The organism is Streptococcus sp. 1453, assembly GCF_013276955.1.
Lineage (GTDB): Bacteria > Bacillota > Bacilli > Lactobacillales > Streptococcaceae > Streptococcus.
This window is the reverse complement of the sequence record NZ_VMLZ01000022.1, coordinates 1-57,671: the sequence shown is the minus strand read 5'-3', so window position 1 is coordinate 57,671 and position 57,671 is coordinate 1. Positions and strand designations below refer to the sequence as shown.

The window sequence follows — 57,671 nt, the reverse complement described above, 5'->3', positions numbered from 1 at the left end:
AGTTGTTAATCCATCTAAACTGACAGACCCAGAAAAAGCTAAAGTTGTAGAAGAAATTATTAAAAATAACCCTGATTTAGCGGATAAAAAAGATAAAATTAACGTTGATGATCAAGGCAATGTTGAAACACCAAAAGGCAACTTACCAGCAGAAGATGTAGTGACACCAGCCTTGAAGAAACCGACAAAACTTGTCCCTGTTAAAGATGTCAATAACTTATCAGATGCAGAAAAAGACGCTGTTAAGGATGCTGTTGTAGCTGCAAATCCAGGCTTAAACAAGGACGATGTCAAGGTTGATGGTCAAGGCAATGTTGAAACGCCAAGAGGTAATTTACTAGCAGGAGAAGTTGTAACTCCAGCCTTGAAGAAACCTGTCACACCTGTAGAAGTTAAAGATCCTAAAAACTTAACAGAAGCAGAAAAAGACGCTGTTAAGGATGCTATCGTAGCTGCAAATCCAGGCTTAAACAAGGATGATGTTAAGGTTGATGGTCAAGGCAATGTTGAAACACCACAAGGTAATTTACCAGCAAAAGATGTAGTAACACCAGCTTTGAAGAAACCTGTCACACCTGTAGGAGTTAAAGATTCGAATAACTTAACAGACAAAGAAAAAGAAGATGTTAAGAAAGCTATTGTTGAAGCAAATCCAGGCTTAAACAAGGACGATGTCAAGGTTGATGATCAAGGAAATGTTGAGACTCCAAACGGAAATCTACCAAAAGAAGATGTAGTAGTACAAACTGCCAAAGGGCAATCTACAAGTATCTTCAAGCCAGAGTTAGACTTACAAACTGCTTTAGTATCCGGAAAAGCAACTGTTGAAAAAGGCAAAGACTTAACAGACGAAGAAATCCTAAAACAATTAGCACTAGCTGATGGACTAACAGCGAAAATCACTTCTAAACCAACTACAACAGAAACAGGAACTAAAGAAGCAGAAGTAGAAGTAACGCTAGCTGACGGAACTAAAGTAACTGTAAAAGTACCAGTAGAAGTAGTAGATTCATTAGACACGGCTGATAAAGACAACGATCTTGCTAAAGCAAAAGAAGACTCTAAAAAACAAGTAGAAGAAGCTGCTAAGAAAAAACTTGAAGAAATCAAGAACAATAAAGACTTAACAGAAGATCAAAAACAAAAAGCTGAAAAAGAAATCAATAAAGCCAAAGAAGATGCTAATAAAGCTATTGACGAAGCATCATCAGCAGGAACAGCTAAGCAAATTGCAGACCAAGCTAAAGAAAATATTGAAAAATATGATCCAAAAGCTGATGCAGAAGTTAAGAAACCAGATGTGACAAATCTTGATGAAGAAAAAGCGAAAGCAAAAGCTGAGATACTAGAAGAAGCTCAAAAACGCATTGACGAAATCAAGAACAATAAAGATTTATCAGACGAAGCGAAACAAAAAGCTATCGAAGAAATCAATAAGGCCAAAGATAAAGCGATTGAAGACATCAACAAAGGTCAATCTAAAGATGAAATCAATGCGGCGAAAGAAGCTGGTATTCATAAGATAAATGAAGTTCAACCAGAGGGCTCTATCGCATCTAAATTCGAACCGAAAGTTCCTGAAAACAAAGTGGAAGTGGAAAATCCAGCAAAACTTTCAGATGAAGAAAGAGAACAAGTTCGTCAAAACATCGAAGGGGCTAACACATTCCCAGATGGAACAACAGTAGAAGTAAAACCAGATGGAACAGCTGTTATCACATATAAAGATGGTTCAAGCGATACGATTTCTAAAGATAAATTAGTAGCGCCAGCTAACAAAGAGACAGGAACAATCGCGTCAAGAACCGAGCCAGTTATCCCAGGAAAAACACAAGTAGGAAATACTACGAAGTTAACACCAGAAGAACAGGCTGCGGTTAAAAAAGCGGTAGAAGATGCGAACAACTTCCCAGCAGGAACTACAGTAGAAGTAAGACCTGATGGAACAGTAGTCATCACCTATCCAGATAAATCTGTAGATACAATAACAGGGGATAAACTTGTTGAAAAAGGAAGTAAACAAGAAACTCCAAAAGTTCAGACAGATGCAGAGAAGAACCCAGCGCAAGTTCCAGGAAACTTTGTACCTGTTGAAAATACTCACAACTTGACACAGACGGAGCAAGATACTGTAGCAGCTAAGGTCAAAGAAGCAAATCCAGCGGCGACAGATGTTAAGGTATCTAAAGATGGAACAGCAACGCTAACATATGGAGATGGTTCAGTAAACACAATCCCAGGAACCAGTCTAGTAGTAGCCAAAGATACTGACAATGAAGCTTCAACACAAGCCGCGCAAAATCCAGCTGTGGTGCCAGCAACTACAGAAGTTGGAAATGCTCACAGCTTAACACCTGAGGAACAAGCTGCAGTAACAGCTAAAGTACAAGCAGCCAACCCAGCGGCGACAGATGTTAAGGTATCTAAAGATGGCACAGCGACATTGACATACTCAGACGGTTCAGTAAATACAATTCCAGGAACCAGTCTAGTAGTTCAAAAAGAGGAAACTTCAACACAAGAGCAACCAACAATCGCAGAGAAGACAAAAGTAATCATTCCAGCTAACCCTACAAAAGTAGCAGAAGCTACAAGATTAACAGATGCAGAAAAAGAAGCTGTTAAAAAAGCTGTAGTAGATGCAAATGGATTCGGAAGCGATGTTAAAGTTGAAGTAGCTGGAGATGGCACAGCGACAATCGTCTTTAAAGATGGTTCAGCTATTACAATTCCAGGAAATCAATTGGTAGCACAAGATCCAAAAGCACAAGATAGCACTAAACCGATTGCTGAAAAATCAACTGTTAAAGCGCCTGCTCAAAGAGTAGATGTAAAAGATATAACTCATTTAACAGATGAAGAAAAAGAAAAAGTTAAGGTTGCTATTTTACAAGCAAATGGTTCAGCATTAGACGGAGCGACAATCAATGTAGCTGGAGATGGTACAGCAACAATCACATTCCCAGATGGTTCAGTAGTGACGATTCTAGGAAAAGATACAGTTCAACAATCTGCGAAAGGTGAATCTGTAACTCAAGAAGCTACACCAGAGTATAAGCCAGAAACTACACCAGGTGGAGATAATGGAGGCAATACTGGAAGCTCAGATGCTAATGCGAATGCAGGCGGTGGTAGCCAGGCAGGCGGACAAGCTAACACAGGTTCACAAAACCCAGCTCAATCACAAGCTTCTAAGCAATTAGCTACTGAAAAAGAATCAGCTAAAAAGGCCATTGAAAAAGCTGCCAAGGACAAGCAGGATGAAATCAAAGGCTCACCGCTTTCTGATAAAGAAAAAGCAGAACTTTTAGCAAGAGTGGAAGCAGAAAAACAAGCAGCTCTCAAAGAGATTGAAAACGCGAAAACTGTGGAAGATGTGAAGGAAGCAGAAATGATTGGAGTGCAAGCCATTGCCATGGTTGCAGTTCCTAAGAGACCAGTGGCTCCTAATGCAGCTCCTCAGGCAACAAGTGCACCGCAAGCAACTGCAGGAACAATGCAAGATGTTACCTACCAGTCACCTGCTGGCAAACAACTACCTAACACAGGTTCAGCATCAAGTGCAGCACTTGCTAGTCTTGGTCTAGTGGCGGCAACCAGTGGTTTTGCTTTGCTAGGAAGAAAGGCTAGACGTAGAAAATAGGACAGCTAGAAAATTCTATTCTCTACTTAAAGTTAGATTATAAGGGGGATTTTGAGAAGTCATCAATCCTAGTGATGGGTGAGAGAAGTGAGAACCCAAGATAATCACACACTTTATACTCAATGAAAATCAAAGAGCAAACTAGGAAACTAGCCGTAGGCTGTACTTGAGTACGGCAAGGCGACGTTGACACGGTTTGAATTTGATTTTCGAAGAGTATTAGATGAATAGGGATGTTCTATCAATCTAGCCAGTCTCTTCTGTCTCTAACTGTGGAATAGAAGATGGGCAATATCGGATAGAAAAGCTAGCAGAATAGCTCTATTGAAGAGAGGAGGGAAACCGAAAAATTGGGTGCCCCTCCTCTTTTTTGGTATAATAGTAGATAGAAAACGAGGTTAGAAGAGATGATTTTTGATACACATACACACTTGAATGTAGAAGAATTTGCAGGTCGTGAGGCAGAAGAAATTGCCTTGGCTGCTGAGATGGGTGTGACACAGATGAATATTGTTGGTTTTGATCAACCGACGATTGAGCGTGCCTTGGAGTTGGTAGATGAGTATGACCAGCTCTATGCGACAATCGGTTGGCATCCGACAGAAGCTGGTACTTATACAGAGGAGATTGAAGCCTACTTGCTTGACAAGCTCAAGCATCCTAAGGTGGTTGCCTTGGGTGAGATTGGTTTGGATTATCATTGGATGACAGCGCCCAAAGAGGTACAGGAGCAGGTTTTTCGCCGTCAGATTCAGCTATCTAAGGCCTTGGATTTGCCTTTTGTTGTCCACACCCGTGATGCGCTGGAAGATACCTATGAGATTATCAAGGGCGAGGGAGTTGGCCCTCGAGGTGGCATTATGCATTCTTTCTCAGGAACTTTTGAATGGGCAGAGAAGTTTGTCGAGCTTGGAATGACCATTTCCTTCTCAGGAGTGGTGACTTTTAAGAAGGCAACTGACATCCAAGAAGCAGCTAAAGAGTTACCTTTGGACAAGATTTTGGTGGAAACGGATGCTCCCTACTTGGCTCCTGTTCCTAAACGTGGTCGTGAAAATAAAACAGCCTATACTCGCTATGTAGTGGACTTTATCGCTGACTTGCGTGGTATGACGACAGAAGAGCTGGCGGCGGTAACAACTGCAAATGCAGAAAGGGTTTTTGGATTGGACAGTAAGTAATGAAAGAAAAAATTTCCCAAGTCATCGTAGTTGAAGGTCGCGATGATACGGCCAATCTCAAACGTCATTTCGATGTAGAAACCTATGAGACCCGAGGTTCTGCTATCAATGAGCAGGATATAGAGCGGATTCAGCGCCTTCATCAACGTCATGGAGTCATTGTTTTTACAGACCCAGATTTTAATGGGGAGCGGATTCGGCGCATGATTATGACGGCCATTCCAACAGTTCAGCATGCCTTTCTCAAACGAGAGGAAGCTGTTCCCAAGTCCAAGACCAAGGGCCGTTCTCTGGGAATTGAGCATGCCAGTTATGAAGACTTGAAAACGGCTCTAGCTCAGGTGACAGAACAATTTGAACATGAGAGCCAGTTTGACATCAGTCGTAGCGACTTGATTCGCCTTGGTTTTCTAGCAGGGGCAGACAGCCGTAAGCGCCGAGAATATCTGGGAGAGGCTCTCCGAATCGGCTATTCCAACGGCAAGCAACTCCTCAAACGCCTAGAGTTGTTTGGGGTCACCTTGGCAGAAGTGGAAGAAGCTATGAAATCTTATGAGTAGGAAAGATGTAGCTGTTACAATTTTTTAAGTTTCACAGTATTTTTCGAAGCAGGTAGAAGAGGAGGTGTCTGATGTTAATTGGTCAAAAAATTAAAGAGATTCGGATAGAAAAAGGAATTAGTCGTCCAGATTTTTGTGGAGATGAGCAAGAACTGACGGTTCGTCAACTATCGCGAATTGAAAGTGGAGCTTCGCAACCGAGTTTGCCCAAGTTAGACTATATTGCTCGCCGGCTAGGAGTTCCAGCTTATAGCCTTATGCCGGATTTTTCAGCTCTTCCTTCTGCTTATTTAGAATTGAAATACCAGATTTTACGTGAACCAATCTATGGTAAAGAAGAGGAGTACGATAAGAAGGAAGCGTGTTTGGAAGAGATAGAGGATTTATTTTATGAGCAACTTCCTAATGAGGAAAAAGTATGGTTTGAAGCTACTAGAGCAACGATAGATGTTATTCGAAGCGGACGACCAGAATACGGGGAAACCGTACTGGACGATTATTTTAAAACAATTTATAATAAGGAATTGTTTTTGATAAATGAATTAGAAGTTATCAACTTATATTTTGCTATAGTGCTTACAAAGATAAAACAAGGTCAAAATCAGATTGAAGAAATTAACAGAATTCATTCGTTTTTAGTTCGTTTGACAAATCATGTAGAATTAATTACACCAGAATATCTGTTTGCTTTAAGTAACACTTTGTTTTCGGGTCTAGCCTGTTTGGATAATTTGTCGTCTTATGATTCACTAGAATCTTATATCTTTAGCCTTAATCATATAATGGAAAAAACACAAGATTTCCAGAAGAAACCAATTATATTGATGTTGGAGTGGAAATTATCTCTAATAATAAACAATGATTATGTATCTGCCGAACAGTTCTATCAGAAATCGAAGCTATTTGCTGATATAATAGAAAATTCTTATTTAGTTACTATGTTAGAAAAACAATGGCAAGAAGATTTAAAAAAATATTTATAAATATCGTGAAGCAATGACAAAAATGTCCTTGTCCTCGTATCAAAACAGTTCTAAAGTTCGTCTTTAGAACTGTTTTTTTAGATATAAGCTAAAAATAATATGAAATAGTTAGATTTTAAGGACATTGGTGTCCTTGATAGTGTGATAAAGATGGAGTATAATGACTATAAAAGTTCATTTCAGGGTGCTATTTTGACAATTTAGAGAAAAACAAATAATTTTAGAATATCATTTGGTAATATAATAGTATCGAGGAGTATCAATATGAAACAAACAGTTAAAAAATTAGCCCTTGTAGCGAGCATTGCAGCAACATTAGGTGGAGGAGTAGCAGTAGTATCGGCCGCGGTTAAGTATCCAGGTGGTGGTGTCTGGACGTATGGTTCAGCTAACGGCGGTGCGTACTCAAACTACTATCACCCGTCAAAATACCATAGTTCAACGGTTTCTAGCAGATGGAATAGTTCATCTGACAAGGGATATGCTGGTGCTGGAGGGACTTCTCGTGCATGGATTCGTACTTCTTGGGGAGAGAAAGTAAGCTTTTATTATGATTATTAAAAATTATACACGAGAAAGTAAAAACATTTCTGGGTGAGTTGATAACAATGTTTTACTTGGTCATCTCTCTAGCAGGTGACCAAGTAACTTTTTGGAGGAAATGATGAAACGTTTATTTATTTTGATTTCAATGGTATTAGTATCGCTTTATATGGTGATAACTTCCGTTGACCATCGAGAAGAGATTTTATTTGGTAACTATCCTTCTGTTGATGTGACAGGAGTGGTGATAAATCAATCAGTAGCTAGTCGCGAAAAGGTGACAGAGGCTTTGAGTCACTTGGCGGTAGAGCACAATAGTCTCATTGCTCGTCGAATCGTTGAGCCAAATGAAGCTGGAGAAACACGCTTTACCTATGCCACTTATGGTCAGGGAGAGCTTCCAGAAGGTCTGACCATTTCCTCCAAGGAGAGTGCAGAAACGAGTGATTTATTAGGTTCTTACTTGATTGTGTCAGGAAGTTTGGATGGAGTGAGCTTACAGACCACCTTGAAAGAGCTTGGTTATCAAGGCTTTGTTTCGAATGGAGAAGATCCATTTTCGATAGTCTTACTATTGACGGCCACCCCTATGGTGCTACTGAGTCTAGCTATTTTTCTGCTGACTTTTATGAGTCTGACCCTGATTTATCGGATCAAGTCTCTTCGTCAGGCAGGGATTCGCTTAATCGCTGGTGAGAGCTTGTTTGGGGTTGCTCTCAGACCAGTGTTAGAAGATGTGAGACAGCTTATTTTCTCGGTGCTGGTATCCAGTCTTTTAGGATTGGGGATTCTCTGGTATCAAGGTGCCTTGTTTATGGCAACGGTGCAACTGGTCATCATTGCTCTTCTACTCTATGGATTGACCTTGGCAGGGATTTCTACCTTACTAAGTGTCGTGTATCTACTTGGTTTACAGGAAAATAGTCTGGTGGATCTATTGAAAGGGAAACTCCCTCTCAAACGTATGATGACATTGATGATGGTGGGGCAACTTTTAGCCGTACTGGTGGTCGGATCGAGTGCGACTGCTCTCCTACCCCACTACCGTGAAATGCAGGAAATGGAGAAGGCAAGCGATAAATGGAGTCAGTCCTCAGACCGTTACCGTCTATCCTTTGGTTGGTCTAGTGCATTTGCCGATGAAGAAGGAATGCGTAAGGATAATCGTGAGTGGCAGACATTTACTGAAGAGCGGTTAGCCAATACAGACTCTTTTTATATTATGAGCAATGTTGACAATTTCTCAGATGGAGCAGAAGTGGACCTAGATGGCAATCGTCTCAGTGACTACACACCGTCAGGGAATGTTATCTATGTCTCACCGCGCTATCTGATAGAAGAAAAGATTACCGTTTCTTCAGAGTTTATGGACAAGATGCAAAACTTGTCTGAGGGAGAGTTTGGGCTGATCTTGCCTGAGAGCTTGCGAGAGCAGTCTGCCTACTACCAAGGATTATTTACAGATTACCTGCAAAGATTTTCATCTGAAAGTGTAGAAGTGACGAGTCAGAAACACTACCTTCCACAGCTAAGGCTAGCTTTTACAGAAACAGGACAGGAACGTTTCCTCTATAATGATGGGTACAAGACAACACGTCAGTACCTAAAAGATCCGATTATTGTAGTTCTAACGCCGCAAGCGACTGGAACAAGACCTGTTGCAGGAATGTTATGGGGAACTACGGCTAATAGTGCCTTAAAACTAGATCGATATGGAGATAGTATCACCGCTCTAAAAGAGCAAGGTCTGTATCACAAAGTCTCTTATTTGGTAAAAAGCCAGCTATTTTTTGCCAAGGTACTAAATGACAAACGGGTGGAGTTTTACTCTCTCCTTATTGGGACGATTTTGACCCTGTCTACGGCTATCTTGTTATTTGATTCCATGAATCTTCTCTATTTTGAGCAGTTTAGACGGGAGCTTATGATTAAACGTCTTTCTGGTATGACAATTTATGAGCTTCATGGCAAGTACTTACTGGCGCAAGGAGGAGTTCTCTTGCTTGGCCTAATCCTATCTAGTGTTTTGACAGGAGATAGTTTGATCAGCGCTTTAGTTGTAGCTTTATTTACTCTTAACGCCCTCTTGATTTTAGTAAGGCAGGATAAAAAGGAAGAAGCTGGTAGCATGGCAGTATTGAAAGGAAAATAAGATGATTGATATTCAAGGATTGGAAAAGAAGTTTAATGACCGCGCGATTTTCTCTGGTTTGAATCTCAAGCTGGAGAAGGGCAAGGTTTATGCCTTAATCGGAAAGAGTGGAAGCGGAAAGACGACGCTGCTGAATATCTTAGGAAAGCTAGAAAAGATAGATGGTGGAAGGGTTCTCTATCAGGGGAAAGATTTAAAAATCATTCCCACTCGTGAGTATTTTCGAGACCAGATGGGCTATCTCTTTCAAAATTTTGGCCTCTTAGAAAACCAATCAATCAAAGAGAATTTGGATTTGGGCTTTGTCGGTCAAAAAATTTCAAAAGTAGAACGTTTGGAAAGGCAAGTGGAGGCTTTAGAAAAAGTTAATCTAGGGTATTTGGATATAGAACAAAAAATTTATACTTTATCTGGGGGAGAGGCCCAACGAGTTGCCCTTGCGAAGACTATTTTGAAAAATCCACCCTTGATTTTGGCAGATGAACCAACAGCAGCTCTTGATCCTGAAAATTCAGAGGAGGTTATGAATCTCTTGGTGGGCTTGAAAGATGAAAATCGAATGATCATCATTGCGACCCATAATCCCCTAGTCTGGAATAAGGCCGATGAAATCATTGATATGAGGAAACTTGCTCATGTGTGAAAAAATCCGTATTCGCAGGGTATCTGATTATCCGAGTGCCAGAGGTGGTTTAGAAGATATTCTCATCATGGAAAACATGACCAATCATCTCCTTTTAGTTCAAATTCGAGTGAATGGCTATTTGCTTGATTTTGCTAGCATTGAAGGGCAAAGGCAAAAGCATTATCGTTTGAAAAATTTACCTCAAACGGTTGAACTGACAGTGGATGATGTGGAGGAGGATGTAGATTTGACCCTACCTGAAAATCGAAGTTATAAAGAAGCTGATTTTTTGATACTCAATGAAAATCAAAGAGCAAACTAGGAAGCTAGCCGCAGGCTGTACTTTAGTACGGCAAGGTGAAGCTGACGTGGTTTGAATTTGATTTTCGAAGAGTATGAACGTATGTTTCGAGAGAAGCGCTAAGTCCCCCTTTAAAGATTTCCAAGACTATCTTTCTTCATGAGGAAAGATAGTTTTTTGGTATGATTTTCACCCCCAAAATACAAGGGGAATGTGTTACAATAGTAGTAACAGATATTAGAAAAGAGAATAGATGAGAATTGCAGATTATAGCGTGACCAAGGCAGTACTGGAGCGTCACGGTTTTACCTTTAAAAAGTCCTTCGGGCAAAACTTCTTGACCGATACCAATATTCTACAAAAAATCGTGGATACGGCTGAGATTGATGACCAGGTCAATGTTATCGAAATTGGACCAGGGATTGGTGCCTTGACGGAGTTTTTGGCTGAGCGTGCGGCTCAAGTCATGGCCTTTGAGATTGACCACCGTTTGGTGCCGATTTTGGCAGATACCCTGCGTGATTTTGATAATGTGACCGTGGTAAACGAGGACATTCTCAAGGTTGATTTGGCGCAGCATATCCAGAATTTTAAAAATCCTGATCTGCCAATCAAGGTAGTGGCTAATTTGCCTTACTACATCACGACGCCTATTCTCATGCACTTGATCGAAAGTGGCATTCCTTTTAGTGAGTTTGTGGTTATGATGCAGAAAGAAGTGGCGGATCGTATCTCAGCTCAACCTAACACCAAGGCTTACGGTAGCTTGTCAATTGCGGTTCAGTATTACATGACTGCCAAGGTTGCCTTTATCGTGCCTCGTACGGTCTTTATGCCAGCACCAAACGTGGACTCAGCTATTTTGAAAATGGTGCGTCGTCCAGAGCCAGCCGTAGCAGTGGAAGACGAGAACTTCTTCTTTAAGGTTTCTAAGGCAAGTTTCACCCATCGCCGTAAAACCTTGTGGAACAATTTGACAGGTTACTTTGGCAAGACTGAAGAGGTCAAGGACAAGCTGACCAAGGCTTTGGACCAAGCAGGCTTGTCACCAAGTGTGCGTGGGGAAGCTCTCAGCTTGGAAGAATTTGCCAGCCTAGCAGATGCACTTAAAGGGCAAGGACTCTAAGATGCAGGGACAAATCATTAAATCCTTGGCTGGATTCTACTATGTAGAGAGTGACGGCCAGGTTTATCAAACACGCGCGCGTGGGAATTTCCGTAAAAAAGGCCATACCCCTTACGTTGGGGACTGGGTCGATTTCTCTGCCGAGGAAAATTCAGAAGGCTATATTCTCAAGATTCACGAACGGAAAAACAGTCTGGTCCGTCCGCCCATTGTCAATATCGATCAAGCTGTGGTAATCATGTCCGTCAAGGAACCGGACTTCAACAGCAATTTGCTGGATCGTTTCTTGGTTCTTTTGGAACACAAGGGTATCCATCCCATCGTCTATATTTCCAAAATGGACCTACTGGAAGATAGAGGGGAACTGGATTTTTACCAGCAGACCTATGGTGACATCGGCTATGACTTTGTGACCAGTAAAGAGGAACTCCTTCCTTTGTTAACAGGCAAGGTTACAGTTTTCATGGGGCAGACAGGTGTTGGTAAGTCAACCCTTCTCAATAAAATCGCACCAGATCTCAATCTTGAAACAGGAGAAATCTCAGACAGTCTGGGTCGTGGGCGCCATACCACTCGAGCAGTTAGTTTTTATAATCTCAATGGGGGTAAAATCGCGGACACACCAGGTTTTTCATCACTGGATTATGAAGTGTCAACGGCTGAAGAACTTAATCAGGCCTTTCCAGAGATTGATAGTGTCAGTCGAGACTGCAAATTCCGTACTTGTACCCATACCCACGAGCCGTCCTGTGCAGTGAAGCCAGCAGTCGAGGAGGGAGTCATTGCGTCCTTCCGTTTTGAAAATTATCTGCAATTCCTTAGCGAAATTGAAAATCGCAGAGAAACCTATAAAAAAGTCAGCAAAAAAATTCCAAAATAAGGAGAAACCTATGTCTCAATACAAGATTGCTCCGTCAATTCTGGCAGCAGATTATGCCAACTTTGAACGTGAAATCAAACGCCTAGAAGCAACTGGGGCAGAATATGCCCATATCGATATCATGGATGGTCACTTTGTACCACAAATCAGTTTTGGTGCAGGTGTGGTCGAGAGTCTTCGTCCTCATAGTAAGATGGTTTTCGATTGCCACTTGATGGTGTCAAACCCTGAGCATCATTTAGAAGATTTTGCGCGTGCGGGAGCAGATATCATCAGTATCCATGTAGAAGCAACGCCTCATATTCATGGTGCCCTCCAAAAAATTCGTTCACTCGGTGTCAAGCCATCAGTTGTCATCAATCCTGGTACGCCTGTTGAAGCTATCAAGCACGTCCTTCATCTAGTTGACCAAGTTTTAGTCATGACAGTTAACCCAGGCTTTGGTGGACAAGCCTTTCTACCAGAGACCATGGATAAGGTCCGTGAGTTGGTTGTACTTCGTGAGGAAAAAGGTTTGAAATTTGAGATTGAAGTGGATGGTGGGATTGATGACCAAACTATTGCTCAAGCCAAAGAAGCTGGTGCGACCGTTTTTGTAGCAGGTTCCTATGTCTTTAAGGGAGATGTCGATGAGCGAGTACAAACTCTCAGAAAACAACTGGACTAGGGTTGCCGTTTTTGCAGGCGGAGACCGTGGTCATTATCGGACAGATTTTGATGCTTTTGTTGGGGTGGATCGCGGCTCGCTCTGGGTCTTGGAGGAAGACTTGCCTCTCGCTCTAGCAGTCGGAGATTTTGATTCTGTGACTGCAGAAGAGCGACAGTTGATTCAAAAACGTGCCCAGCATTTTGTTCAAGCCCGACCAGAAAAAGATGATACCGATTTGGAATTGGCTCTCTTAACCATCTTTGAGCAAAATCCTCAGGCTAAGGTCACTATTTTCGGTGCTTTGGGTGGTCGTATCGACCATATGATGGCCAATGTTTTTCTTCCTAGCAACCCCAAGTTGGCGCCTTATATGCGCCAGATAGAAATTGAGGATGGGCAAAATTTGATTGCCTATTGTCCAGAAGGGATCAGTCAGCTACATCCCCGTTCAGACTACGACTATCTTGCCTTTATGCCGGTTCGGGATAGCCAGCTGACTATTCTCGGAGCCAAGTATGAGTTGACAGAGGAAAATTTTTTCTTTAAAAAAGTGTACGCTTCTAACGAATATATAGATAGGGAAGTTTCGGTGACTTGCCCAGATGGCTATGTGGTCGTGCTGCATAGTAAGGACAGGAGGTAGGATGGAAAGTTTACTTGTTCTATTATTGATTGCCAACCTAGCTGGACTCTTTCTGATTTGGCAAAGGCAGGATAAGCAGGAAAAACATCTCAGTAAGAGCTTGGAGGATCAGGCAGATCACTTGTCAGACCAGTTGGATTATCGCTTTGAACAAACCAGGCAAGCCAGTCAGTTAGATCAAAAAGATTTGGAAGTGGCTGTCAGCGACCGTTTGCAAGAAGTGCGAATCGAATTGCACCAAGGCCTGACCCAAGTCCGTCAAGAAATGACAGATAATCTCCTCCAAACCAGAGACAAGACTGACCAACGTCTCCAAGCCTTGCAGGAATCAAATGAGCAACGTTTGGAACAAATGCGCCAGACAGTCGAGGAAAAACTAGAAAAGACCTTGCAGACACGCTTGCAAGCTTCCTTTGATACAGTTTCCAAACAACTGGAGTCGGTCAATCGTGGTCTTGGAGAAATGCAGACAATTGCCCGTGATGTCGGCGCCCTCAACAAGGTTCTCTCTGGAACCAAAACGCGAGGGATTCTGGGAGAATTGCAATTGGGGCAAATCATCGAAGACATCATGACTCCTGCCCAGTACGAACGAGAATATGCAACGGTTGAAAACTCTAGTGAACGAGTGGAGTATGCTATCAAGTTACCTGGTCAAGGCGACCAGGAATACGTCTATCTGCCAATTGACTCTAAGTTTCCACTAGCAGATTATTACCGCCTAGAAGAAGCCTATGAAGCAGGTGACAAGGACGAAATTGAACGCTGTCGTAAGTCGCTACTAGCAAGCGTCAAACGATTTGCCAAGGATATTAAGAGCAAGTACATAGCACCGCCTCGGACGACCAATTTTGGAATCTTGTTTGTTCCGACAGAAGGTCTCTACTCAGAAATTGTCCGCAATCCTGTCTTCTTTGATGATTTGAGGCGGGAGGAGCAGATTATTGTCGCAGGTCCCAGTACCCTGTCAGCTCTGCTCAACTCCCTATCGGTTGGCTTCAAGACTCTCAATATCCAAAAGAGTGCCGACCATATCAGTAAGACCCTTGCTAGCGTTAAGACTGAGTTTGGTAAGTTTGGTGGCATTCTGGTTAAGGCACAAAAACACCTCCAACATGCCTCTGGCAATATTGATGAATTATTAAACCGTCGCACCACAGCTATTGAGCGGACGCTCCGTCACATTGAGTTATCAGAAGGTGAGCCTGCGCTTGATCTACTCCATTTCCAAGAAAATGAGGAAGAATATGAAGATTAGTCACATGAAAAAAGATGAGCTGTTTGAAGGCTTCTACCTAATCAAATCAGCTGACCTGAGGCAAACTCGAGCTGGGAAAAACTACCTAGCCTTTACCTTCCAAGATGATAGTGGCGAGATTGAAGGGAAACTCTGGGATGCCCAACCTCATAACGTTGAGGCCTTTACCGCAGGTAAGGTTGTCCACATGAAAGGACGCCGAGAAGTTTATAACAACACTCCACAGGTCAATCAAATCACTCTACGCTTGCCTCAACCTGGCGAACCCAATGATCCAGCTGATTTCAAGGTCAAGTCACCAGTTGATGTCAAGGAAATCCGTGACTATATGTCGCAAATGATTTTCAAAATTGAAAATCCTGTTTGGCAACGGATTGTCCGAAAGCTCTACACCAAGTATGATAAGGAATTCTACTCCTATCCAGCTGCCAAGACCAACCACCATGCCTTTGAAACAGGTTTGGCCTATCATACGGCGACCATGGTGCGTTTGGCAGATGCTATTAGCGAAGTTTATCCTCAGCTCAATAAGAGCCTGCTCTATGCGGGGATTATGCTGCATGACTTGGCTAAGGTCATTGAGTTAACGGGGCCAGACCAGACCGAGTACACAGTGCGAGGCAATCTCCTTGGGCATATTGCTCTAATTGATAGCGAAATTACCAAGACCGTTATGGAACTTGGCATTGATGATACTAAAGAAGAAGTCGTTCTGCTTCGCCACGTCATCCTCAGTCATCACGGCTTACTAGAGTATGGAAGTCCGGTTCGTCCACGTATTATGGAAGCAGAGATTATCCATATGATTGACAATCTGGATGCAAGCATGATGATGATGTCAACAGCTCTGGCTTTGGTGGATAAGGGAGAGATGACCAATAAAATCTTCGCTATGGACAATCGTTCCTTCTATAAACCAGATTTAGATTAATAATTTAAGAAAAATGAGCATTTTTTAGGATAAGAATGTTCGTTTTTTTATGTGAATATGGTATAATAAGTAAAAGACAAAAATGAATACTCTTCGAAAATCTCTTCAAACTAGGGTAGTATCGCCTTGTCGTATGTATATATGCATGTATATTACAGGAATTGTCAGTTCTATCGACAATCTCAAAACAGTGTTTTGAACCACCAGCGGCCAGCTTTCTAGTTTGCTTTTTGATTTTTTGAATAAAAATGGAATAGGAAATAGAAATGAAATTAAGAAGAAGTGATCGGATGGTTGTCATTTCCAACTATTTGATTAATCATCCTTATAAACTAACTAGTCTCAATACTTTTGCTGAAAAGTATGAATCTGCTAAATCATCCATCTCAGAAGATATCGTCATTATCAAACGAGCCTTTGAGGAAATTGAAATCGGTCATATCCAGACAGTAACTGGTGCTGGTGGTGGTGTCATTTTCACACCATCAATCTCAAGCCATGATGCCAAGGAAATGGTTGAGGACTTGCGTGCCAAGTTGTCAGAAAGTGACCGTATCTTGCCAGGTGGTTATATCTACCTGTCTGATTTGCTTAGCACACCAGCTATCTTGAAAAATATTGGTCGCATTATTGCCAAGAGCTTTATGGATCAAAAAATTGACGCGGTTATGACAGTAGCGACTAAGGGTGTTCCGCTTGCAAATGCAGTTGCCAATGTCCTCAATGTTCCCTTTGTCATTGTGCGCCGTGACCTGAAAATTACCGAAGGTTCAACGGTTAGCGTCAACTATGTATCCGGTTCAAGTGGTGACCGCATTGAGAAAATGTTCCTTTCAAAACGCAGTCTCAAGGCAGGCAGCCGTGTCTTGATTGTGGATGACTTCTTGAAAGGTGGCGGAACGGTCAACGGGATGATTAGTCTCTTGCGCGAGTTCGACTCAGAATTGGCAGGTGTAGCGGTTTTTGCGGATAATGCCCAAGAAGAACGTGAAAAGCAGTTTGACTACAAGTCACTCTTGAAGGTAACCAATATTGATGTCAAGAACCAAGCCATCGATGTTGAGGTTGGCAATATCTTTGACGAAGATAAATAAGAGATAGAACTAAAGGTTGGAACGATTGTCCCAGCCTTTCTTTGCAAATAGAATAGAAGGAAACTTATGAAAATACCATTTATCAATAAAGAAGACTTAGAAGCGATTGTTGCCGAGTTCCCGACACCTTTTCACTTGTATGATGAGAAGGGGATTCGTGAGAAGGCAAGAGCCGTCAACCAAGCCTTTTCGTGGAACAAGGGCTTTAAGGAATATTTTGCAGTTAAGGCTACTCCAACACCAGCTATTTTAAAAATTCTCCAAGAGGAAGGTTGCGGTGTGGACTGCTCTAGTTATGTAGAGCTCTTGATGAGTCATAAATTGGATTTCCCTGGTTCTGAGATTATGTTCTCTTCAAACAACACGCCAGATAAGGAATATGCCTATGCGCGTGAATTGGGTGCTACCATTAACTTGGATGCATTTGAAGATATTGAACATCTGGAGCGTGCAGCAGGTATTCCAGAAATCATCTCTTGTCGTTACAATCCCGGAGGCGTTTTTGAGCTAGGAACAGATATTATGGACAATCCTGGAGAGGCTAAGTTTGGCATGACCAAGGACCAACTCTTTGAAGCCTTTGCCATCTTGAAGGAAAAAGGAGCCAAGACTTTTGGGATTCACTCCTTCCTAGCGTCCAATACCGTGACCCATCTCTATTATCCAGAGTTGGCTCGTCAGCTTTTTGAATTGGCTGTTGAAATCAAGGAAAAGTTGGGCATTTCGCTAGACTTTATCAATCTTTCTGGCGGTATTGGTGTTAACTATCGTCCTGAGCAGGAGCCGAACGATATTGCCTTGATTGGTGAGGGAGTTCGTAAGGTGTATGAAGAGGTCCTTACGCCAGCAGGTCTTGGTCAGGTTAAGATTTTTACCGAATTGGGTCGTTTTATGCTAGCCCCTCACGGTGCTTTGGTCACAAGAGTCACTCATAAGAAGGAAACCTACCGTACCTATCTAGGTGTGGATGCATCAGCAGTCAATCTCATGCGTCCAGCTATGTACGGAGCCTACCATCATATTACTAACGTGACCCATCCAGATGGACCAGCTGAAGTGGTTGATGTGGTTGGTTCACTCTGTGAAAACAATGATAAATTTGCAGTCAATCGCGAACTACCTCATACAGAAATCGGTGATTTGCTGGTCATTCATGATACAGGTGCTCACGGATTTTCAATGGGCTACCAGTACAATGCCAAACTTCGTTCTGCAGAAATCCTTTATACCGAAGAAGGTAAGGCCTGTCAAATTCGCCGTGCAGAGCGCCCTGAGGACTATTTTGCAACCTTGTATGGCTTTGATTTTGAAGAATAAAATGATAAGTCATTGAAAATGAAATTGAAAAACAGATTGCTTTCTAAAAAATAGGCAAAAATCTTGTTTTTCCTTCAAGTCGTGATATAATAAAACTATAAAACGTTTTCAAGGAAGGTAACGATATGTCTGAAGAAACAATTGATTATGGACAAGTGACAGGGATGGTGCATTCGACAGAAAGCTTTGGGTCAGTAGATGGGCCTGGTATTCGCTTTATTGTCTTTTTGCAGGGCTGTCACATGCGTTGCCAGTACTGCCATAACCCGGACACTTGGGCTATGGAGTCCAATAAATCACGTGAACGGACGGTAGATGATGTCTTGACAGAGGCCTTGCGCTACCGCGGTTTCTGGGGAAATAAGGGTGGGATTACAGTCAGTGGAGGAGAAGCCCTCTTGCAGATTGATTTCCTGATTGCCCTCTTCACCAAGGCCAAGGAACAAGGAATCCACTGTACCTTGGACACCTGTGCCCTTCCTTTCCGTAATAAACCACGTTACCTTGAGAAGTTTGATAAACTCATGGCTGTCACTGACTTGGTCCTCTTGGATATCAAGGAAATCAACGAAGAACAGCACAAGATTGTAACTAGCCAAACCAATAAAAACATCCTGGCTTGTGCCCAGTATCTATCAGATATTGGAAAACCTGTCTGGATTCGCCATGTGCTAGTTCCAGGATTGACAGACAGAGATGATGACTTGATTGAACTTGGTAAGTTCGTCAAGACCCTCAAAAATGTGGATAAGTTTGAAATTCTACCTTATCACACTATGGGTGAGTTCAAATGGCGTGAATTGGGAATTCCTTATTCCCTCGAAGGGGTTAAACCACCAACAGCAGACCGCGTTAAGAATGCTAAACAACTCATGGATACCGAAAGTTACCAAGACTATATGAAACGTGTACATGGATAAAAAAGAAGCCTGATGGAAACATCGGGCTTTTGATACTCAATGAAAATCAAAGAGTAAACTAGGAAGCTAGCCACAGGCTGCTCAAAACAGTGTTTTGAGGTTGTGGATAGAACTGACGAAGTCAGTAACCATACCTACGGCAAGGCGAAGCTGACGTGGTTTGAAGAGATTTTCGAAGAGTATGACTTGCAAAAAGACTTAGCAAACCAGCTAAGCCTTTTTCTTCTTATCTCGAACGTTGTTTTCCAGCGTTGCGATTTTTGTGTTTTTTCTTGCTTGTGATAGCAGTTGGTTGTTCGGGGGTAACGTCTTTTCGTCCACTTGGTGTAGAGAAAGCACTTGCTTTTGGTGGGTTCTTGGCTAGTTCTTCACGGACTTTTTTGCGAAGTTTTGGACGAACGATATAGTTGACGATAAATTGTTGGAGAATCATCATGAAACCACCGACAACCCAGTAAAGTGTAACACTAGCTGGTGAGATGAGGGAGAAGCCGGCAATCATGACTGGGCTCACGTAAGCCATTTTCTTGATTTGATCTCTTTGCGTTTGATCCTCTACTCCGTGAAGTGAAAGGAGTGATTGAAGATAGTAAAGGACACCAGCGCAGGCAGCCAAAATCATACTTGGAGAGCCTAGAGGGATGCCTAGGTAGCTTGCTTGAGCAACTCCTTCAGTATGTTGGGCAGTAAAGTAGATGGCAGAGAAGAAAGGCATTTGAAGGAGGAGAGGGAAACATCCTACACCACCAAACATACTGATGCCATGCTCTTTTTGAGCAGCAAAGAGAGCTTGTTGGGCTTCGAGTTTTTCTTCTTGAGTAGTTGCTTCCTTGAGACGCGTTTGGTGTGGCTCAAGGACGTGCTTGAGGGCGTTCATCTTTTCAGAGTGAAGCGTTGCCTTCCATGATTGGTAGATACCAAGTGGCAAGATAATCAAGCGCACGATAATGGTTACGATAATGATAGCGACACCAAAGCCTAGACCTTTATCATTGGCGAAGTACTTGATAGCTTCAGCCATAGGCGCTCCGAAAGTATTCCAAATGACTCCTGTTGGCTGGCCTGTGGATTTATCAACATTGACACAGCCAGTCAAGACAAGCAACATAGCCACTCCCATAGCTGAGAGTGCAAAACGTTTAATAGATTTCACTGTTTTTATTCCTTCTTTAAAAATTATACCTTTCTATTCTACTGTTTTTTTACAAAATATACAATAGTTCTGGAGACCTAATTTGCGATTTTAAAATCAGAGTAGGGAGGAAAGTTGCTTAGTTTGACATCTAAGTAGCTTACTTTTGAAAAAGGTGTCGGTCCTTTTCGGATTTCTTGGATAAATTTTGCCATGATAGCAGATGAGTCTGCTTGGGCTAAGATTTCCACTGTGCCATCGTCGTTATTCCATACTCGACCTGTGATGCCACCAATTTCAAGTGCCAAGCTGTAAACACCCCAACGAAAGCCGACTCCCTGTACCCTACCTTGGGCAATCATTCTAACCTTTTGCATACCAAACCCCTTTGATTGTGTTATAATATTTCTATGACTATTATAACCTCAAAAGCCAATTCTGTGGTAAAAAATACCAAGAAATTACACCAAAAAAAATACCGTAAGTCTGCTTATTTGATTGAAGGCTGGCACTTGTTTGAAGAAGCTGTTCAAGCTGGAGTGACTATTGAAAAAATCTTTGCCCTAGAAAGTTATCGAGATCAGTTAGCCTCGTTTCCGCAAACTGTCTGGGTGTCAGAGGATATTTTGCTAGATTTGGCGGATTCTCAGACTCCACAGGGAATTGTTGCGGTGGTTCAAAAAGAAGAAGTAGGGCAAGCTGACTTCAGTCAGGGCAAGTTCTTGTTTTTGGAAGATGTGCAAGATCCTGGTAATGTGGGAACTATCATTCGGACTGCGGATGCAGCAGGTTTTACTGGAGTGATTGTTTCAGATAAATCGGCAGATATCTACAGTCTCAAGACTCTACGTTCCATGCAAGGTAGTCATTTCCATCTGCCCATTTATCGGATGACTAGCCAAGCGCTTCTCAAGGAAACCAAAGAGGTAGCTATCCCAGTGCTAGCAACAACCCTATCTAAAGATTCTGTTGATTACAGAGAACTGCCTTCTATAGAAAATTTTGTACTAGTCATGGGAAATGAAGGTCAAGGAATTAGTCCCCTCATGGCTGAAAGTGCAGACCAGTTGGTCCATATTAGCATGAAGGGGCAGGCGGAGAGTTTGAATGTTGCCGTTGCGGCCGGTATTTTGATTTTCCATTTAAGCTAATTTTAACTTTTTTTGTTATAATCAAGGAAAGATGTTCATAGAAAAGGAGAAAAGGATGAATCACACTATTATACATGACCGTGCAGGTCTCAATCAATTTTACGCTAAGGTTTATGCCTTTGTTGGTCTGGGAATCGGACTATCTGCTTTGGTATCAGGCCTTATGTTGACGGTCTTTCAGTCTCAGTTGGTTTACTTTTTGATGCAGGGGCGTCTCTGGTTGACCATTGCTACTTTTGCGGAGTTGGCCTTGGTTTTTGTTGCCAGTAGCATGGCTTCAAGGAATAGTCCAGCGGCTCTTCCAGTATTTTTACTTTACTCAGTATTAAACGGCTTTACCCTTAGTTTTGTGGTGGCTTTCTATACTCCGGGTACAGTTTTATCTGCCTTTGTATCGAGCGCCCTTCTCTTCTTTGTCATGGCGGCAGTTGGTATCTTCACCAAGAAAGACTTGAGTGGGATTGGTCGAGCAATGATGGCAGCTCTCATTGGTTTGCTGATTGCTATGGTAGTCAATATTTTCTTGGCTAGTGGTTTCTTTGATTATATGATCAGCGTAGCTATGGTTTTGGTTTTCTCAGGGTTGATTGCTTGGGATAATCAAAAGATTCGCCTTGCTTATGAGCAATCACAAGGTCGTGTAGCGACAGGTTGGGTTGTGTCAATGGCTCTCAGTATCTATCTTGATTTTATCAATCTCTTCCTAAGTATTTTACGTATCTTCGGTCGTAATGACTAAAGGGTCTATGAAATCAGTGTTTTGAGTGACACTGATTTTTTTAAATTTTCTCTTTTCTTTTCTTGGAAATAGGTGTATAATGCTTTTAACTAATTTTTGAGGAGTAGTTTATGAAGAAAAGTTTTATCCATCAACAAGAAGAAATTTCCTTTGTCAAAAACACTTTTACCCAGTATTTGAAAGACAAGCTAGAAGTCGTTGAAGTTCAAGGTCCTATCTTGAGTAGGGTTGGCGACGGGATGCAGGACAACTTATCAGGTGTTGAGAATGCCGTATCGGTTAAGGTTCTCCAAATCCCTGATGCTACTTATGAAGTGGTGCACTCTCTTGCTAAATGGAAACGCCATACTTTGGCCCGTTTTGGTTTTGGTGAGGGAGAAGGTCTTTTTGTCCACATGAAGGCTCTTCGTCCAGACGAAGATTCGCTTGATGCGACCCACTCCGTTTATGTTGACCAGTGGGACTGGGAGAAAGTTATCCCAAATGGTAAACGGAATATCGCTTATCTAAAAGAAACAGTTGAGAAGATTTACAAGGCCATTCGTCTGACTGAGCTAGCTGTTGAAGCCCGCTATGACATCGAGTCTATCTTGCCAAAACAAATCACCTTTATCCACACAGAAGAGTTGGTAGAACGCTACCCAGACTTGACACCAAAAGAACGTGAAAATGCGATCTGTAAAGAATTTGGAGCCGTCTTTTTGATTGGTATCGGTGGCGAGTTGCCAGATGGTAAACCGCACGATGGACGTGCACCAGACTACGATGACTGGACAAGCGAGTCTGAAAATGGCTACAAGGGTCTAAATGGTGATATTCTTGTCTGGAATGAGTCTTTAGGTGGGGCCTTTGAATTGTCCTCTATGGGGATTCGTGTTGATGAAGAAACTCTTCGCCGTCAGGTAGAAATCACTGGTGATGAGGACCGTTTGGAATTGGAATGGCACAAGGCTTTGTTGAATGGCCTATTCCCATTGACAATCGGTGGAGGAATTGGACAATCTCGTATGGCTATGTTCCTACTTCGCAAGAAACACATCGGAGAAGTGCAAACAAGTGTTTGGCCTCAAGAAGTCCGCGATACTTACGAAAATATTTTATAGAGAATCGAACCGCAAGGTTCGGTTTTTTTTCTCTTTTCGCCCATAATTTGGTATAATAAACGGTATGAAAATCGTATCAGGGATCTATGGGGGACGCCCCCTCAAGACACTAGAAGGCAAGACGACAAGGCCAACTTCGGATAAGGTTAGGGGAGCCATTTTTAACATGATTGGTCCCTACTTTGAGGGGGGGCGAGTCTTGGACCTTTATGCAGGTAGTGGTGGCTTGTCAATCGAAGCAGTATCGCGTGGCATGTCCAGCGCTGTTTTGGTGGAGCGAGACCGTAAAGCTCAGACCATCGTGGCTGAAAATATTCAGATGACCAAGGAAGTTGGAAAATTTCAACTCCTCAAGATGGATGCAGAAAGGGCATTGGAACAGGTATCTGGGGAATTCGATCTCATCTTCTTAGACCCTCCCTATGCCAAGGAACAAATCGTAGCAGATATTGAAAAAATAGCTGAGAGGGAGCTTTTTTCTGAAGATGTCATGGTCGTGTGTGAGACGGATAAGGCCGTTGAACTTCCAGAAGAAATTGCCTGTCTAGGCATCTGGAAGGAAAAAATTTATGGAATTAGTAAGGTGACAGTCTATGTCAGATAAGATTGGCTTATTCACAGGCTCATTTGATCCGATGACAAATGGACATCTGGATATCATTGAACGAGCTAGCAGACTCTTTGATAAGCTCTATGTCGGTATTTTTTTTAATCCCCACAAACAAGGATTTCTCCCCATAGAAAATCGTAAACGAGGGCTAGAAACGGCTTTGAAACATTTGGAAAATGTTGAAGTTGTGTCTTCTCATGATGAATTGGTGGTTGATGTCGCAAAAAGATTGGGTGCTACTTGTCTAGTGCGTGGTTTGAGGAATGCGGTGGATTTGCAATATGAAGCCAGTTTTGATTACTACAACCATCAGCTGTCTCCTGATATAGAGACCATTTATTTACATAGCCGACCTGAACATCTCTATATTAGTTCATCAGGCGTTAGAGAACTTTTGAAGTTTGGTCAGGATATTGCTTGCTATGTTCCTGAGAGTATTTTGGAGGAAATAAGAAATGAAAAAAAAGATTAGATGGCCCTTATATGTCATTGCGGCCTTAATTGTGACTTTCTTGGCATTTGTAGTGCCCTTGCCCTACTATATAGAAGTTCCAGGTGGTTCGGAAGATATTCGCCAAGTCCTTAAAGTAAATGACACAGAAGATCAGGCGGCTGGGGCTTATCACTTCGTTACGGTTGGTGTCCAGCATGCCACTTTAGCCCATATGGTTTATGCTTGGTTGACGCCTTTTACAGATATTCGTAGTGCCCAGGAGACCACAGGTGGAACTTCCGATGTTGAATTTATGCGGATCAATCAATTCTACATGCAAACATCGCAAAATATGGCCAAGTATCAAGGTCTAAAAACAGCTGGTAAGGATATCGAACTCAAGTATTTTGGGGTTTATGTCTTGAATGTGACGGATAATTCAACCTTTAAAGGGATTCTCAATATCTCTGATACGGTCACAGCAGTCAATGATCAGACCTTTGATAGTTCTAAAGACTTGATTGATTACGTCAGTTCTCAAAAATTAGGGGACTCCGTCAAGGTCACCTATGAAGAGGATGGGCAAACCAAGTCTGCAGAAGGAAAGATTATCAGCTTGGAAAATGGAAAAAATGGGATTGGAATCGGCTTGATTGATCGTACAGAGGTAATCAGCAATGTCCCAATTAGTTTTTCAACAGCTGGTATTGGCGGTCCAAGTGCTGGCCTCATGTTTAGTCTAGCTATCTATACTCAAATAGCTCACCCAGGTCTTCGTAATGGTCGTATTGTTGCCGGTACAGGTACCATTGACCGCGATGGCAATGTGGGGGATATTGGTGGTATTGACAAGAAAGTTGTAGCTTCGGCTAGAGCAGGTGCCGCTATTTTCTTTGCCCCTGATAACCCTGTTAGCGAAGAAGAACAAAAAGCACACCCGGATGCAAAAAACAACTACCAAACAGCCCTAGAAGCAGCCAAAACAATCAAGACAGATATGAAAATCGTGCCTGTTAAAACCCTACAAGATGCAATTGATTACTTGAAAAACAATCCCTAGTTTTTAAGTGAAGTTTCCAAACTAGCGCACAAACAGAGAAGATGGTATAATAGTCAAATGGTTCAATTATTATTCACTCTAAGCAGTCACATGCTCTTTATTTATGTGAGTTTTTACCTTTTAAAGAATCTTGTTAGATGGGAAAAGGTTTTAAAAGTGACAACTGAGAATACAGGAAAAGTTCGTTTACTAGTAGCCTTTTTCAGCATTGTCATGGGCTATATCATGAGTTCTTTCTTTATCGGCCTATATCAGTTGTGGCAAGAAGCGCTTAGAGGATTATTATAAAATCAAATGTAAAGGAAACGAGTATGGACAAAATTGTGGTTCAAGGTGGCGATAATCGTCTGGTAGGAAGTGTAACCATCGAAGGAGCAAAGAATGCAGTCTTGCCCTTGTTGGCAGCGACTATTCTAGCAAGTGAAGGAAAGACAGTCTTACAGAATGTACCGATCTTGTCGGATGTCTTTATTATGAATCAGGTAGTTGGTGGTTTGAATGCCAAGGTTGACTTTGATGAGGAAGCCCATCTTGTTGAGGTGGATGCTACTGGCGACATCACTGAGGAAGCCCCTTATAAGTATGTCAGCAAGATGCGTGCATCTATCGTTGTCTTGGGTCCAATTCTTGCCCGTGTAGGTCATGCTAAGGTATCCATGCCAGGTGGTTGTACCATTGGTAGCCGTCCTATCGATCTTCATTTGAAAGGTTTGGAAGCTATGGGGGCTAAGATTAGCCAGACGGCTGGTTATATCGAAGCCAAGGCTGATCGCTTACATGGAGCTCATATCTATATGGATTTCCCAAGTGTTGGTGCTACGCAGAACTTGATGATGGCTGCAACTCTAGCTGATGGGGTGACAGTGATTGAAAATGCTGCGCGTGAGCCTGAGATTGTCGACCTAGCCATTCTCCTCAATGAAATGGGAGCCAAGGTCAAAGGGGCTGGTACAGAGACCATTACCATTACCGGTGTGGAGAAACTTCATGGTACGACTCACAATGTAGTCCAAGACCGTATCGAAGCAGGAACCTTTATGGTAGCTGCTGCCATGACTGGTGGTGATGTCTTGATTAAAGACGCTGTCTGGGAGCACAACCGTCCCTTGATTGCCAAATTACTTGAAATGGGAGTGGAAGTGACAGAGGAGACTGAAGGGATTCGCGTTCGCTCTCAACTAGAAAATCTAAAAGCTGTTCATGTGAAAACCTTGCCCCACCCAGGATTTCCAACAGATATGCAAGCTCAATTTACAGCCTTGATGACAGTCGCAAAAGGGGAATCAACCATGGTGGAGACAGTTTTCGAAAATCGTTTCCAACACCTAGAAGAGATGCGCCGCATGGGATTGCATTCTGAGATTATCCGTGATACAGCTCGTATTGTTGGTGGGCAGCCTTTGCAGGGGGCAGAAGTTCTTTCGACTGACCTTCGTGCCAGTGCAGCCTTGATTTTGACAGGTTTGGTAGCACAAGGAGAAACTGTAGTTGGTAAATTGGTTCACTTGGATAGAGGTTATTACCGTTTCCATGAGAAGTTGGCGCAGCTAGGTGCTAAGATTCAGCGGATTGAGGCAAGTGATGAAGATGAATAAAAAATCAAGCTACGTAGTCAAGCGTTTACTTTTAGTCATTTTGGTACTGGTTTTAGGGCTTCTAGCCCTAGGAATCGGCTTAATGGTCGGCTATGGAATCTTGGGCAAGGGTCAAGATCCATGGGCCATCCTGTCTCCAGCAAAATGGCAGGAATTGATTCATAAATTTACAGGAAATTAGGCTGGGAGACCAGCCTTTTTATAAAGATAAGGAGAAATATGAACAAAAAAACAAGACAGACACTGATTGGCTTGCTAGTGTTATTGCTCTTATCTGCGGGGAGCTATTATATCAAGCAGATGCAGTCGGCACCTAATAGTCCCAAAACCAAGCTTAGTCAGAAAAAACAAGCGTCTGAAGCTCCTAGTCAAGAATTGGCAGAAAGTGTCTTAACAGATGCAGTCAAAAGCCAAATAAAAGGGAGTCTGGAGTGGAATGGGTCAGGTGCTTTTATTGTCAATGGTAATAAAACAAACCTAAATGCTAAGGTTTCAAGTAAGCCCTACGCTGATAATAAAACAAAGACAGTGGGCAAGGAAACGGTACCAACCGTAGCTAATGCCCTCTTGTCTAAGGCTACTCGTCAGTACAAGAATCGTGAAGAAACTGGGAATGGTTCGACTTCATGGACTCCTCCAGGTTGGCATCAGGTCAAGAATCTAAAGGGCTCTTATACCCATGCGGTCGATAGAGGTCACTTGTTAGGCTATGCCTTAATCGGTGGTTTGGATGGTTTTGATGCCTCGACAAGTAATCCTAAAAACATTGCTGTTCAGACAGCCTGGGCAAATCAGGCACAGGCCGAGGATTCGACTGGTCAAAACTACTATGAAAGCAAGGTGCGTAAAGCCTTGGACCAAAACAAGCGTATCCGTTACCGTGTAACCCTTTACTACGCTTCAAACGAGGATTTAGTTCCTTCAGCTTCACAGATTGAAGCCAAGTCTTCGGATGGAGAATTGGAATTCAATGTTCTAGTTCCCAATGTTCAAAAGGGACTTCAACTGGATTACCGAACTGGAGAAGTCACTGTTACTCAGTAAAAGATAAGATAAACTCCTATGTCACTTATGGATGTAGGAGTTCTTTTTTCTAGTTTAAGCAGGGCTAGAATAGGTACTAAGAAAAAATAATATGTACTGAGCTAATTTTTGTGATATAATAAGTGACAAGATACTATTTTAGGAGAAGAACTATGGAAGACCCAAGTAGTCAGAATTTGTTGCTACAATTTGTTTTATTGTTTATCTTGACGGTATTAAATGCCTTTTTCTCAGCCACAGAAATGGCCATGGTTTCTCTTAATCGTGCGCGGGTTGAACAAAAGGCGGAAGAAGGAGACAGACGCTACATCCGCCTGCTGAAGGTACTAGAAAATCCTAACCACTTTTTATCAACCATTCAGGTAGGAATCACCCTGATTACAATCTTATCAGGGGCGAGTTTAGCTGATACTCTAGGACGTGTGATTGCCTCTTGGCTTGGGAATGGCGAAACAGCACAAGCCGTGGCAACTTTTCTATCCTTGGCATTTTTGACCTATATTTCCATCGTTTTTGGGGAATTATATCCTAAGAGAATCGCTCTTAATCTAAAGGATGCCTTAGCCATTCGTACAGCGCCGGTTATCATTGGGATCGGAAAACTAGTCAGTCCTTTTGTTTGGCTTTTAGCTGCTTCGACCAATTTCTTGAGCCATTTGACTCCTATGTCATTCGATGATGCGGATGAAAAGATGACCCGTGATGAAATTGCCTATATGCTGACAAATAGTGAAGAAACATTGGATGCTGATGAGATTGAGATGCTACAAGGTATCTTTTCGCTCGATGAACTGATGGCACGAGAGGTTATGGTTCCTCGAACGGATGCCTTTATGGTGGATATTCAGGATGATAGTCAAGCCATTATCCAAAGTATTTTAAAACAAAATTATTCTCGTATCCCGGTTTATGATGGGGATAAGGATAACGTGATTGGCATTATTCACACCAAGAGTCTCCTTAAGGCTGGTTTTGTGGACGGTTTTGATAATATTGTTTGGAAGAAAATCTTACAAGATCCACTTTTTGTACCTGAAACTATTTTTGTGGATGACTTGCTAAAAGAGCTGCGAAATACCCAAAGACAAATGGCAATCTTGCTAGATGAATACGGCGGTATGGCTGGTTTGGTGACCTTGGAAGACCTTTTAGAGGAAATTGTTGGTGAAATTGATGATGAAACGGACAAAGCAGCAATAGATGTTCATCAGATTGGCGAGGATACTTACATTGTTCAAGGAACTATGACCCTCAATGATTTCAATAATTACTTTGATGTTGAACTGGAAAGTGATGACGTTGATACCATCGCTGGTTACTATTTGACAGGAGTTGGAACCATTCCGACGACTGAGAAACTCAGCTATGAAGTGGTCAGCCAAAACAAACAACTTATCTTAACCAATGATAAAGTGAAAAATGGACGTGTTACCAAGGTAAAAGTCCAAATTACAGAAGTCGAAATAGAAGAAGAAACAGAGTAAACCAGAGGCTTTTGTCACCATACGTGACGAAGCTTTTTTCAGTTGATTTCATGAGGGAATTATGTCATGGAAAGAACTTTGCCCCAAAAGTTTTTCAAAATTATCCGTATTTATCAGAAGAAAAAATAAAAAAGCCCTTCAAATTGGGCTTTCTGTTCATTTGAAACCTGATAAATCAAGTTATAGAAGGCGGTAGACGGATTTGAACCGACGATCAAGCTTTTGCAGAGCCGTGCCTTACCACTTGGCTATACCGCCTTAACGTTTATTATTATACCTTGAAAATGATTTTCAGTCAATAGCTTTTTCAGTTTTTTGTACCATAGTGTGATTCGAATGTGATGCCAAGTTTTCTATGGGAAAAAATTACCAAAAATCTACTGAATCCCCTTGAAAAATCTAGCTAAATAGGGTATAATATGAGTAATCATTTGTCGTAGGTTTTGTCTGAAATATTGTCCAGACAAGGCTCACAGCAGTTAAATCTTCTGAAAAAGTCAGATTTAGCTGCTCTTTTTGTGCTTTTTTTCAGGATTTTGAGTACTTGTAACAAAGACTTAAAGATTCTGAAAATTTATCAAGGGGACACGGTGATAAGGGTTTTTAAAACCATATGACGATTAGAAAAGCCTGATTGATAAGGCTTGGAACTTATTTATAAAGGAGAATCATCTTGGCAGGACATGACGTTCAATACGGGAAACATCGTACCCGTCGTAGTTTTTCAAGAATCAAAGAAGTTCTTGACTTACCAAATTTGATTGAAATTCAAACTGACTCATTCAAAGATTTCCTAGACCACGGTCTTAAGGAAGTGTTTGAAGATGTATTGCCAATTTCAAACTTCACAGACACAATGGAGTTGGAATTTGTTGGATATGAAATCAAGGAACCAAAATACACGCTAGAAGAGGCTCGTATCCACGATGCTAGCTACTCAGCACCAATTTTTGTAACTTTCCGCTTGATCAATAAAGAAACAGGCGAAATCAAAACTCAAGAAGTTTTCTTTGGTGATTTCCCAATCATGACAGAAATGGGTACTTTCATCATCAATGGTGGTGAACGTATCATCGTTTCGCAGTTGGTTCGCTCGCCAGGTGTTTACTTTAATGACAAAGTAGATAAGAACGGTAAAGTGGGCTACGGTTCAACGGTTATCCCTAACCGTGGAGCTTGGTTGGAGCTTGAAAGCGACTCAAAAGATATCGCCTACACTCGTATCGACCGTACTCGTAAGATTCCATTTACAACCTTGGTTCGTGCGCTTGGTTTCTCAGGTGATGATGAAATTTTTGATATCTTTGGTGATAGCGAATTGGTTCGCAACACTGTTGAAAAAGATATCCACAAGAACCCAATGGATTCTCGTACCGACGAAGCCTTGAAAGAAATTTACGAACGCCTTCGTCCAGGTGAGCCTAAGACTGCTGAAAGCTCACGTAGCTTGCTTGTAGCTCGTTTCTTTGACCCACGTCGTTATGACTTGGCAGCTGTCGGTCGTTACAAAATCAATAAAAAACTCAATGTTAAAACACGCTTGCTTAACCAAACCATTGCAGAGCCGTTGGTAGATCCTGAAACAGGAGAAATCTTGGTAGAAGCTGGTACAATTATGACTCGTAGCGTGATTGAAAGCATTGAAAGCCATTTGGATGGTGACTTGAACAAGATTGTTTACATTCCAAATGATGCAGCTGTTGTGACTGAGCCAGTTGTTCTTCAAAAATTCAAGGTTGTTGCTCCAACTGATCCAGACCGTGTTGTAACCATCATTGGTAATGCCAATCCAGATGACAAGGTTCGTATCGTCACTCCTGCAGATATTCTTGCTGAGATGAGCTACTTCCTCAACTTGGCTGAAGGACTTGGCCGTGTAGATGATATCGACCACCTTGGAAACCGTCGTATCCGTGCGGTTGGTGAATTGCTTGCCAACCAAGTACGTCTTGGACTTTCTCGTATGGAACGTAATGTCCGTGAACGTATGTCTGTCCAGGACAATGAAGTCTTGACACCACAACAAATCATCAATATCCGTCCTGTAACAGCTGCGGTGAAAGAATTCTTTGGTTCATCACAGTTGTCACAGTTCATGGACCAACACAACCCACTTTCTGAGTTGTCTCACAAACGCCGTTTGTCAGCCTTGGGACCTGGTGGTTTGACACGTGACCGTGCTGGATATGAAGTACGTGACGTGCACTACACTCACTACGGTCGTATGTGTCCAATCGAGACACCTGAAGGACCTAACATCGGTTTGATTAACAACTTGTCATCTTACGGACATTTGAACAAGTATGGTTTTGTTCAAACACCATACCGTAAAGTTGACCGTGAAACAGGTGTTGTTACCAACGAAATCGTTTGGTTGACAGCCGATGAAGAAGATGAATTTACTGTAGCACAGGCTAATTCTCGTCTGAATGAAGATGGAACCTTTGCTGAGAAGATTGTCATGGGACGTCACCAAGGGGTCAACCAAGAGTATCCAGCGAATGTTGTTGACTACATGGATGTATCACCAAAACAGGTAGTTGCCGTTGCGACAGCATGTATTCCTTTCTTGGAAAACGATGACTCCAACCGTGCCCTCATGGGAGCCAACATGCAACGTCAGGCTGTACCATTGATCAATCCTCAAGCACCTTACGTTGGTACTGGTATGGAATACCAAGCAGCCCACGATTCAGGAGCTGCTGTGATTGCTCAGTATGATGGTAAAGTTACTTACGCAGATGCTGACAAGGTAGAAGTTCGTCGTGAAGATGGTTCATTGGACGTTTACCATATCCAAAAATTCCGTCGTTCAAACTCAGGTACTGCCTACAACCAACGTACGCTTGTTAAAGTTGGCGATGTCGTTGAAAAAGGCGATTTCATCGCTGACGGACCTTCTATGGAAAATGGAGAAATGGCGCTTGGACAAAACCCAATCGTTGCCTACATGACTTGGGAAGGTTACAACTTCGAGGATGCTGTTATCATGAGCGAACGCTTGGTGAAAGACGATGTCTACACATCTGTTCACCTTGAAGAATACGAATCAGAAACGCGCGATACAAAGCTTGGGCCTGAAGAAATCACTCGCGAAATTCCAAACGTTGGTGAAGATGCCCTTAAAGACCTTGACGAAATGGGTATTATCCGTATCGGTGCTGAGGTTAAAGAAGGTGATATCCTTGTAGGTAAAGTAACACCTAAGGGTGAGAAAGACCTTTCAGCTGAAGAACGTCTCTTGCACGCTATCTTCGGAGACAAGTCTCGTGAAGTGCGCGACACTTCTCTTCGTGTACCACACGGTGCCGATGGTGTCGTTCGTGATGTTAAGATCTTTACACGTGCAAATGGGGATGAATTGCAATCAGGTGTTAATATGCTGGTTCGCGTCTACATCGCTCAAAAACGTAAAATCAAGGTCGGAGATAAGATGGCCGGACGTCACGGAAACAAAGGGGTTGTCTCTCGTATCGTTCCTGTAGAAGACATGCCTTACCTTCCAGACGGAACTCCAGTCGACATCATGTTGAACCCACTTGGGGTGCCATCACGTATGAATATCGGTCAGGTTATGGAGCTCCACCTTGGTATGGCGGCTCGTACTCTTGGTATTCACATCGCAACACCGGTCTTTGATGGAGCAAGTTCTGAAGACCTTTGGTCAACTGTTAAAGAAGCTGGTATGGATAGCGATGCCAAAACAATCCTTTACGATGGACGTACTGGGGAACCGTTTGATAACCGTGTTTCTGTCGGAGTCATGTACATGATCAAACTCCACCACATGGTTGACGATAAATTGCACGCGCGTTCAGTCGGACCTTACTCAACCGTTACTCAACAACCACTCGGAGGTAAAGCTCAGTTTGGTGGACAACGTTTCGGTGAGATGGAGGTTTGGGCTCTTGAAGCCTATGGTGCATCAAATGTCCTTCAAGAAATCTTGACTTACAAGTCTGACGATATCAACGGACGTTTGAAAGCTTATGAAGCTATTACAAAAGGGAAACCAATTCCAAAACCAGGTGTTCCAGAATCCTTCCGAGTTCTTGTCAAAGAATTGCAATCTCTTGGTCTTGACATGCGTGTCCTAGACGAAGATGACCAAGAAGTGGAACTTCGCGACTTGGATGAAGGAATGGACGAAGATGTCATCCACGTAGATGACCTTGAAAAAGCCCGCGAAAAAGCAGCCCAAGAGGCAAAAGCAGCCTTTGAAGCTGAAGAAGCTGAAAAAGCAACAAAAGCGGAAGCAACAGAAGAAGCTGCTGAACAAGAATAAGCAGTTCACTTAGAATAGAAAGGGAAGAAATAGTGGTTGATGTAAATCGTTTTAAAAGTATGCAAATCACCCTAGCTTCTCCAAGTAAAGTCCGTTCATGGTCTTATGGAGAAGTCAAAAAACCTGAAACAATCAATTACCGTACCTTGAAACCAGAACGTGAAGGACTCTTTGATGAAGTTATCTTTGGTCCTACAAAAGACTGGGAATGTGCTTGTGGTAAATACAAACGCATTCGTTACAGAGGGATTGTTTGTGACCGCTGTGGGGTTGAAGTAACGCGTACGAAAGTTCGTCGTGAGCGTATGGGGCACATCGAGTTGAAAGCTCCTGTATCTCATATCTGGTACTTCAAGGGGATTCCAAGCCGTATGGGCTTGACCCTTGATATGAGCCCTCGTGCCCTCGAGGAAGTTATCTACTTTGCGGCTTATGTGGTGATTGATCCCAAGGATACACCACTTGAGCACAAGTCTATCATGACAGAGCGCGAATACCGTGAGCGCTTGCGTGAGTATGGTTATGGATCATTCGTTGCCAAGATGGGTGCCGAAGCCATCCAAGACCTTTTGAAACAAGTAGATCTTGAAAAAGAAATTGCTGAACTCAAAGAGGAGTTGAAAACAGCTACTGGACAAAAACGTGTCAAAGCCATCCGTCGTTTGGATGTTTTGGATGCCTTTTACAAGTCTGGAAACAAACCTGAATGGATGATTCTCAACATCCTTCCAGTTATTCCACCAGATCTTCGTCCAATGTTGCAGTTGGATGGTGGCCGTTTTGCTTCATCTGACTTGAATGACCTTTACCGCCGTGTTATCAACCGTAACAACCGTTTGGCTCGTTTGCTTGAGTTGAATGCACCAGGTATCATCGTTCAAAATGAGAAGCGTATGCTTCAAGAAGCGGTTGACGCTTTGATTGACAATGGTCGTCGTGGTCGTCCGATCACAGGACCAGGTAGCCGTCCACTGAAATCATTGAGCCACATGCTTAAAGGTAAACAAGGACGCTTCCGTCAAAACTTGCTCGGTAAACGTGTTGACTTCTCAGGACGTTCCGTTATCGCCGTTGGTCCAACGCTTAAGATGTACCAATGTGGTGTGCCACGTGAAATGGCGATCGAGCTCTTTAAACCATTCGTGATGCGTGAAATCGTTGCGCGTGATATCGTGCAAAACGTTAAAGCAGCTAAACGCTTGGTGGAACGTGGAGACGAACGCATCTGGGATATCCTTGAAGAAGTGATCAAAGAACACCCAGTACTTTTGAACCGCGCACCTACCCTTCACCGTTTGGGTATCCAAGCCTTCGAGCCAGTCTTGATTGATGGTAAGGCCCTTCGCTTGCACCCACTTGTCTGTGAAGCCTACAATGCTGACTTTGACGGGGACCAAATGGCCATCCACGTACCGCTTTCAGAAGAAGCCCAAGCAGAAGCTCGTATCTTGATGTTGGCTGCTGAGCACATCTTGAACCCGAAAGATGGGAAACCGGTTGTTACTCCATCTCAGGACATGGTTTTGGGTAACTACTACTTGACCATGGAAGAAGCTGGTCGTGAAGGTGAAGGAATGGTCTTCAAAGACCGTGACGAAGCTGTTATGGCTTACCGTAATGGTTATGTTCACCTCCACTCACGTGTTGGTATCGCAACAGACAGCCTCAACAAGCCTTGGACAGAAGAGCAAAAACATAAAGTCTTGCTTACCACAGTTGGTAAAATCCTCTTCAACGACATCATGCCAGAGGGACTACCATACTTGCAAGAACCAAACAATGCCAACTTGACAGAAGGCGTTCCAGCTAAATACTTCTTGCCACTTGGTGGAGATATCAAGGAAGCTATCAGCAATCTTGAACTCAACCCTCCATTCAAGAAGAAAAACCTTGGAAATATCATCGCTGAAATCTTCAAACGTTTCCGTACGACAGAAACTTCTGCCCTACTTGACCGCATGAAGAACCTCGGTTACCACCACTCAACTCTTGCAGGGTTGACAGTGGGGATTGCCGATATCCCAGTCGTTGATGACAAGGCTGAAATCATTGAAGAATCACACAAACGTGTAGAACAAATCACAAAACAATTCCGTCGTGGTATGATCACAGACGACGAGCGTTACAATGCCGTTACAGCTGAATGGCGTGCTGCCCGTGAAAAATTGGAGAAACGCTTGATTGCCAACCAAGATCCTAAGAACCCAATCGTTATGATGATGGACTCTGGAGCCCGTGGTAACATCTCAAACTTCTCACAGCTTGCCGGTATGCGTGGTCTGATGGCTGCTCCGAACGGACGTATCATGGAATTGCCAATCCTTTCAAACTTCCGTGAAGGTTTGTCAGTACTCGAAATGTTCTTCTCAACTCACGGTGCCCGTAAAGGTATGACCGATACGGCCCTTAAGACAGCCGACTCAGGTTACTTGACTCGTCGTTTGGTTGACGTTGCCCAAGACGTTATCATCCGTGAGGACGACTGTGGAACTGACCGTGGTCTCTTGATCCGTTCTATCGCAGAAGGAAAAGAGATGATAGAGTCTCTCGAGGAGCGTCTCAATGGTCGTTACACTAAGAAAACTGTTAAACATCCAGAAACTGGTGCAGTGATTATCGGTCCAAATGAATTGATTACAGAAGACAAGGCGCGTGAAATTGTTAATGCTGGTGTGGAAGAAGTGACTATCCGCTCTGTATTTACATGTAACACTCGTCATGGTGTCTGCCGTCACTGTTACGGTATCAACTTGGCTACTGGTGATGCGGTTGAAGTTGGTGAAGCAGTTGGTACAATCGCTGCCCAATCTATCGGGGAACCTGGTACACAGCTTACAATGCGTACCTTCCACACGGGTGGGGTTGCCTCAAATACCGACATCACTCAGGGTCTTCCTCGTGTCCAAGAAATCTTTGAAGCCCGCAATCCTAAAGGGGAAGCGGTTATCACAGAGGTTAAAGGACAAGTTACCGCTATCGAAGAAGACGCTTCAACTCGTACTAAGAAAGTCTTTGTTAAGGGTGAAACTGGTGAAGGCGAATATGTTGTTCCATTTACCGCTCGTATGCGTGTTGAAGTTGGGGACCAAGTAGCGCGTGGTGCTGCTCTTACAGAAGGTTCTATCCAACCAAAACGTCTCCTTGCAGTTCGTGATGTCTTGTCAGTTGAAACGTACCTTCTCGGTGAAGTACAAAAAGTTTACCGTAGCCAAGGGGTGGAAATCGGTGACAAACACATCGAGGTAATGGTTCGTCAAATGATCCGTAAAGTCCGTGTCATGGATCCAGGTGATACAGACCTTCTCATGGGTACTCTCATGGACATCAACGACTTTACAGATGCCAACAAAGATGTTCTTATCGCAGGTGGTGTTCCAGCGACAGGTCGCCCAGTCCTTATGGGAATTACCAAAGCCTCACTTGAAACCAACAGTTTCTTGTCAGCGGCTTCCTTCCAGGAAACAACTCGTGTCCTTACAGATGCGGCTATCCGTGGTAAGAAAGACCATCTCCTTGGACTTAAAGAAAATGTTATCATCGGTAAGATCATCCCAGCAGGTACTGGTATGGCCCGTTACCGTAACCTTGAACCACATGCTATCAACGAAGAAGAATACCTTAATCCTCCAGTAGAGGAAGAAGGAAATGAAGAAACAACAGAAGTAGTTGTGGATACTGCCGTTGAAACTGTGGAAGAAACAGTAGAATAAAAGAGAATGGAGAGCCTTCGGGTTCTCTTTCTCTTTTCTGAAAATTTTCTCCATTTTTCCATGAAATATGGTAAAATAATACTCAATGAAAATCAAAGAGCAAACTAGCCGCAGGTTGCTCAAAGCACTGATTTGAGGTTGTGGATAGAACTGACGAAGTCAGCTCAAAACACTGTTTTGAGGTTGTGGATAGAACTGACGAAGTCAGCTCAAAGCACTGCTTTGAGGTTGTAGATAAGACTGACGAAGTCAGTAACATATACCTACGGCAAGGCGACGTTGACGTGGTTTAAAGAGATTTTCGAAGAGTATAAAAGAAAGAAGCTGACAAAGGAGACAGGTATGGAACAAACATTTTTTATCATTAAACCAGACGGTGTAAAAAGAGGGCTAGTGGGTGAAGTATTGAAACGCATCGAACAACGTGGATTGACAATCGAAAAATTGGAGTTGCGTTCACAGGTTTCAGAAGAGTTGATTGACCAGCACTATCAGGACTTGGTTGGTCAAAGTTTTTACCCACCGATTCGTGAATTTATGACTTCAGGCCCAGTTCTTGTGGGCATTATTTCAGGTCCCAAAGTAATCGAAACTTGGCGGACTATGATGGGTGCGACTCGTCCAGAAGAAGCTTTACCAGGAACTATTCGAGGTGATTTTGCAAAAGCTGCTAGTGAAAATCAAGCTATCCAAAATGTTGTACATGGGTCAGATTCAGAAGAGTCAGCTAAGCGAGAGATTGCTCTTTGGTTTTAAGAGTCGATTGGCTCAATCAATTGGTTAAAAGCTCATTTGAATAGAAAGTATAGTCAATTAGTTTAAGATATGACGCATAATATCAAATTTTTTAGTTTTTGATATGGTGCGTTTTTTTGATTATGTGACTATTAGTCCGTCTCGTTCCGTTAGGTGCGAGACAAAAAAAACACCCGCTATGCGGGTGCGTGTCGAAGGTTATACCCAAAAAACTCCAAATGCGATACAATAAAGGTGTTCAAGCCAATTTGTAAAGCGAAAGGAGAAAAATATGGCACAAAAGGTTCTTTTGTCCTGTTCTTGTTTCAATTGACTATATTTCTATACTTTTTCTTCCTTTCTCTGTGAAAATCGCAAGTTTTTCCCACCTTTTCTCAATACTGAAACAACATCTTTCCAGAACTTCAATAATTTCTTTTTGTATTAAATTATTATTTAACTAAATCTTTGGAGGCAATACGTTTTCAAAGCTACTTTTTTACCATAGGTTTTGAGCCTTCAACACAGATTACTAAGCCAAAAATGCTCTAAATTTTTGAAATTCTAACAAATTCCACTCAACTTCATCATCATCTTTAACTTTCACAATATCTTCCTCAAAATAACATGGAATAAAGATAGTTTTCTTTTGAAACGGTTGTAGGAGGAAAATCTCTCCTACACTATTATTGATTCTGAGAGAAAATTGCAAAATATCATCTACCAAACTTTCAATTATTAAGATTTTTTGCAGTTTATCTGAATTAGAATCGCAAGGCTTCTCAATAATATAATTGTCGAATTTTTTCATTCTAACTTTCTCTTCACTATTTCTTCCTTTATCAAGAAAAAGTTACCTCAATATTGATAAAGTACAATTCTAAATTAACTCCAATTATTGATTCATGATAATATTTCAGTAACTCATCGTGCAATTAAAAACAAGGATTTTTATTTCAGACGATCCATCGTGAACACTTCATCAGCCATCTCCCAAATTGCCGGATTATGTGTTGCGATAATGATTAGCCTATTATCATCTCGAAGAGATAGCAAAATCTCCATAATCAACTGAGAGGTTGCTGGGTCTATTGAAGCTGTTGGCTCATCTGCCAGAATAAGGGGTGGATTCTTTAAGATAACTTTTGCCAAGGCAACCCGTTGCGATTCTCCGCCCGATAACTCAAAGATGCGCTTATCTAGGTCAAGATAAGCCAGGCCGACCTGTTCTAAAGCCTGCTTCTGCCTCAACCGCTGTTCCGACCGACTCAACTTTTGACCAATGAGACCTAGCTTAAGGTTTTCTTCAATACTTTGGTTTTCAATTAAGCCAAAGTTCTGGAAGAGGTAGCCCAATTCGTGACGGAAAAAATCACTCGATTTATAATTGGCCAAGTCTTTACCTCGGTAAAAAATCGTCCCATCATAAGATTCTAATTTCCCAATCATATTCATCAAGGTTGTTTTTCCGCTACCACTTGAACCAATTAAGGCATAGACTTTTCCAGCCTCAAATGTCATTGAAAGATTCGAAAATAACTCTCGTTCTCCAAAAGATTTACTCACCTGTTTAAGTTCAATCATATTAACCTCCCTTCAAAACAAGCATGGACATCTTGTTTTCTTTCTGCATTTGGACATGTAACTGTAAAAGAGATAGACCAGTAAAGAGTAACAAGACTAAGAAAGCAACTACTATCTCTACCATAAGAAATACACTCGCAACAAATCCCAGTAAAAACACACCCAGTTGAGCCAAGAGATAAGTGCGATGGATTTCTAAGAACCTGAGACCTGCAATGCGTTTGATAAAAATGGCACGTCTAAATTCTTCAAAGTAGAGCCTATTCATAGTGTTAAACAACAAGATTGAAGTTGCAATCCCAAGCACAGCTCCTGCTAGCATTACCCAACGTTCCCTCTGGATATTATCCGATAATGTGATGTAGTTGTGGTAACCTGTTTGCATTTCTGAGACCCAATTTTCAATGCCTTGTCTCTGAATAAGCTCCTGGGCATCAGACAATTGATTAAAGAGAACGTAGTTCTGTACTGCGTCTACCCAAAAGAAAATGGACTGTGGACCAGTTGATTGGGGTGTTATAACAATGATGATTGGATCTTTCAAAAACTGCTGGTAAGAAATAGGGGTCGTATTATACACAAAACGATCATGACCTGATTCCAAATAACCTACCGTAGCAGTCATTTGCTGTCGTTCATCTTGACTAGACATGCGACTGGTTAAGTCGTCTTCAAAAACAGATTTATAATGTTCTTCCTCTGAACGGAGGTGTTCAGGCAGCAATAAGACAAACTCCCCTACATCAAGGTGATTCATCTTTTGCTTAATAGTTGTATCTACAGGAATGTTTTGACGCTCCAAGTATTGCGGTGTGACGATAAGGACATTGCCATTCGGGTTGTAATCGTGCCATTCTGTAGAGGTTATAAAGTTTTTGGAGGAAGCCATGCCATTTTGCAAAGTACGGTCAATTAACTGGTGTCTAGATAAGAAAGCCTTTTGTTCTGAAACAGCCATATCCATCAATTGATACCAAGTTCTGAGTTTCCTTTGAGCTTGTTCATCAAAACCAGGACTCGTTCCTTCACGGCTGATTGATAGGGTAATCAGTTGCCTTTCCTGGCTCCAAGCCTCTTGTCCAATCCGATGCTGTTGCCAGGCTTGGGAATACTTTAAGCTACTCCCTATTCCCAGCGTTACAATAATAATCGCTAATAGTTGACCGATTAAAATCAAACTAATGATTCCTCTGACAGGCACTTGCCCTTTTATAATCTGCATCAGGTGTATCTTTTTTATCCCAACTGCGAAGAGTTGAGCGAAAAACAGGGAAATCGACAACAAGATGAGATTATAACTGAGCAAGCCTTCTCCTATGGTCATTAGGGATTGCGTTGGAAGCGACAGAATTTTTTGCATAAGAATGGCGAGCACGCCAGCTAAACTGAAACCAACAGCTATCCCTTTCAAATCCTCACCAACTGGTCTAAGGAAAATGGACCACCGTTTCTCTCCTGAAATGAGGCGAATGCCCGACGACCGTAATTGGCTAATTTGACTAATTAAAGTCAGTGCTCCAAAGGTTAAGATGAAAATCAATAAACTGATTAACTGAAATCCGTTACTAAAGATAGCCATTAACGTAGATAGTTTAGATGGAATTGTCAGGTGCATGTTAGTCAAGCCAAGTTGACTTAGCTCCTCCCTTAGCAAGTGAATATCTAGGTTTCCATCGAATATAAAATAGTTTGTTTCAACACTACTACTTTGAGCATCTTCTAGATTTTTTTCCTGTAGCCCATCAGGCAACTTTCCGTTCCCAAAGGTCGTATAAGAAAACACTGGAGTACCTTCTGAGTTAGGATCTTGGTGTTGAATCGCAATAAAGCTATCCGTTTCTTCTGCTAGTTTTTCCAAGCGTGTAGCAACATGCTGAAAAGTTGTTTCAGGGGAAGAATCACGTACAACAACGTTGGGGTAATAATGGGAGACATATGTATCAGTCCAAATGGTAAATACCCAAACAAAGAACAAACTAGCAAGCAGGTTGGATATGAGTATAAATAATTTTTTCATAGTGCATTCCTTATTCTAAAACAGAGGGCAGAAATACCCCTGACCTCTATAAACTAACAAGCTTACTAAACTATTGATAAAAGAATCTTCTTCAATTATTCTTTACCATCCCGCATCAAATGTAACTTGCTCCCCAATTATTTGGATCATGATAGCCTCCATAGGTCCACTCGCCACCACGGTGAGAAGCTACCAAAACAGGAAGAACCAAACTAAATGCCAAAACGGCAAGGGATGATGCAACTACATATTTTAATTAGAAATCTCAGTCTGAATTATAGTATCCTATTTTTTCCTCCTTTCTAACTGCACGTTCCTTTCTACAGGCAGAGACCTAATTTTATAAACTAATCTTAAATACTTTAGATTTTGTAACTCATAATTTTCAACAGTTGGTTAGCTATGAAAGCATTTTATCAAACATCTCCATTCTTATATCTATCTGGTATTGTTACAAGCTCTCATAAGAATACCTTTCTCTAAATAGTTGAATTTTAAAGTAATACGAAATCAATCAGCCTTCCCAACATCAAGATCATTGGACTTCTTTTGTGATTCTACTCGAATCTCCAATCGTTTATCCTTCTGAATAACTGTTGGTAAGGAATTGTGTTACTAAACGTAAAAACACCTAGTAATGCTAATATAGCTAATTTTTGAATTCCACGATTTTTCTTCATTCGTGAAACCCTTTTCTTTTTTATTATCCTTATTTTAACAGATATATTTTATTTAGCCAAGCGTTTTTATGTAATTTTTAACTTTTTTTAAAAAAATTACCATAGAGAATTATTTATTCCTTTAACTTGCTATTTTGAACTAAAAATTTTATAATGAAATTAAGCAAACAGGAAGGTTTATTATCTTTAATGAATACACTCGCAGAGAAATTCAGATTGAAAAGAAAAGAGTTGAGACTCTCCCAACAAACTCTTGCAGAAGGAATTTGTGAACAAGAATATGAGGTAAACTACTTTCATTTAATGGAGTTATATCAGACAAAAAATTTTGAGCATCAAGAGTTTTTATTTGGCTACATCAGAGTTCGTTACAACTACGCTCACTACCTAGTATCAAAGGAAAAATATAACGAAGCCATCCAAGAAGCTCTTGAGACGATTGAACTCTGTAAACAAAAACAGACAAGCTACCAACTGGCTCCTCTACTTATTCTTGTAGGAAATGCTGGAGCCAAATTTCTAGACAAAGAACAAGTCAAAAATTATTATATAGAAGCAAAAGAGTTATGTAAGATTTATAACAATCCTTTAATGTTGATGAAGATAGAAAATTATTTGAAGGAATTAGATACTGTTTAGTTAATCTTGACATTATAGTTTTTCTGAAACGTTAAATAACCTGTAAGGCTGATAGTGAAATGAATACTATCAGCCTTATTTCAATTTATATTCTTCCAAAATCTTTTCAAACCACGTCAGCTCTATCTGCAACCTCAAAACAGTGTCTTGAGCAACCTGTGGCTAGCTTCCTAGTTTGCTCTTTGATTTTCATTGAGTAGTAGTCTCTCATGTTTGTTTAGCGTCTAAAAGAGACATTTGAGAAGATTGGAAACAGTTCTCACTTTTCTCCGAGTATAATGATTGGTAGGAAGGGAGAGAAAAGATGAAATCAATGAGAATCTTATTTTTGTTAGCTTTAATTCAAATCAGTTTGAGTAGCTGTTTCCTATGGAAGGAATGCATCTTGTCCTTTAAACAAAGTACAGCTTTTTTCATTGGAAGTATGGTCTTCGTTTCAGGAATCTGTGCTGGAGTAAATTATCTTTATACCCGTAAGCAAGAAGTCCATAGTGTCTTAGCCAGTAAGCAGTCAGTGAAGCTTTTTTACAGTATCCTGCTCTTAATTAATTTGTTAGGAGCTGTTCTTGTACTGTCAGATAACTTGTTCATCAAAAATACGCTGCAGCAAGAATTAGTTGACTTTTTATTGCCATCCTTTTTCTTTCTATTTGGGCTAGATTTGCTGATTTTTTTACCCTTGAAAAAATACATGCGCGATTTTCTTGCTATGCTAGACAGAAAAAAGACAGTGTTGTTGACTATTTTAGCAACACTTCTCTTCTTAAGAAATCCAATGACCATTGTCTCACTTCTGATTTATATTGGACTGGGTTTGTTTTTTGCAGCCTATCTTGTCCCGAATTCTGTTAAAAAGGAAGTTTCCTTTTATGGTCATATTTTCCGAGATCTTGTATTGGTCATTGCTACGCTCATTTTCTTTTAGAGAAAGCTTGTTTTTATGGATGTTATGATGGTAATACTCTTCAAAAATCTCTTCAAACTACGTCAGCTCTATCTGCAATCTCAAAACAGTGTTTTGAGCAGCCTGCGGCTAGCTTCCTAGTTTGCTCTTTGATTTTCATTGAGTATAAGTTTAGCAGGAAAATAGACACAAAAGAAAAGTTTTTGGTATAATAAGAATATGTACACAAAAAATGAAGAAGAACTGCAAGCCTTAGGGGAGCGTTTGGGTCATTTATTAGAAAAGAATGATGTTTTAATCTTAACTGGAGAACTGGGTGCAGGTAAAACGACCTTTACTAAAGGACTTGCAAAAGGATTACAGATTTCTCAAATGATTAAAAGTCCCACCTATACTATCGTAAGAGAGTATGAAGGCAGACTGCCACTTTATCACCTAGATGTTTATCGAATTGAAGGAGATGCGGATTCTATCGACTTGGATGAGTTTCTCTTTGGTGGCGGAGTGACTGTTATTGAGTGGGGAAATCTTTTAGGTGATGCCTTACCAGATACTTATTTAGAATTGGAAATTCTAAAAGAAGAAGAGGGGCGCAGACTGAATTTCCAAGCAAAAGGTTTGCGTGTAGAAAAGCTTTTAGAGGAGCTTCAACATGGAGTATGAATTGCTCATTAGAGAAGCAGAGCCCAAAGATGCAGCTGAATTAGTGACCTTTTTAAATCGTGTAAGTTTGGAGACAGATTTTACTAGTCTGGACGGGGAAGGTATTCTATTGACAGATACTGAGATGGAGTTGTTTTTGGATAAACAGGCTCACTCAGAAAATCAAATCACTTTACTTGCCTTACTGAATGATGAAATTGCTGGTATTGTAAATATTACAGCTGACCAGCGTAAGAGAGTCCGTCATATTGGAGATCTCTTTATTGTGATTGGTAAGAAATATTGGAATAATGGATTGGGAAGTTTGTTGCTAGAAGAAGCGATAGAGTGGGCACAAGCAAGTGGCATTCTGCGTCGTCTCCAACTGACTGTCCAAACTCGTAATCAGGCTGCAGTTCATCTTTATCAAAAGCATGGCTTTATAATTGAAGGTCGCCAAGAGCGTGGGGCATATATAGAAGAAGGGAAATTTATCGATGTTTACTTGATGGGTAAACTGATCGATTAGTAGAAATATGGTTAAAAAAATTATTGGAATGGTGCTAGCTTTACTTTCTGTAACTGTAGTAGGAGCAGGTATTTTTGCTTATACTATTTATCAGCAAGGGACAGAAACCTTAGCTAAAACCTATAAAAAAATCGGCGAAGAAACCAAGGTTATTGAAGCGACTGAACCTCTAACCATTCTGTTAATGGGAGTGGACACCGGAAATGCTGAACGAACTGAAACTTGGGTCGGTAGAAGTGATAGCATGATTTTGATGACAGTGAATCCTAAAACGAAAAAAACAACGATGATGAGTTTAGAGCGGGATATTCTGACCCGCATTGAATCAGGGAATGGTCAGGCTCATGAAGCGAAACTGAATTCAGCATATGCAGATGGTGGAGCAGAGCTTGCTATAGAAACCATTCAAAAAATGATGAATATCCATATTGATCGCTATGTGATGGTCAATATGAAAGGGTTGCAAAAACTAGTGGATGCAGTAGGTGGTATTACAGTCAATAATACCCTAGGTTTCCCAATTTCTATCAGTGACCAAGAAGAATTTAATACCATTTCTATCGGTGTTGGGGAGCAACATATTGGGGGAGAAGAAGCCCTAGTCTATGCACGAATGCGTTACCAAGATCCTGAGGGGGATTATGGTCGTCAAAAACGTCAACGTGAAGTTATTCAAAAAGTCATGGAAAAAGCCCTCAGTTTAAATAGCGTTGGTCATTATCAAGAGATTCTAAAAGCTTTGAGTGACAATATGCAGACCAATATTGATTTGTCTGCAAAAAGTATCCCTAACTTGCTAGGCTATAAAGATTCATTTAAAACCATTGAAACTCAGCAGTTGCAGGGTGAAGGAGAGATGCTTCAAGGTGTTTCTTACCAGATTGTTTCGAGAGCACATATGTTGGAAATGCAAAATCTACTCCGACGTTCTTTGGGACAAGAAGAAGTCACTCAGCTTGAAACCAATGCGGTCTTATTTGAAGATTTATTTGGCAGAGCACCTGTTGGTGATGAAGAGAATTAACTTTTGATACAAATAAAAAATCAATCGTGGGAAATTTCCTGCGATTTTTTCAAAAAAATACGAATAGATAGGTAGGAGGAAACATGAAAGCAGAAATCATTGCTGTTGGAACAGAGATTTTGACAGGACAGATTGTCAACACCAATGCCCAGTTTTTATCGGAAAAACTAGCAGAGATTGGGGTAGACGTATATTTTCAGACGGCTGTGGGAGACAATGAAGCTCGTCTCTTGTCTTTGCTTGAGATTGCCAGTCAACGTAGCAGTCTGGTGATTTTGACAGGCGGTTTGGGGCCAACTGAGGACGATTTGACCAAACAAACTCTGGCTAAATTTTTAGGGAAAGAATTAGTCTTTGATCCTCAGGCGCAGGAGAAGTTGGATGTCTTTTTTGCCCAGCGACCAGACTATGCCCGAACACCGAATAATGAAAGACAAGCCCAAATTGTAGAAGGGGCGACTCCACTGCCCAACGAAACAGGACTGGCTGTGGGAGGAATATTGGAAGTCGATGGAGTGACCTACGTTGTCCTTCCAGGTCCACCAAGTGAATTGAAACCTATGGTCTTAAACCACCTTCTACCCAAGTTAATGACAGGAAGCAAGCTGTATTCCCGAGTTCTTCGTTTCTTTGGGATTGGCGAGAGCCAGTTGGTTACGATTTTGGCTGATTTAATTGATAATCAGACCGATCCTACCTTGGCACCTTATGCCAAGACAGGAGAGGTAACCTTGCGTCTGTCAACAAAGGCTAGCAGTCAAGAAGAAGCGAATCAAGTGCTGGATATCTTAGAAAACCAAATCTTGGATCGCCAGACCTTTGAAGGAATTTGTTTACGAGAACTTTGCTATGGTTATGGGGAAGAAACTAGTTTAGCCAGCATTGTGGTAGAAGAACTGAAAAAACAAGAAAAAACCATCACGGCTGCAGAGAGCTTGACGGCAGGTCTTTTCCAAGCTACCGTAGCGGATTTTTCTGGTGCTTCCAGTATATTTAAGGGTGGTTTTGTGACCTATAGCTTGGAGGAAAAATCAAAGATGTTGGATATTCCTGTTAAGGATTTGGAAGAGCAGGGTGTAGTGTCTGAATTTACAGCTCAGAAGATGGCTGAGCAGGCACGAAGCAAGACTCAATCTGATTTTGGCCTTAGTTTGACTGGAGTAGCAGGACCAGATAGCCTAGAAGGGCACCCAGCTGGGACAGTCTTCATAGGCTTGGCTCAAGAGCAAGGAACTGAGGTCATCAAGGTGAATATTGGAGGTAGAAGTCGAGCAGATGTACGTCACATTGCGGTTATGCATGCCTTTAACCTAGTTCGCAAGGCTTTATTAAGTGACTAACTTTTGATATAATAGTAGATAGGTCTAAGGACTATTAGAATGTAGGAGAATAGAATGGCGAAAAAACCAAAAAAATTAGAAGAAATTTCAAAAAAATTTGGGGCAGAACGTGAAAAAGCCTTGAATGACGCTCTTAAATTGATTGAGAAAGACTTTGGTAAGGGTTCAATTATGCGTTTGGGTGAACGCGCAGAGCAAAAGGTGCAAGTGATGAGCTCAGGCTCTTTAGCTTTGGACATTGCCCTTGGTTCAGGTGGTTATCCTAAGGGACGTATCATTGAAATTTATGGACCAGAGTCATCTGGTAAGACAACAGTTGCCCTTCATGCAGTTGCACAAGCGCAAAAAGAAGGTGGGATTGCAGCCTTTATCGATGCGGAACATGCCCTCGATCCAGCTTATGCTGCGGCTCTTGGTGTCAATATTGACGAATTGCTCTTGTCCCAACCAGACTCAGGAGAGCAAGGTCTTGAGATTGCAGGAAAATTGATTGATTCAGGTGCAGTTGATCTTGTCGTAGTCGACTCAGTTGCTGCCCTTGTCCCTCGTGCGGAAATTGATGGAGATATCGGTGATAGCCACGTTGGTTTGCAGGCTCGTATGATGAGTCAGGCCATGCGTAAACTTGGTGCTTCTATCAATAAAACCAAAACAATTGCCATCTTTATCAACCAATTGCGTGAAAAAGTTGGGGTCATGTTTGGAAATCCAGAAACAACACCTGGTGGACGTGCTCTGAAATTCTATGCTTCAGTCCGCTTGGATGTTCGTGGGAATACACAAATTAAGGGAACTGGTGACCAAAAAGAAACCAATGTCGGTAAAGAAACTAAGATTAAGGTTGTAAAAAACAAGGTAGCTCCACCATTTAAGGAAGCCGTAGTTGAAATTATGTACGGAGAAGGAATTTCTAAGACTGGTGAGCTTTTGAAGATTGCAAGCGACTTGGATATTATCAAAAAAGCAGGGGCTTGGTATTCTTACAAGGATGAAAAAATTGGGCAAGGTTCTGAGAATGCTAAGAAATACTTGGCAGATCACCCAGAAATCTTTGATGAAATTGATAAGCAAGTCCGTTCTAAATTTGGCTTGATTGATGGAGAAGAAGTTTCAGAACAAGATACTGAAAACAAAAAAGATGAAGCAGTTCAAGCAGATTCTGTGAATGAAGAAGTTACACTTGACCTAGGCGATGAACTTGAAATCGAAATTGAAGAATAAGTTGTTAAAGTAGTGGAGAAATCCGCTACTTTTTCGATTTTTGATTCAAGTTTTTAGATTATCTATAGTTTGCTGTTTCTTGTCGCTCCTCTAGAAAGCTGATATAATAGCCTTATGAATAAAAAACGAACAGTGGACCTGATACATGGTCCGATTCTTCCCTCGCTCTTAAGCTTCGCCTTTCCAATCTTGCTATCAAATATTTTTCAACAGCTCTATAACACTGCTGATGTCTTGATTGTTGGGCGTTTCCTTGGCCAAGACTCCTTGGCAGCGGTAGGGGCGACGACAGCGATTTTTGACCTAATTGTGGGTTTTACTCTTGGTGTTGGAAATGGGATGGGAATTGTTATTGCTCGCTATTATGGAGCTCGGGACTTCAAAAAAATTAAGGAGGCAGTAGCAGCCACCTGGATTTTAGGTGCTCTTTTGAGTATTGTGGTGATGCTGATGGGCTTTCTTGGTTTGTATCCTCTCTTGCAATACCTAGATACTCCTACAGAAATTCTTCCCCAATCCTATCAATATATTTCTATGATTGTGACCTGTGTTGGTGTCAGCTTTGCTTATAATCTCTTTGCAGGTTTGTTGCGGTCTATTGGGGACAGTCTAGCTGCCCTTGGATTTTTGATTTTTTCTGCCTTGGTCAATGTGGTTTTGGATCTCTATTTTATTACGCAACTGCAACTGGGGGTTCAATCTGCGGGCCTTGCTACCATCATTTCGCAGGGCTTATCAGCGATTCTTTGCTTTTATTATATCCGTAAGAGTGTGCCAGAACTTTTGCCTCAGCGCAAGCATTTCAAATGGGATAAGTCCTTGTACGCGGATCTCTTGGAGCAAGGTTTGGCTATGGGCTTGATGAGTTCAATTGTGTCCATCGGCAGTGTGATTTTACAGTCTTCTGTTAATACCTTTGGTGCTGTAATTATTAGTGCCCAGACGGCGGCTCGCCGCATTATGGCTTTCGCCCTTCTTCCGATGACCGCTATTTCTGCCTCGATGACGACCTTTGCTTCTCAGAATTTAGGTGCTAAGCGCCCAGACCGCATTGTCCAAGGTCTTCGAATCGGCAGTCGTTTAAGTATGTCCTGGGCAGTTTTTGTTTGTGTCTTCCTCTTTTTTGCCAGTCCAGCCTTGGTTTCCTTCTTGGCTAGTTCGACAGATGGTTACTTGATAGAAAATGGTAGTCTGTACTTGCAAATCAGTTCAGCCTTTTATCCTATTTTGAGTCTCTTATTGATTTATCGCAATTGTTTGCAGGGCTTGGGGCAAAAGGTTCTTCCTCTGGTTTCTAGCTTTATCGAACTAATCGGGAAAATCGCTTTTGTGGTCATGATTATCCCTTGGGCAGGCTATAAGGGAGTTATCCTTTGTGAACCCCTAATCTGGGTTGCCATGACCATTCAACTGTACTTCTCACTGTTCCGTCACCCCTTGATAAAAGAAGGCAAGGAAATATTGGTAACCAAAGTGCAATCCTAGTTGGATTTACTGAATAAAATCCATTTCCTCTAGTGAAAATCGAAAAAACTTGTGCTGTCATCTTTAGTTTGGTCTTGAAAATAGTTTAACAGACTTTTGACTTCTTTTATATGATATAATAAAGTATAGTATTTATGAAAAGGACATATAGAGACTGTAAAAATATACTTTTGAAAAGCTTTTTAGTCTGGGATGTTATTGTAGATAGAATGCAGACCTTGTCAGTCCTATTAACAGTGTCAAAATAGTACGTTTTGAAGTTCTATCTACAAGCCTAATCGTGACTAGGATTGTCTTCTTTGTAAGGTATAAATAAAGAAGTTTCTAGCTCTGGATTGTAAAAAATAAGTTATTTTAATTGATAAGGAGTAGAATATGGAAATTGATGTGAGTAAATTAAGAACAGATTTGCCTCAAGTCGGCGTGCAACCATATAGGCAAGTCCATGCCCATTCCACAGGTAACCGTAACTCAACGGTTCAAAATGAGGCTGACTACCATTACAGAAAAGATCCTGAATTGGGCTTCTTTTCTCACGTAGTTGGTAATGGTCGTGTTATGCAGGTAGGACCTGTTGATAATGGTGCCTGGGACGTTGGGGGCGGTTGGAATGCAGAAGGTTATGCACAAGTTGAACTGATTGAAAGCCATGAATCAAAAGAAGAGTTTCTGATTGACTATCGTCTCTATATCGAACTCTTACGCAATCTAGCGGATGAAGCTGGTATACCGAAAACGCTTGATACTGCTGATTTAGCAGGTATCAAAACACACGAATACTGCACCAATAACCAACCTGACAACAACTCAGATCACATTGACCCCTATCCTTATCTTGCCAAATGGGGTATTAGCCGTGAGCAGTTTAAGCAGGATATTGAAAACGGATTGACGATTGAAGCAGGATGGCAACAGAACGATACTGGCACCTGGTATGTACACTCAGACGGTTCTTATCCAAAAGATAAGTTTGAGAAAGTCAATGGTACCTGGTATTACTTTGACGGTTCAGGATATATGCTTGCAGACCGCTGGAAGAAGCACACAGACGGCAACTGGTACTGGTTTGACAAGTCAGGCGAAATGGCTACAGGCTGGAAGAAAATCGCTGAGAAGTGGTACTATTTCGATGGAGAAGGTGCTATGAAAACAGGCTGGATCAAATACAAGGAGACTTGGTACTATCTTGATAGTCAAAATGGGGACATGGTTTCTAATGCCTTTGTCAAATCAAATGATGGCTGGTATTACCTTAAAGAAGATGGCACGATAGCAGACAGACCAGAATTTACAGTCGAGCCTGAAGGCTTGATAACAGTAAAATAATAATGGAATGTCTTTCAAATCAGAACAGCGCATATTATTAGGTCTTGAAAAAGCTTAATAGTATGCGTTTTCTTGTGGAGATATTTCCTTCAATTTTTGCTACTATATTAAATAAAAATCAAAAAGCAAACTAGAAAGTTATGCTCAAATAAAATCTAAATTTGACAATGTAAACCGAGTCGGATAGCTTTAAGTACTGTTTTGAGTTTGAAGATACGATTTTTGATAGGAACTCATCAAATAGGTTTACTATCATCACTTTTGGATTTTTAAGCAGTATCAATAAATTGCTTCCTTGTTTTGTCATAATTTTTTTATTTAAAAAATTGACTTTATGACAAGGGTGTGCTATTCTTTTTATGAGAGGTGTATGAATATGATAAATGTATGTGATGTTGGAAAAAGAATAAAAGAACTTAGAATATCTTCAAATCTTACTCAAGATAAGATTGCTGAATATTTGTCTTTGAATCAAAGCATGATTGCCAAAATGGAAAAAGGTGAAAGGAATATCACGTCGGATGTTATTGAGAAACTATCTGCTCTATTTTGCTGTACGGTTGAATATCTTTTGTTTGGCGAACAAGCTGAACAACAGTGTGTCATATCGTTTAGAAAAAATAAAATAGTAGACCAAGATCTTAAAGTTTTAGCGAAAATCAATAAAATTGTATTGAATCAATTTGAGATAGATCAGCTATTGGAGACAAAATAAATGATTGATAAAATGGATTTAAGTAATAAAGCTTCAAATCTTAGAAAAAAGTTGGGAGCTGATGGTGAAGCGCCGATAGATATTTTTAAATTGGTACAAAAGATAGAAAATTTGACGCTGGTATTTTATGGACTCGGAAAGAATATTAGCGGAGTCTGTTATAAAGGAACTCAGTCCAGTCTCATTGTAATCAATTCAGACATGTCATTAGGAAGGCAAAGATTTTCTTTAGCACATGAACTGTATCATCTTTATTATGATGAGGTGAAGAAGAGTTCAGTCAGTCTTATCTTGATTGGTGAAGGAGATGAAACTGAAAGAAAAGCGGATCAGTTTGCTTCTTATTTTTTAATTTCCCCATCTTCACTGTATAGGATGGTTGAGGAAATCAGAGAAAATGCCAATAGAACTCATCTTGAAGTAGAAGATATTATAAAATTAGGTCAGTTTTATGGTATCAGTCATAAAGCTATGTTATATAGATTGCGGAATGATGGATACCTTGATGCAGAAGAAATTAAAAATATGGATATTAGTGTTATAGAGACAGCTTCAAGATTAGGCTATGATACAAGTTTATATCGTCCTTTGTCAGAAAGTAAAAAGGAAATGGTATTAGGACACTATATTAAATCGACTGAACAACTTTTAGAAAATAACAGAATTTCTCAAGGGAAGTATGAGGAACTGCTACTAGATGCTTTCAGATATGATATTGTATATGGGCTAGATGAAGAGGGGGAGTTGTCGTTTGACTAGTCGTGTATTTATTGATACAGATTGTATTTCAGCATTTTTATGGGTTGGCACTGAATATCTTTTAGAAAAGCTCTATTCGGGTAAAATTGTTATTCCACAAGAGGTGTATGATGAAATCAATATACCTACAATTCCCCACTTAAAATCTAGGATAGACCAGTTAGTAGCTAAGGGTTCGGCTGAGATTGTGAGCATAGACATTGGAACTGAAGAATACGCATTATATAGAGATTTAACAAGAAATCATGATAGTAACAAGGTTATTGGTAAGGGAGAAGCGGCTTCTATTTCCTTAGCGAAAAAGCATAATGGGATATTAGGAAGTAATAATCTAAGAGATGTTAAACCATATGTAGAAGAATTTTCTTTAGAACATATGACGACAGGAGATATACTGGTTGAAGCGTTTAAAGCGCAATTTATTACTGAACAAGAGGGCAATCATATCTGGAATAATATGCTTAAAAAGAGAAGGAAAATTGGGGCGGATTCTTTTTCAGACTATCTTCGTGGAAGTGTTCATCAAAATAGACAAAAATAAATTTGGATAAATCGAACTCACTATTCAGGAGGCATATGAGCAATTCGAAGAAGAAAAGTGTCAAATTGAGCCTATAGGAGTATAAATGTAATCGTAAGTCCTGCATAGTGGATGAGAAAAAGCTGTCCTTAAAGTTTCCCTGAACTATCAGTCGCATATTAAATGGATATGTAGGGTGATGTGAGAGGGGATAGCGAGTAGTTTTTGGTTATTTTGTCATACTGAATGATAAAATACAAGAAAAATAGTAGAATAAAGGAAAGCTTTTCTAAAAGCTTTTCTAAAATGTGTATCTCCCCACAGGATTCGTTCTTGTGGGATTTTTTTCGTTAAAGAAAGCGATAAATATTGACTTTTTTAAAGAAAGATGTCATAATTAAGTTGGAAAAAACGTAAAAGTATCACTTTTCTCGTTATCCCGACTCCCAAAACGTCGTTAAACCGCTCGGCAATCCATGGAGACATGGACACATAGTAGTAAGCACGCTATGTGGCTTGGCAGAGCTAAAAACTGTTCCCTTGCGATAAGCCTAATAAGCACAACATAGGGAGTTAGAGAAGCCGACTCTAATCATCCACTTTGGGCAGTAGTGAGAACTGCCCCGTGCTTTTTTTATTTTGAGAAAATATGGAGTTTGTCGTTGAAATTACTTGATTGTATTTTAGATTATCAAGAGAAATTCGATGGAAAAACATGTCAAGTATCAACGAATTATAAGCATTTAGAGACTTTCGAAGTAGATTTTTGCTTGACTGATTTACATCACTTATTTGGCTTGCACAAAATCACACGAGATTATGCTAGTCAAACAATACCTGCTATTCAAGCTGGTGTTTTTATTTTGGAAGAATATAAAAATAATCCCATGTACAACGATGTTATAGAAAGGATATCTTTGTATAGTTTTATCGGTGATATCTTCTATTCTAAGATAACGAGTTGTTGTATCCTAGCCAAAGATTTATCTAAAAACACTATGAAGTTGGACGTCATATTTTTTGAAGATAGAAACAAAAGATCCGCAATTTTAGGTTTACGAAGAGATAAAAGTGGAGTGTTTAAACCGGTTACTCTACATTTTACAAGCGCTAAGAAATATGCTAAAGTTCGTAAAACAGATGTGAAAGAAATTAAATGGTTATAAAAAAAACTTTTCGCAGGCTTCGGCTTGCGTTTTTTTTGTTTGATAAAATTAAAAAAATGTGCAAAAATAAGTAGAATTGAAAACAGGAAAAAACACCTCCTTTCGATTCGCCAAGCCTCTTCGCAAGGCAATGAGGGGGCGGAGAGACGCGCTCGCCAACAGAAGTATCTCATTGGAAATGTTGCTCACTTTTTTAGTGAGCTTTTTATTTAAGGAATAGGAATGAAAAATAAGAAGTTAAAATTATACTCAATGAAAATCTCTTCAAACCACGTCAGCGTCGCCTTGCAGTCTGTATTTTACTGACCAAGCTAGTGATGGACTTAGAATAGGTGATTTGGAGCGTCCTATTGGCTAGGAAATGCTGATAATAGTCCTTTGCTGAGGATAGGGTGTAACACTTAACTGTTGACCTAATTGATAGGAAGGAAATTACTATAAAATACTCAGGTTTCTATCATATATTTTGAAATACTTGTGTAATCAAAATGTAACAATATTGTAATATTGGCACAGAGGATGTTGAGCATATATAAATGTAGTATAACTCTTGTATCTTTGTTAAAAAATGGGTTGTATCAAAAGGTTTTACACATCTATGCATATATATATATATATATATATAATGTCGCTTTTTTCTTGCATTTCCTGACTCTATACTATCAGCGATGGGGTTGATTTGTATGTCAGAAGTGTTACTATATAATTGATATATTATCGTCTGTCGGCTTTTTGCGCGCTTTCTAAGCTCGAGGAAGCTCTCAGATGAGGAAAGGATTCACTTATGTTCAAGAAAAAGAATGATGGTAATGGAGAGAAAATTTTCCGTTATTCCATCCGTAAATACCATTTTGGGGCTGCTAGCGTTGCGGTTGCGGCTCTGATGTTCTTTGCAAATGGGGTGCAAGCGCAGGCACCTGCGGTATCTTCGGCAACAGCCAGTGATGTAGTTGCTGGATCTTCTGGAAATTCAGATGGGGAACCACAGGAGTCAGATGGGGAAGAGCCAGAGAAGGTCTCTCAGACTGAACCGTCGGCTGAGCTCCAGTCTACAGGGGAGTCAAAGTCTCCAGAGACTAAAACCGAGGACGCTAGTAAGGGGCAGGAAACAGCTGACCTTGCTCCGACCAAACCAGAGACGAAGCCAGTTGCTCAAGAAACTTCTCAAGGAGGAGCAGTAAAAGAGCAAGACCAGTCCACATCTGCCACTAAAACGACAGAAGCTAAATCACTCCAAGGCAATCTGCAAGCTTTGTTGGAAAAACTAACTCTTAGCTCCATGAAAGCGCTCCACGATGAAGTGGAAGCAGGTCTAGCAGCAGCTAAGGCAGTTTTGGACGACCCAAATGCGACGCAAACGCAGGTTGATGAGCAAGTAAGAGCTATGGAAGAGCTGACGAGCCGTGTCAATCAAGCCTTGAAGCCATCGCTACCAAAATTGACAGACTTGGGTGAAGCAAGTCCGACAAATAATAAGCTTGTCGAACCAAACGGAACTGCAACTGAGCAAGCAACTGGTGGAAAGCGTCGTAAAAGAGGGGGAGTGATCGAGCCTACACCAGCTGTAGACCAGACTAGCCCAGAAACTGGAGGCAACTCAGAAAAAACTGAATCTAGTGAAAAGCCTAGTCGACAAGAACTTCCAACCTATAGCAATCAGGGTGATGGAGCCTATAAACTAAAAGATGAGTTGGAATTTATCTATAAACAACTTCGAAAAGAGGGGGCTGAAGAAAGTAAAATCCAAGCAGCAAAAGCAGCAGCTGATAAGTTCAATGAAGCCTTTTCTAAAGGTGATACCATCAGCCAAGAAGATTTTGCGGCTGCCCTAGTCGACCTGAAAAAATCCCGAGACCTCATCGAAGGAGTGCTGGAAGAAAAATATGGTGAGGAAACTACAGCTGGAGGAGTAACCCCGCAACCACGTGATGGTGGCTACTCTGACTTTCGTAATGCTAACTATAGTGGAAGGTCTGCAAGGGCGGCAAGTCCCTTAGATCGGCATGAAAGTTACATTGAAAATGGTAAGTCGGGAGATAAGACCTACGATAGATACACTTATGTTTTTTTCTCTGATAAAAGACCGAGGGACAATGCGACCAGACCTGTCTCACAAGCAAAAAACTATATTCTTGCAAAAGTAACTCCTACAAATGATGGTTTCCGTTGGGAATTGAACATCAATGATGGACATAGACGAATACCTGGGACAGGTGTTTGGTTTACGATTCCTTCAGGGCAAACATACAAGCAAGGTACAGATAGTATTAGTATTCGTGGTAAAAATGGCGGCACCACTGCTGTATCTTCTAATGCAGGGGATTTACTTTCCCTTCTAAAACACCCTCGAACAAATTTTGGTAATCAGACTAAAGGAACAGTTAGTAATACCGGTATCAATAGTAGGAATAGTCCGAAATGGCTACCAGTAGCAACCTTTGATGATTTAGCTCGTCATGGTAGGGGAAGTATTCAACCATATGAGAGACGGAATGAAGATCAAGCTTTTCAGAACGAATCAAACGAAAAATTTACCCACATAAATAGTAGTGGTTCGGATTTATATTATTTCTCGCTGGGAGATAATGAAAATAGTTACAGAATAACTTTCGAGACTAGAGGGAATAACAATATCAACAAGCTTGACTATGCTGTAGGTTTGAGAGGAGCAGATGGGAACGAGGTTTTCCTTGCCAATCAGTGGCATAGTAGAACACATAATGAAGCAAAAGAAAGTGCCAAGGATGACATAGAGCAAGCGAGACGAGTAAAAAACGACTCTATTAGCAAGAATAAAAATTTATCCCAAGTGGAGCAAAATGGTGCCACTAGTAAAGTTGATATTTATGCACGGCAAGCTACAAGAGAGATTGACAATGCCGACAGCCTTATTAAGGTGGAGGATGCCTTGAGACAGGGGTTGGAAAATATCAACGGAGTGAACCCAGTCGGGAGAGAGTTGCCGAAACAAGCCCTACAACAAAAAGCGCAAGAGAAGAAAGCGGCGTTGGCGAGAGTCGAACACTTGACTACAGAAGAGTTGAACGAAGCCAATCGCAAAGTTGATGAAGCCTTAAGAAAAGCAGAGGGCGAAGTCGATAAAGCGAAAGACCAAACTGCTGTAGATACTGCGAAGACTACTGGTATTGGAGAAATCGATAAGGTTAGTGCAACCGCGACAGCCAACGCCAACGCTAAGCAAGAACTGCAAACGAAAGCGCAAGAGAAGAAAG

The 57,671-nt window shown here is 41.3% G+C and carries 50 protein-coding genes, 1 tRNA gene and 4 pseudogenes (1 of these 55 running past the window's edge); 48 read left to right on the top strand and 7 right to left on the bottom strand.

The window, feature by feature from the left end; genetic code table 11:
• From HW098_RS09770 to pflA, 18 genes and pseudogenes are all read left to right on the top strand, one after another.
• Positions 1-2,491: pseudogene (locus HW098_RS09770) on the top strand (DUF1542 domain-containing protein); its annotated part reaches 1,361 nt to the left of the window's first position; the annotation flags it as partial.
• A complete protein-coding gene (locus HW098_RS10840; RefSeq protein WP_345789781.1) occupies positions 2,474-3,643 on the top strand; it encodes a DUF1542 domain-containing protein in 1,170 nt (389 codons plus the stop codon). The pseudogene HW098_RS09770 and the gene HW098_RS10840, both read left to right, overlap by 18 nt.
• A 407-nt stretch (positions 3,644-4,050) precedes the next feature.
• Positions 4,051-4,824: a TatD family hydrolase gene (locus tag HW098_RS09765; RefSeq protein ID WP_176139974.1), complete on the top strand. Its 774-nt coding sequence runs from the start codon at positions 4,051-4,053 to the stop codon at positions 4,822-4,824.
• A complete protein-coding gene (gene rnmV / locus HW098_RS09760; protein WP_176139973.1) occupies positions 4,824-5,384 on the top strand; it encodes a ribonuclease M5 in 561 nt (186 codons plus the stop codon). The genes HW098_RS09765 and rnmV overlap by 1 nt, the downstream gene beginning before the upstream one ends.
• A 71-nt stretch (positions 5,385-5,455) precedes the next feature.
• Positions 5,456-6,367, top strand: a complete 912-nt coding sequence (locus HW098_RS09755; protein WP_176139972.1) for an XRE family transcriptional regulator — start codon at positions 5,456-5,458, stop codon at positions 6,365-6,367.
• 264 nt (positions 6,368-6,631) lie between these two features.
• Positions 6,632-6,928 (top strand): lactococcin 972 family bacteriocin, encoded by a 297-nt coding sequence (locus HW098_RS09750; protein WP_176139971.1) that lies wholly within the window; start codon positions 6,632-6,634, stop codon positions 6,926-6,928.
• 103 nt (positions 6,929-7,031) lie between these two features.
• The gene (locus HW098_RS09745; protein ID WP_176139970.1) at positions 7,032-9,062 is read left to right on the top strand and encodes a bacteriocin-associated integral membrane family protein; all 2,031 of its coding nucleotides are present in this window, start codon (positions 7,032-7,034) and stop codon (positions 9,060-9,062) included.
• A gap of 1 nt (position 9,063) precedes the next feature.
• Positions 9,064-9,705: an ABC transporter ATP-binding protein gene (locus HW098_RS09740; RefSeq protein ID WP_176139969.1), complete on the top strand. Its 642-nt coding sequence runs from the start codon at positions 9,064-9,066 to the stop codon at positions 9,703-9,705.
• Positions 9,698-10,009: a hypothetical protein gene (locus tag HW098_RS09735; protein ID WP_166736444.1), complete on the top strand. Its 312-nt coding sequence runs from the start codon at positions 9,698-9,700 to the stop codon at positions 10,007-10,009. The genes HW098_RS09740 and HW098_RS09735 overlap by 8 nt, the downstream gene beginning before the upstream one ends.
• 232 nt (positions 10,010-10,241) lie before the next feature.
• On the top strand, positions 10,242-11,114 hold the full coding sequence (rsmA, locus tag HW098_RS09730) for a 16S rRNA (adenine(1518)-N(6)/adenine(1519)-N(6))-dimethyltransferase RsmA (protein ID WP_176139968.1): 873 nt from the start codon (positions 10,242-10,244) through the stop codon (positions 11,112-11,114).
• A 1-nt stretch (position 11,115) separates the two neighbouring features.
• The gene (gene rsgA / locus HW098_RS09725; protein ID WP_176139967.1) at positions 11,116-11,994 is read left to right on the top strand and encodes a ribosome small subunit-dependent GTPase A; all 879 of its coding nucleotides are present in this window, start codon (positions 11,116-11,118) and stop codon (positions 11,992-11,994) included.
• 10 nt (positions 11,995-12,004) lie between these two features.
• A complete protein-coding gene (gene rpe, locus HW098_RS09720) occupies positions 12,005-12,661 on the top strand; it encodes a ribulose-phosphate 3-epimerase (protein WP_176139966.1) in 657 nt (218 codons plus the stop codon).
• Entirely contained in the window at positions 12,624-13,286 is a 663-nt protein-coding gene (locus HW098_RS09715; RefSeq protein WP_176139965.1) for a thiamine diphosphokinase, read from the top strand. The genes rpe and HW098_RS09715 overlap by 38 nt, the downstream gene beginning before the upstream one ends.
• A 1-nt stretch (position 13,287) precedes the next feature.
• Positions 13,288-14,544, top strand: a complete 1,257-nt coding sequence (locus tag HW098_RS09710) for a DNA recombination protein RmuC (RefSeq protein ID WP_176139964.1) — start codon at positions 13,288-13,290, stop codon at positions 14,542-14,544.
• Positions 14,534-15,475 carry a 3'-5' exoribonuclease YhaM family protein gene (locus HW098_RS09705; protein WP_000703198.1) on the top strand — a complete coding sequence of 314 codons (942 nt, stop codon included), beginning with the start codon at positions 14,534-14,536 and terminating at the stop codon, positions 15,473-15,475. The genes HW098_RS09710 and HW098_RS09705 overlap by 11 nt, the downstream gene beginning before the upstream one ends.
• Positions 15,476-15,741: 266 nt before the next feature.
• Positions 15,742-16,569, top strand: coding sequence for a pur operon repressor (gene purR / locus HW098_RS09700; protein ID WP_001825276.1), 828 nt, complete (start codon positions 15,742-15,744; stop codon positions 16,567-16,569).
• Between the two features lie 66 nt (positions 16,570-16,635).
• Positions 16,636-17,886 (top strand): diaminopimelate decarboxylase, encoded by a 1,251-nt coding sequence (locus HW098_RS09695; protein ID WP_176139963.1) that lies wholly within the window; start codon positions 16,636-16,638, stop codon positions 17,884-17,886.
• Between the two features lie 125 nt (positions 17,887-18,011).
• Positions 18,012-18,806, top strand: coding sequence for a pyruvate formate-lyase-activating protein (pflA, locus tag HW098_RS09690; RefSeq protein WP_001288289.1), 795 nt, complete (start codon positions 18,012-18,014; stop codon positions 18,804-18,806).
• Between the two features lie 226 nt (positions 18,807-19,032).
• Here the strand turns inward: pflA and yidC are convergent, their stop codons facing one another.
• Entirely contained in the window at positions 19,033-19,959 is a 927-nt protein-coding gene (gene yidC, locus HW098_RS09685; RefSeq protein WP_176139962.1) for a membrane protein insertase YidC, read from the bottom strand.
• 77 nt (positions 19,960-20,036) lie between these two features.
• Positions 20,037-20,315: an acylphosphatase gene (locus tag HW098_RS09680; protein ID WP_001174613.1), complete on the bottom strand. Its 279-nt coding sequence runs from the start codon at positions 20,313-20,315 to the stop codon at positions 20,037-20,039.
• Between the two features lie 33 nt (positions 20,316-20,348).
• Here HW098_RS09680 and HW098_RS09675 point away from each other — a divergent pair, with 33 nt between their 5' ends.
• The 12 genes from HW098_RS09675 (at position 20,349) to HW098_RS10780 (ending at position 29,353) form a co-directional block, all read left to right on the top strand.
• A complete protein-coding gene (locus tag HW098_RS09675) occupies positions 20,349-21,089 on the top strand; it encodes an RNA methyltransferase (protein WP_176139961.1) in 741 nt (246 codons plus the stop codon).
• Between the two features lie 55 nt (positions 21,090-21,144).
• Complete coding sequence (locus tag HW098_RS09670) at positions 21,145-21,828, top strand: Bax inhibitor-1/YccA family protein (protein ID WP_001016913.1); 684 nt, start codon at positions 21,145-21,147, stop codon at positions 21,826-21,828.
• Positions 21,829-21,938: 110 nt separating this feature from the next.
• Positions 21,939-22,931 carry an aspartate--ammonia ligase gene (asnA, locus tag HW098_RS09665; protein WP_000748005.1) on the top strand — a complete coding sequence of 331 codons (993 nt, stop codon included), beginning with the start codon at positions 21,939-21,941 and terminating at the stop codon, positions 22,929-22,931.
• A 64-nt stretch (positions 22,932-22,995) separates the two neighbouring features.
• A complete protein-coding gene (gene rsmD, locus HW098_RS09660) occupies positions 22,996-23,535 on the top strand; it encodes a 16S rRNA (guanine(966)-N(2))-methyltransferase RsmD (protein ID WP_004245553.1) in 540 nt (179 codons plus the stop codon).
• Complete coding sequence (gene coaD, locus HW098_RS09655) at positions 23,525-24,013, top strand: pantetheine-phosphate adenylyltransferase (RefSeq protein WP_088790992.1); 489 nt, start codon at positions 23,525-23,527, stop codon at positions 24,011-24,013. The genes rsmD and coaD overlap by 11 nt, the downstream gene beginning before the upstream one ends.
• On the top strand, positions 23,997-25,034 hold the full coding sequence (locus HW098_RS09650) for a SepM family pheromone-processing serine protease (protein ID WP_057488226.1): 1,038 nt from the start codon (positions 23,997-23,999) through the stop codon (positions 25,032-25,034). The genes coaD and HW098_RS09650 overlap by 17 nt, the downstream gene beginning before the upstream one ends.
• Positions 25,035-25,091: 57 nt before the next feature.
• Positions 25,092-25,322, top strand: coding sequence for a DUF1146 family protein (locus HW098_RS09645; protein WP_078156193.1), 231 nt, complete (start codon positions 25,092-25,094; stop codon positions 25,320-25,322).
• 23 nt (positions 25,323-25,345) lie between these two features.
• Positions 25,346-26,629, top strand: coding sequence for a UDP-N-acetylglucosamine 1-carboxyvinyltransferase (gene murA, locus HW098_RS09640; RefSeq protein ID WP_050262001.1), 1,284 nt, complete (start codon positions 25,346-25,348; stop codon positions 26,627-26,629).
• The gene (locus tag HW098_RS09635) at positions 26,622-26,810 is read left to right on the top strand and encodes a DNA-directed RNA polymerase subunit beta (RefSeq protein ID WP_044012464.1); all 189 of its coding nucleotides are present in this window, start codon (positions 26,622-26,624) and stop codon (positions 26,808-26,810) included. Before murA ends, HW098_RS09635 begins: the two co-directional genes overlap by 8 nt.
• A 38-nt stretch (positions 26,811-26,848) precedes the next feature.
• Positions 26,849-27,673: a DNA-entry nuclease EndA gene (gene endA, locus HW098_RS09630; RefSeq protein WP_176139960.1), complete on the top strand. Its 825-nt coding sequence runs from the start codon at positions 26,849-26,851 to the stop codon at positions 27,671-27,673.
• 152 nt (positions 27,674-27,825) lie between these two features.
• On the top strand, positions 27,826-29,157 hold the full coding sequence (locus HW098_RS09625; protein WP_176139959.1) for a hemolysin family protein: 1,332 nt from the start codon (positions 27,826-27,828) through the stop codon (positions 29,155-29,157).
• Between the two features lie 61 nt (positions 29,158-29,218).
• On the top strand, positions 29,219-29,353 hold the full coding sequence (locus tag HW098_RS10780) for a hypothetical protein (RefSeq protein ID WP_259390846.1): 135 nt from the start codon (positions 29,219-29,221) through the stop codon (positions 29,351-29,353).
• Here the strand turns inward: HW098_RS10780 and HW098_RS09620 are convergent.
• A tRNA-Cys gene (locus HW098_RS09620) sits at positions 29,345-29,415 on the bottom strand. The two genes, HW098_RS10780 and HW098_RS09620, sit on opposite strands and share 9 nt — an antisense overlap.
• 415 nt (positions 29,416-29,830) lie before the next feature.
• On the opposite strand from HW098_RS09620, the gene rpoB reads away from it, so the two are divergent.
• From rpoB to ndk, 4 genes are all read left to right on the top strand, one after another.
• Positions 29,831-33,442, top strand: coding sequence for a DNA-directed RNA polymerase subunit beta (rpoB, locus tag HW098_RS09615; protein ID WP_119947421.1), 3,612 nt, complete (start codon positions 29,831-29,833; stop codon positions 33,440-33,442).
• A 32-nt stretch (positions 33,443-33,474) separates the two neighbouring features.
• Entirely contained in the window at positions 33,475-37,152 is a 3,678-nt protein-coding gene (gene rpoC / locus HW098_RS09610; protein ID WP_000228746.1) for a DNA-directed RNA polymerase subunit beta', read from the top strand.
• 140 nt (positions 37,153-37,292) lie between these two features.
• The gene (locus HW098_RS09605) at positions 37,293-37,445 is read left to right on the top strand and encodes a hypothetical protein (protein WP_176139958.1); all 153 of its coding nucleotides are present in this window, start codon (positions 37,293-37,295) and stop codon (positions 37,443-37,445) included.
• A gap of 49 nt (positions 37,446-37,494) precedes the next feature.
• Positions 37,495-37,908: a nucleoside-diphosphate kinase gene (ndk, locus tag HW098_RS09600; RefSeq protein WP_173212192.1), complete on the top strand. Its 414-nt coding sequence runs from the start codon at positions 37,495-37,497 to the stop codon at positions 37,906-37,908.
• Positions 37,909-38,419: 511 nt separating this feature from the next.
• On the opposite strand, the gene HW098_RS10835 is transcribed toward ndk, so the two are convergent.
• The 4 genes and pseudogenes from HW098_RS10835 to HW098_RS10775 form a co-directional block, all read right to left on the bottom strand.
• A complete protein-coding gene (locus tag HW098_RS10835) occupies positions 38,420-38,698 on the bottom strand; it encodes a competence protein ComA (RefSeq protein WP_173212190.1) in 279 nt (92 codons plus the stop codon).
• Positions 38,699-38,838: 140 nt separating this feature from the next.
• On the bottom strand, positions 38,839-39,471 hold the full coding sequence (locus HW098_RS09590) for an ABC transporter ATP-binding protein (RefSeq protein ID WP_000571434.1): 633 nt from the start codon (positions 39,469-39,471) through the stop codon (positions 38,839-38,841).
• Position 39,472: 1 nt separating this feature from the next.
• Positions 39,473-41,488, bottom strand: a complete 2,016-nt coding sequence (locus tag HW098_RS09585; RefSeq protein WP_176139957.1) for a DUF1430 domain-containing protein — start codon at positions 41,486-41,488, stop codon at positions 39,473-39,475.
• A 510-nt stretch (positions 41,489-41,998) separates the two neighbouring features.
• Positions 41,999-42,168 (bottom strand): annotated as a pseudogene (locus HW098_RS10775) (PhrA family quorum-sensing system peptide).
• A gap of 141 nt (positions 42,169-42,309) precedes the next feature.
• On the opposite strand from HW098_RS10775, the pseudogene HW098_RS09570 reads away from it, so the two are divergent.
• The 14 genes and pseudogenes from HW098_RS09570 to HW098_RS09495 all read left to right on the top strand — a co-directional run.
• Positions 42,310-42,807, top strand: a pseudogene (locus tag HW098_RS09570) (transcriptional regulator); the annotation flags it as partial.
• Positions 42,808-43,111: 304 nt separating this feature from the next.
• Complete coding sequence (locus tag HW098_RS09560) at positions 43,112-43,732, top strand: hypothetical protein (RefSeq protein WP_176139956.1); 621 nt, start codon at positions 43,112-43,114, stop codon at positions 43,730-43,732.
• A 198-nt stretch (positions 43,733-43,930) separates the two neighbouring features.
• The gene (gene tsaE / locus HW098_RS09555; RefSeq protein WP_176139955.1) at positions 43,931-44,374 is read left to right on the top strand and encodes a tRNA (adenosine(37)-N6)-threonylcarbamoyltransferase complex ATPase subunit type 1 TsaE; all 444 of its coding nucleotides are present in this window, start codon (positions 43,931-43,933) and stop codon (positions 44,372-44,374) included.
• Positions 44,364-44,882, top strand: coding sequence for a GNAT family N-acetyltransferase (locus HW098_RS09550; protein ID WP_176139954.1), 519 nt, complete (start codon positions 44,364-44,366; stop codon positions 44,880-44,882). The genes tsaE and HW098_RS09550 overlap by 11 nt, the downstream gene beginning before the upstream one ends.
• A 7-nt stretch (positions 44,883-44,889) precedes the next feature.
• Positions 44,890-45,906, top strand: coding sequence for an LCP family protein (locus HW098_RS09545; RefSeq protein WP_173225226.1), 1,017 nt, complete (start codon positions 44,890-44,892; stop codon positions 45,904-45,906).
• Between the two features lie 83 nt (positions 45,907-45,989).
• A complete protein-coding gene (locus HW098_RS09540; protein ID WP_176139953.1) occupies positions 45,990-47,246 on the top strand; it encodes a competence/damage-inducible protein A in 1,257 nt (418 codons plus the stop codon).
• A gap of 54 nt (positions 47,247-47,300) precedes the next feature.
• Positions 47,301-48,467: a recombinase RecA gene (gene recA, locus HW098_RS09535; protein ID WP_176139952.1), complete on the top strand. Its 1,167-nt coding sequence runs from the start codon at positions 47,301-47,303 to the stop codon at positions 48,465-48,467.
• A 114-nt stretch (positions 48,468-48,581) separates the two neighbouring features.
• On the top strand, positions 48,582-49,952 hold the full coding sequence (locus tag HW098_RS09530; protein WP_176139951.1) for an MATE family efflux transporter: 1,371 nt from the start codon (positions 48,582-48,584) through the stop codon (positions 49,950-49,952).
• A gap of 375 nt (positions 49,953-50,327) precedes the next feature.
• Positions 50,328-51,278, top strand: coding sequence for an N-acetylmuramoyl-L-alanine amidase family protein (locus HW098_RS09525; RefSeq protein ID WP_176139950.1), 951 nt, complete (start codon positions 50,328-50,330; stop codon positions 51,276-51,278).
• Positions 51,279-51,648: 370 nt separating this feature from the next.
• Entirely contained in the window at positions 51,649-51,993 is a 345-nt protein-coding gene (locus tag HW098_RS10770) for a helix-turn-helix transcriptional regulator (protein WP_001056000.1), read from the top strand.
• Positions 51,994-52,005: 12 nt separating this feature from the next.
• Complete coding sequence (locus tag HW098_RS09515; protein ID WP_306291438.1) at positions 52,006-52,752, top strand: ImmA/IrrE family metallo-endopeptidase; 747 nt, start codon at positions 52,006-52,008, stop codon at positions 52,750-52,752.
• Positions 52,745-53,167: pseudogene (locus HW098_RS09510) on the top strand (hypothetical protein); the annotation flags it as partial. The gene HW098_RS09515 and the pseudogene HW098_RS09510, both read left to right, overlap by 8 nt.
• A 716-nt stretch (positions 53,168-53,883) precedes the next feature.
• Complete coding sequence (locus HW098_RS09505) at positions 53,884-54,438, top strand: PBECR4 domain-containing protein (RefSeq protein ID WP_306416194.1); 555 nt, start codon at positions 53,884-53,886, stop codon at positions 54,436-54,438.
• A 784-nt stretch (positions 54,439-55,222) separates the two neighbouring features.
• The coding region (locus HW098_RS09495; protein ID WP_240149486.1) for a DUF1542 domain-containing protein at positions 55,223-57,671 on the top strand (2,449 nt) is incomplete at its 3' end.

Coding starts and splice junctions, on each gene's coding strand:
- HW098_RS09765 (WP_176139974.1), top strand. CDS start 4,051: ATGATTTTTGATACACATACACACTTGAATGTAGAAGAATTTGCAGGT.
- rnmV (WP_176139973.1), top strand. CDS start 4,824: ATGAAAGAAAAAATTTCCCAAGTCATCGTAGTTGAAGGTCGCGATGAT.
- HW098_RS09755 (WP_176139972.1), top strand. CDS start 5,456: ATGTTAATTGGTCAAAAAATTAAAGAGATTCGGATAGAAAAAGGAATT.
- HW098_RS09750 (WP_176139971.1), top strand. CDS start 6,632: ATGAAACAAACAGTTAAAAAATTAGCCCTTGTAGCGAGCATTGCAGCA.
- HW098_RS09745 (WP_176139970.1), top strand. CDS start 7,032: ATGAAACGTTTATTTATTTTGATTTCAATGGTATTAGTATCGCTTTAT.
- HW098_RS09740 (WP_176139969.1), top strand. CDS start 9,064: ATGATTGATATTCAAGGATTGGAAAAGAAGTTTAATGACCGCGCGATT.
- HW098_RS09735 (WP_166736444.1), top strand. CDS start 9,698: ATGTGTGAAAAAATCCGTATTCGCAGGGTATCTGATTATCCGAGTGCC.
- rsmA (WP_176139968.1), top strand. CDS start 10,242: ATGAGAATTGCAGATTATAGCGTGACCAAGGCAGTACTGGAGCGTCAC.
- rsgA (WP_176139967.1), top strand. CDS start 11,116: ATGCAGGGACAAATCATTAAATCCTTGGCTGGATTCTACTATGTAGAG.
- rpe (WP_176139966.1), top strand. CDS start 12,005: ATGTCTCAATACAAGATTGCTCCGTCAATTCTGGCAGCAGATTATGCC.
- HW098_RS09715 (WP_176139965.1), top strand. CDS start 12,624: ATGAGCGAGTACAAACTCTCAGAAAACAACTGGACTAGGGTTGCCGTT.
- HW098_RS09710 (WP_176139964.1), top strand. CDS start 13,288: ATGGAAAGTTTACTTGTTCTATTATTGATTGCCAACCTAGCTGGACTC.
- HW098_RS09705 (WP_000703198.1), top strand. CDS start 14,534: ATGAAGATTAGTCACATGAAAAAAGATGAGCTGTTTGAAGGCTTCTAC.
- purR (WP_001825276.1), top strand. CDS start 15,742: ATGAAATTAAGAAGAAGTGATCGGATGGTTGTCATTTCCAACTATTTG.
- HW098_RS09695 (WP_176139963.1), top strand. CDS start 16,636: ATGAAAATACCATTTATCAATAAAGAAGACTTAGAAGCGATTGTTGCC.
- pflA (WP_001288289.1), top strand. CDS start 18,012: ATGTCTGAAGAAACAATTGATTATGGACAAGTGACAGGGATGGTGCAT.
- HW098_RS09680 (WP_001174613.1), bottom strand. CDS start 20,315: ATGCAAAAGGTTAGAATGATTGCCCAAGGTAGGGTACAGGGAGTCGGC.
- HW098_RS09675 (WP_176139961.1), top strand. CDS start 20,349: ATGACTATTATAACCTCAAAAGCCAATTCTGTGGTAAAAAATACCAAG.
- HW098_RS09670 (WP_001016913.1), top strand. CDS start 21,145: ATGAATCACACTATTATACATGACCGTGCAGGTCTCAATCAATTTTAC.
- asnA (WP_000748005.1), top strand. CDS start 21,939: ATGAAGAAAAGTTTTATCCATCAACAAGAAGAAATTTCCTTTGTCAAA.
- rsmD (WP_004245553.1), top strand. CDS start 22,996: ATGAAAATCGTATCAGGGATCTATGGGGGACGCCCCCTCAAGACACTA.
- coaD (WP_088790992.1), top strand. CDS start 23,525: ATGTCAGATAAGATTGGCTTATTCACAGGCTCATTTGATCCGATGACA.
- HW098_RS09650 (WP_057488226.1), top strand. CDS start 23,997: ATGAAAAAAAAGATTAGATGGCCCTTATATGTCATTGCGGCCTTAATT.
- HW098_RS09645 (WP_078156193.1), top strand. CDS start 25,092: ATGGTTCAATTATTATTCACTCTAAGCAGTCACATGCTCTTTATTTAT.
- murA (WP_050262001.1), top strand. CDS start 25,346: ATGGACAAAATTGTGGTTCAAGGTGGCGATAATCGTCTGGTAGGAAGT.
- HW098_RS09635 (WP_044012464.1), top strand. CDS start 26,622: ATGAATAAAAAATCAAGCTACGTAGTCAAGCGTTTACTTTTAGTCATT.
- endA (WP_176139960.1), top strand. CDS start 26,849: ATGAACAAAAAAACAAGACAGACACTGATTGGCTTGCTAGTGTTATTG.
- HW098_RS09625 (WP_176139959.1), top strand. CDS start 27,826: ATGGAAGACCCAAGTAGTCAGAATTTGTTGCTACAATTTGTTTTATTG.
- HW098_RS10780 (WP_259390846.1), top strand. CDS start 29,219: ATGTCATGGAAAGAACTTTGCCCCAAAAGTTTTTCAAAATTATCCGTA.
- ndk (WP_173212192.1), top strand. CDS start 37,495: ATGGAACAAACATTTTTTATCATTAAACCAGACGGTGTAAAAAGAGGG.
- HW098_RS10835 (WP_173212190.1), bottom strand. CDS start 38,698: ATGAAAAAATTCGACAATTATATTATTGAGAAGCCTTGCGATTCTAAT.
- HW098_RS09590 (WP_000571434.1), bottom strand. CDS start 39,471: ATGATTGAACTTAAACAGGTGAGTAAATCTTTTGGAGAACGAGAGTTA.
- HW098_RS09585 (WP_176139957.1), bottom strand. CDS start 41,488: ATGAAAAAATTATTTATACTCATATCCAACCTGCTTGCTAGTTTGTTC.
- HW098_RS09560 (WP_176139956.1), top strand. CDS start 43,112: ATGAAATCAATGAGAATCTTATTTTTGTTAGCTTTAATTCAAATCAGT.
- tsaE (WP_176139955.1), top strand. CDS start 43,931: ATGTACACAAAAAATGAAGAAGAACTGCAAGCCTTAGGGGAGCGTTTG.
- HW098_RS09550 (WP_176139954.1), top strand. CDS start 44,364: ATGGAGTATGAATTGCTCATTAGAGAAGCAGAGCCCAAAGATGCAGCT.
- HW098_RS09545 (WP_173225226.1), top strand. CDS start 44,890: ATGGTTAAAAAAATTATTGGAATGGTGCTAGCTTTACTTTCTGTAACT.
- HW098_RS09540 (WP_176139953.1), top strand. CDS start 45,990: ATGAAAGCAGAAATCATTGCTGTTGGAACAGAGATTTTGACAGGACAG.
- recA (WP_176139952.1), top strand. CDS start 47,301: ATGGCGAAAAAACCAAAAAAATTAGAAGAAATTTCAAAAAAATTTGGG.
- HW098_RS09530 (WP_176139951.1), top strand. CDS start 48,582: ATGAATAAAAAACGAACAGTGGACCTGATACATGGTCCGATTCTTCCC.
- HW098_RS09525 (WP_176139950.1), top strand. CDS start 50,328: ATGGAAATTGATGTGAGTAAATTAAGAACAGATTTGCCTCAAGTCGGC.
- HW098_RS10770 (WP_001056000.1), top strand. CDS start 51,649: ATGAATATGATAAATGTATGTGATGTTGGAAAAAGAATAAAAGAACTT.
- HW098_RS09515 (WP_306291438.1), top strand. CDS start 52,006: ATGGATTTAAGTAATAAAGCTTCAAATCTTAGAAAAAAGTTGGGAGCT.